50 protein-coding genes (1 of these 50 only partly in view) are annotated in these 54,442 nt (G+C 66.2%); 13 read left to right on the top strand and 37 right to left on the bottom strand.

What is annotated here, in order from left to right; translation table 11 throughout:
- Window positions 1–137: 137 nt before the first annotated feature.
- The 3 genes from GV832_RS06165 to GV832_RS06155 are packed head-to-tail and all read right to left on the bottom strand — an operon-like array spanning window position 138 to window position 3,476.
- Window positions 138–1,760, bottom strand: a complete 1,623-nt coding sequence (locus GV832_RS06165; RefSeq protein ID WP_168773953.1) for a peptidoglycan -binding protein — start codon at window positions 1,758–1,760, stop codon at window positions 138–140.
- 1 nt (window position 1,761) lies between these two features.
- On the bottom strand, window positions 1,762–2,901 hold the full coding sequence (locus GV832_RS06160) for a biopolymer transporter ExbB (RefSeq protein WP_168773952.1): 1,140 nt from the start codon (window positions 2,899–2,901) through the stop codon (window positions 1,762–1,764).
- 53 nt (window positions 2,902–2,954) lie between these two features.
- The gene (locus tag GV832_RS06155) at window positions 2,955–3,476 is read right to left on the bottom strand and encodes a gamma-glutamylcyclotransferase (protein ID WP_168773951.1); all 522 of its coding nucleotides are present in this window, start codon (window positions 3,474–3,476) and stop codon (window positions 2,955–2,957) included.
- Between the two features lie 57 nt (window positions 3,477–3,533).
- Here GV832_RS06155 and GV832_RS06150 point away from each other — a divergent pair, with 57 nt between their 5' ends.
- Window positions 3,534–4,490, top strand: coding sequence for a DUF2125 domain-containing protein (locus GV832_RS06150; protein ID WP_168773950.1), 957 nt, complete (start codon window positions 3,534–3,536; stop codon window positions 4,488–4,490).
- Window positions 4,491–4,557: 67 nt separating this feature from the next.
- On the opposite strand, the gene GV832_RS06145 is transcribed toward GV832_RS06150, so the two are convergent.
- From GV832_RS06145 to hisC, 3 genes are read right to left on the bottom strand one after another with little or no spacing between them, the layout of a single operon-like run.
- A complete protein-coding gene (locus GV832_RS06145; protein ID WP_168773949.1) occupies window positions 4,558–5,382 on the bottom strand; it encodes an extensin-like domain-containing protein in 825 nt (274 codons plus the stop codon).
- Window positions 5,379–6,287 carry a prephenate/arogenate dehydrogenase family protein gene (locus tag GV832_RS06140; RefSeq protein WP_168773948.1) on the bottom strand — a complete coding sequence of 303 codons (909 nt, stop codon included), beginning with the start codon at window positions 6,285–6,287 and terminating at the stop codon, window positions 5,379–5,381. The genes GV832_RS06145 and GV832_RS06140 overlap by 4 nt, the downstream gene beginning before the upstream one ends.
- Entirely contained in the window at window positions 6,284–7,366 is a 1,083-nt protein-coding gene (hisC, locus tag GV832_RS06135) for a histidinol-phosphate transaminase (RefSeq protein WP_168773947.1), read from the bottom strand. Before hisC ends, GV832_RS06140 begins: the two co-directional genes overlap by 4 nt.
- A gap of 192 nt (window positions 7,367–7,558) precedes the next feature.
- Here hisC and GV832_RS06130 point away from each other — a divergent pair, with 192 nt between their 5' ends.
- Window positions 7,559–8,368 carry a sulfotransferase family 2 domain-containing protein gene (locus tag GV832_RS06130; RefSeq protein WP_168773946.1) on the top strand — a complete coding sequence of 270 codons (810 nt, stop codon included), beginning with the start codon at window positions 7,559–7,561 and terminating at the stop codon, window positions 8,366–8,368.
- Here GV832_RS06130 and GV832_RS06125 read toward each other — a convergent pair.
- The 7 genes from GV832_RS06125 to GV832_RS06095 all read right to left on the bottom strand — a co-directional run bounded on the left by GV832_RS06125 (window position 8,362) and on the right by GV832_RS06095 (window position 14,953).
- Window positions 8,362–8,901 (bottom strand): TIGR00645 family protein, encoded by a 540-nt coding sequence (locus GV832_RS06125; protein WP_168773945.1) that lies wholly within the window; start codon window positions 8,899–8,901, stop codon window positions 8,362–8,364. The genes GV832_RS06130 and GV832_RS06125 overlap by 7 nt on opposite strands.
- A gap of 137 nt (window positions 8,902–9,038) precedes the next feature.
- Window positions 9,039–9,659 carry a 30S ribosomal protein S4 gene (gene rpsD, locus GV832_RS06120; RefSeq protein ID WP_168773944.1) on the bottom strand — a complete coding sequence of 207 codons (621 nt, stop codon included), beginning with the start codon at window positions 9,657–9,659 and terminating at the stop codon, window positions 9,039–9,041.
- Between the two features lie 371 nt (window positions 9,660–10,030).
- Complete coding sequence (locus tag GV832_RS06115) at window positions 10,031–11,086, bottom strand: Hint domain-containing protein (protein WP_168773943.1); 1,056 nt, start codon at window positions 11,084–11,086, stop codon at window positions 10,031–10,033.
- A 144-nt stretch (window positions 11,087–11,230) separates the two neighbouring features.
- A complete protein-coding gene (locus GV832_RS06110; RefSeq protein ID WP_354001930.1) occupies window positions 11,231–12,148 on the bottom strand; it encodes a lipid A-modifier LpxR family protein in 918 nt (305 codons plus the stop codon).
- Window positions 12,149–12,239: 91 nt separating this feature from the next.
- Window positions 12,240–13,472, bottom strand: a complete 1,233-nt coding sequence (locus GV832_RS06105; protein WP_168773941.1) for an Hsp70 family protein — start codon at window positions 13,470–13,472, stop codon at window positions 12,240–12,242.
- A 377-nt stretch (window positions 13,473–13,849) separates the two neighbouring features.
- Complete coding sequence (nusB, locus tag GV832_RS06100; protein ID WP_227754259.1) at window positions 13,850–14,344, bottom strand: transcription antitermination factor NusB; 495 nt, start codon at window positions 14,342–14,344, stop codon at window positions 13,850–13,852.
- 81 nt (window positions 14,345–14,425) lie between these two features.
- Entirely contained in the window at window positions 14,426–14,953 is a 528-nt protein-coding gene (locus tag GV832_RS06095) for a hypothetical protein (RefSeq protein WP_227754258.1), read from the bottom strand.
- Window positions 14,954–15,064: 111 nt separating this feature from the next.
- Between GV832_RS06095 and GV832_RS06090 the strand changes: the two genes are divergently transcribed.
- From GV832_RS06090 to GV832_RS06080, 3 genes are all read left to right on the top strand, one after another.
- Window positions 15,065–16,348 carry a capsule polysaccharide biogenesis protein gene (locus tag GV832_RS06090; RefSeq protein ID WP_168773939.1) on the top strand — a complete coding sequence of 428 codons (1,284 nt, stop codon included), beginning with the start codon at window positions 15,065–15,067 and terminating at the stop codon, window positions 16,346–16,348.
- Window positions 16,349–16,437: 89 nt separating this feature from the next.
- Window positions 16,438–17,568, top strand: a complete 1,131-nt coding sequence (locus tag GV832_RS06085; protein ID WP_354001929.1) for a polysaccharide biosynthesis/export family protein — start codon at window positions 16,438–16,440, stop codon at window positions 17,566–17,568.
- A gap of 3 nt (window positions 17,569–17,571) precedes the next feature.
- Entirely contained in the window at window positions 17,572–19,617 is a 2,046-nt protein-coding gene (locus GV832_RS06080) for a capsule polysaccharide biogenesis protein (RefSeq protein WP_168773938.1), read from the top strand.
- 440 nt (window positions 19,618–20,057) lie between these two features.
- Here GV832_RS06080 and GV832_RS06075 read toward each other — a convergent pair whose 3' ends face one another.
- Together GV832_RS06075 and GV832_RS06070 are read right to left on the bottom strand one after the other, a co-directional pair.
- Window positions 20,058–20,555, bottom strand: a complete 498-nt coding sequence (locus GV832_RS06075) for a MarR family winged helix-turn-helix transcriptional regulator (protein ID WP_168773937.1) — start codon at window positions 20,553–20,555, stop codon at window positions 20,058–20,060.
- Between the two features lie 93 nt (window positions 20,556–20,648).
- Window positions 20,649–20,912 (bottom strand): FAD assembly factor SdhE, encoded by a 264-nt coding sequence (locus tag GV832_RS06070; protein ID WP_168773971.1) that lies wholly within the window; start codon window positions 20,910–20,912, stop codon window positions 20,649–20,651.
- A 49-nt stretch (window positions 20,913–20,961) separates the two neighbouring features.
- On the opposite strand from GV832_RS06070, the gene GV832_RS06065 reads away from it, so the two are divergent.
- Both GV832_RS06065 and GV832_RS06060 read left to right on the top strand, forming a co-directional pair.
- On the top strand, window positions 20,962–22,164 hold the full coding sequence (locus tag GV832_RS06065) for a pyridoxal phosphate-dependent aminotransferase (protein WP_168773936.1): 1,203 nt from the start codon (window positions 20,962–20,964) through the stop codon (window positions 22,162–22,164).
- Window positions 22,165–22,172: 8 nt separating this feature from the next.
- The gene (locus tag GV832_RS06060; protein WP_168773935.1) at window positions 22,173–22,586 is read left to right on the top strand and encodes a hypothetical protein; all 414 of its coding nucleotides are present in this window, start codon (window positions 22,173–22,175) and stop codon (window positions 22,584–22,586) included.
- A 107-nt stretch (window positions 22,587–22,693) separates the two neighbouring features.
- Here the strand turns inward: GV832_RS06060 and GV832_RS06055 are convergent, their stop codons facing one another.
- Window positions 22,694–24,040 carry an MATE family efflux transporter gene (locus tag GV832_RS06055; RefSeq protein WP_168773934.1) on the bottom strand — a complete coding sequence of 449 codons (1,347 nt, stop codon included), beginning with the start codon at window positions 24,038–24,040 and terminating at the stop codon, window positions 22,694–22,696.
- Between the two features lie 90 nt (window positions 24,041–24,130).
- On the opposite strand from GV832_RS06055, the gene GV832_RS06050 reads away from it, so the two are divergent.
- The 3 genes from GV832_RS06050 to GV832_RS06040 all read left to right on the top strand — a co-directional run bounded on the left by GV832_RS06050 (window position 24,131) and on the right by GV832_RS06040 (window position 27,727).
- Window positions 24,131–24,784, top strand: a complete 654-nt coding sequence (locus GV832_RS06050; protein ID WP_168773933.1) for a glutathione S-transferase family protein — start codon at window positions 24,131–24,133, stop codon at window positions 24,782–24,784.
- Between the two features lie 269 nt (window positions 24,785–25,053).
- The gene (gene parE / locus GV832_RS06045) at window positions 25,054–27,003 is read left to right on the top strand and encodes a DNA topoisomerase IV subunit B (protein WP_168773932.1); all 1,950 of its coding nucleotides are present in this window, start codon (window positions 25,054–25,056) and stop codon (window positions 27,001–27,003) included.
- Complete coding sequence (locus GV832_RS06040) at window positions 26,996–27,727, top strand: hypothetical protein (RefSeq protein ID WP_168773931.1); 732 nt, start codon at window positions 26,996–26,998, stop codon at window positions 27,725–27,727. Before parE ends, GV832_RS06040 begins: the two co-directional genes overlap by 8 nt.
- Window positions 27,728–27,863: 136 nt before the next feature.
- On the opposite strand, the gene GV832_RS06035 is transcribed toward GV832_RS06040, so the two are convergent.
- The 5 genes from GV832_RS06035 to GV832_RS06015 form a co-directional block, all read right to left on the bottom strand.
- The gene (locus tag GV832_RS06035; RefSeq protein WP_168773930.1) at window positions 27,864–28,265 is read right to left on the bottom strand and encodes a c-type cytochrome; all 402 of its coding nucleotides are present in this window, start codon (window positions 28,263–28,265) and stop codon (window positions 27,864–27,866) included.
- A gap of 114 nt (window positions 28,266–28,379) precedes the next feature.
- Window positions 28,380–29,165 carry an FAD binding domain-containing protein gene (locus GV832_RS06030; protein WP_168773929.1) on the bottom strand — a complete coding sequence of 262 codons (786 nt, stop codon included), beginning with the start codon at window positions 29,163–29,165 and terminating at the stop codon, window positions 28,380–28,382.
- Window positions 29,166–29,175: 10 nt separating this feature from the next.
- Window positions 29,176–31,569: a xanthine dehydrogenase family protein molybdopterin-binding subunit gene (locus GV832_RS06025; RefSeq protein WP_168773928.1), complete on the bottom strand. Its 2,394-nt coding sequence runs from the start codon at window positions 31,567–31,569 to the stop codon at window positions 29,176–29,178.
- Between the two features lie 4 nt (window positions 31,570–31,573).
- Window positions 31,574–32,053 (bottom strand): (2Fe-2S)-binding protein, encoded by a 480-nt coding sequence (locus GV832_RS06020; protein ID WP_168773927.1) that lies wholly within the window; start codon window positions 32,051–32,053, stop codon window positions 31,574–31,576.
- Window positions 32,050–32,604, bottom strand: a complete 555-nt coding sequence (locus GV832_RS06015) for an SRPBCC family protein (RefSeq protein WP_168773926.1) — start codon at window positions 32,602–32,604, stop codon at window positions 32,050–32,052. The genes GV832_RS06020 and GV832_RS06015 overlap by 4 nt, the downstream gene beginning before the upstream one ends.
- Window positions 32,605–32,714: 110 nt before the next feature.
- On the opposite strand from GV832_RS06015, the gene GV832_RS06010 reads away from it, so the two are divergent.
- The 3 genes from GV832_RS06010 (at window position 32,715) to GV832_RS06000 (ending at window position 36,867) form a co-directional block, all read left to right on the top strand.
- Window positions 32,715–33,383: a response regulator transcription factor gene (locus tag GV832_RS06010; protein ID WP_168773925.1), complete on the top strand. Its 669-nt coding sequence runs from the start codon at window positions 32,715–32,717 to the stop codon at window positions 33,381–33,383.
- A gap of 179 nt (window positions 33,384–33,562) precedes the next feature.
- The gene (locus GV832_RS06005) at window positions 33,563–34,708 is read left to right on the top strand and encodes an FIST N-terminal domain-containing protein (RefSeq protein WP_168773924.1); all 1,146 of its coding nucleotides are present in this window, start codon (window positions 33,563–33,565) and stop codon (window positions 34,706–34,708) included.
- Window positions 34,705–36,867 (top strand): hybrid sensor histidine kinase/response regulator, encoded by a 2,163-nt coding sequence (locus GV832_RS06000; protein WP_168773923.1) that lies wholly within the window; start codon window positions 34,705–34,707, stop codon window positions 36,865–36,867. Before GV832_RS06005 ends, GV832_RS06000 begins: the two co-directional genes overlap by 4 nt.
- A 158-nt stretch (window positions 36,868–37,025) precedes the next feature.
- Here GV832_RS06000 and GV832_RS05995 read toward each other — a convergent pair whose 3' ends face one another.
- From GV832_RS05995 to queA, 16 genes are all read right to left on the bottom strand, one after another.
- Window positions 37,026–38,009 carry a molybdopterin-binding protein gene (locus GV832_RS05995; protein ID WP_168773922.1) on the bottom strand — a complete coding sequence of 328 codons (984 nt, stop codon included), beginning with the start codon at window positions 38,007–38,009 and terminating at the stop codon, window positions 37,026–37,028.
- Window positions 38,006–38,944, bottom strand: coding sequence for an XdhC family protein (locus GV832_RS05990; RefSeq protein WP_168773921.1), 939 nt, complete (start codon window positions 38,942–38,944; stop codon window positions 38,006–38,008). Before GV832_RS05990 ends, GV832_RS05995 begins: the two co-directional genes overlap by 4 nt.
- Window positions 38,945–38,963: 19 nt before the next feature.
- Window positions 38,964–40,205, bottom strand: coding sequence for a vWA domain-containing protein (locus GV832_RS05985; RefSeq protein ID WP_435531742.1), 1,242 nt, complete (start codon window positions 40,203–40,205; stop codon window positions 38,964–38,966).
- Window positions 40,202–41,110 (bottom strand): AAA family ATPase, encoded by a 909-nt coding sequence (locus GV832_RS05980; RefSeq protein WP_168773919.1) that lies wholly within the window; start codon window positions 41,108–41,110, stop codon window positions 40,202–40,204. Before GV832_RS05980 ends, GV832_RS05985 begins: the two co-directional genes overlap by 4 nt.
- A gap of 64 nt (window positions 41,111–41,174) precedes the next feature.
- The gene (locus tag GV832_RS05975) at window positions 41,175–41,444 is read right to left on the bottom strand and encodes an HlyU family transcriptional regulator (protein WP_168773918.1); all 270 of its coding nucleotides are present in this window, start codon (window positions 41,442–41,444) and stop codon (window positions 41,175–41,177) included.
- A gap of 279 nt (window positions 41,445–41,723) precedes the next feature.
- A complete protein-coding gene (locus tag GV832_RS05970) occupies window positions 41,724–42,308 on the bottom strand; it encodes a hypothetical protein (protein WP_168773917.1) in 585 nt (194 codons plus the stop codon).
- A gap of 46 nt (window positions 42,309–42,354) precedes the next feature.
- Window positions 42,355–44,355, bottom strand: a complete 2,001-nt coding sequence (gene rpoD, locus GV832_RS05965) for an RNA polymerase sigma factor RpoD (protein ID WP_168773916.1) — start codon at window positions 44,353–44,355, stop codon at window positions 42,355–42,357.
- A gap of 105 nt (window positions 44,356–44,460) precedes the next feature.
- A complete protein-coding gene (gene dnaG / locus GV832_RS05960; RefSeq protein ID WP_168773915.1) occupies window positions 44,461–46,365 on the bottom strand; it encodes a DNA primase in 1,905 nt (634 codons plus the stop codon).
- Between the two features lie 255 nt (window positions 46,366–46,620).
- Complete coding sequence (locus GV832_RS05955; protein ID WP_168773914.1) at window positions 46,621–47,133, bottom strand: sarcosine oxidase subunit gamma; 513 nt, start codon at window positions 47,131–47,133, stop codon at window positions 46,621–46,623.
- Complete coding sequence (locus GV832_RS05950; RefSeq protein WP_168773913.1) at window positions 47,126–50,035, bottom strand: sarcosine oxidase subunit alpha family protein; 2,910 nt, start codon at window positions 50,033–50,035, stop codon at window positions 47,126–47,128. Before GV832_RS05950 ends, GV832_RS05955 begins: the two co-directional genes overlap by 8 nt.
- Window positions 50,032–50,304, bottom strand: coding sequence for a sarcosine oxidase subunit delta (locus tag GV832_RS05945; protein ID WP_168773912.1), 273 nt, complete (start codon window positions 50,302–50,304; stop codon window positions 50,032–50,034). Before GV832_RS05945 ends, GV832_RS05950 begins: the two co-directional genes overlap by 4 nt.
- Before the next feature lie 164 nt (window positions 50,305–50,468).
- On the bottom strand, window positions 50,469–51,719 hold the full coding sequence (locus GV832_RS05940; protein WP_168773911.1) for a sarcosine oxidase subunit beta family protein: 1,251 nt from the start codon (window positions 51,717–51,719) through the stop codon (window positions 50,469–50,471).
- 45 nt (window positions 51,720–51,764) lie between these two features.
- The gene (locus GV832_RS05935) at window positions 51,765–52,262 is read right to left on the bottom strand and encodes an EVE domain-containing protein (RefSeq protein WP_168773910.1); all 498 of its coding nucleotides are present in this window, start codon (window positions 52,260–52,262) and stop codon (window positions 51,765–51,767) included.
- Between the two features lie 57 nt (window positions 52,263–52,319).
- Window positions 52,320–52,535, bottom strand: coding sequence for a hypothetical protein (locus tag GV832_RS05930; protein ID WP_168773909.1), 216 nt, complete (start codon window positions 52,533–52,535; stop codon window positions 52,320–52,322).
- Window positions 52,536–52,598: 63 nt separating this feature from the next.
- Window positions 52,599–54,023: a Glu/Leu/Phe/Val family dehydrogenase gene (locus GV832_RS05925; protein WP_168773908.1), complete on the bottom strand. Its 1,425-nt coding sequence runs from the start codon at window positions 54,021–54,023 to the stop codon at window positions 52,599–52,601.
- A gap of 82 nt (window positions 54,024–54,105) precedes the next feature.
- Window positions 54,106–54,442 carry the 3' portion of a tRNA preQ1(34) S-adenosylmethionine ribosyltransferase-isomerase QueA gene (gene queA, locus GV832_RS05920; protein ID WP_168773907.1) on the bottom strand. Its footprint extends 728 nt past the window's final position, so only the last 337 of its 1,065 coding nucleotides appear in the window; its start codon lies off the right edge, out of view — the gene reads right to left on this strand; it ends in the stop codon at window positions 54,106–54,108.

Below are 54,442 nucleotides of genomic sequence, written 5' to 3'. Positions count from 1 at the left end.
AGCCAGCAGCGCCTACCCCTCTTCATAAGCTCATCCGGGACTCCCGGACGTGCTCACCCGTCGGTCGATCCCGCACATCAAACCGCCACAACCCCAAAATAGATGGGACGCAACCGCCGCATACGGTATACCCCGGGTTACCTCTCGGTCAGCTTCAGCTCGATCCGGCGGTTCTGCGCCAGGGCATCCGGGGTCTCGCCCTGGGCCACGGGTTGGAACTCGCCGAAGCCTGCGGCGGCGAGGCGGCCGGGCGGGAAGCCCAAGGTATCGGTCATGTAGCGCACCACGGCCAGCGCGCGGGCCTGGGAGAGCTGCCAGTTGTCCTTGAACTCCCCGGAGCCGGAAAGCGGCGTGGCATCGGTATGGCCGTCGACGCGAATGATCCAGTTCAGTGTCGGGGGGATTTCCGGCACCACCTGGTTCAGGGTCTGGACGACCTGCGCGATCTGGGCCTGGCCCTCGGGCGAAAGGTCGGCGGCGCCGGGCTGGAACAGGACCTCGGAGGAAAAGACGAAACGGTCGCCCACCACCCGCACGCCCTGCTTGTCGGCCAGAAGCTTGGAGAGCTCGCCGAAGAATTCGGAGCGGTACTTGGCCAAGTCCTGGTTTTCGGTCCGCAGGCGCTCGGCCTCGGCCGCCTCAAGGTCAGCGCGGCGCTTTTGTTCGGAGGCGACCTGGGCCAGGGCCTGGTTCAGCTTGGAGCCCAGCGCCGCGATCTGGACCTTGTTGTCGGCGTCCTTGGCGGCGGAGGCGTCCAGAAGCCCCTGCAATTCCCCCAGCTGCGCCCGCAAGGCCGTCATCTGCTGGTTCAACAGGGCGACGTTGCGGGCCTGTTCGGCGATCTGTTCCTCTTTCTCCGACAGGATCTTTTCGGCCTGGGCCAGGGCCGCGCTCTTGTCGTTGGTCCGGGCCAGGGCCTCGGCTTCGGCCTTGGCGGCCTCGGCTGCGGCCAGAAGGGTCAGGGTCTCTTCGGCCTTCTTGCGCTGTTCCTCCAGGGCCAGCGTCATGGCGGTCAGCTCGGCCTCGGAGCCCTTGAGCTTGTCCTGCAGCGCCTGGGCGGCGGCGGCATCGACCAGGCGCTGTTTCTCGGCCTCGGTCAGGGCGGCGGTGGCCTCGGTCAGGTCGGCCTCCTTGGCCGATGCCTGGGCCTTGAGGCCTTCGATCAGCTTCTCCAGCGCCTCGCGGCGGGCGGCGGCGAGGCGCGCGGCCTCGGCGCCGGCATCGATCTCGGTCCGGGCCTTGGCGAGCGCGAGGTTCAGCGCCTCCTGCTCGGTCAGGGCCTTTTGCTGCGCGGCCTCCAGCTCGGCGACCGAGGCCGTCAGCGCGCCGATCTGGCCCTTTTGCGCCTGGGCCTCGGCCAGAAGGCTCGCGACCTGGGCCTCGAAACTGGCGATGCGGGTCTGGGCGGCGGTCAGCTCGCCCTCTTTCGCGGTCAGCTGGCTTGTGAGCGTGGCGATGAGCGCCGACTGCTTTTCGCCCTCGGCCTTGGCGGCGGTCAGGCTGGCCGACAATGACCCCACCTGGGTTTGCAGGTCTTGGGCCTTTGTGCGTTCAAGGCCCAGGGCCTCGGCCAGTTGGGCGACCTGGGCGTTCAGTTCCGAAAGCTCGGAGGACTGGGTGTTGATCGTGTCACGCAGGACGGATTGCGCGACGGTCAGGATGGTGAGGACAAACATCATGACCATGAGAAGCGTCGTCACCGCATCGACGAAGCCCGCCCAGATGTTCGGCTCCTCGCGGCGGCGGCGCGACAGGCCCATCTCAGCGGCCCTTCTTGATGGCCTGGGTCAGGGCGGAGAGCTCGGACCGCAGATCGGCAATGGCCTCCTGGCGGCCGGCTGACAATTCCTCAAGGATGCGCAGCAGTTGCACGTCGATCGACCGCAGGCGCATCCGGCTTTCGGCATCGGAATAGGCGGGGCCGCCTTCGGGGGCAGCCAGCGCGCCCAGGGCCGCCAGGATGCGCTCCTGGCCCTCGGCGATCCGTGTAAGGGCCTCCAACTGGCGGGGGTCACGGCCCATGGTGCCGATGGCCAGCGAAAGCTCCTCCAGCCGCTGGTCGGTGGCCTGACGCCCCTCTTCGGCCTGGACGAAGAGGGTTTGCAGAACCTCGACCTGGCCCGCCATGTGGTCGAGAAGCTGGGGCACCATGGCCTGTTCGTCGCCCTCGCCATCGCTGACGAAGCCCAGGCGGGTGATGGTCGAAAGCCAATCCTCCAGCTCGCGGTAAAAGCGGTTCTGCCCGTGGCTGGCGAAAAGCTCCAGAAGCCCCACGATCAGCGAGCCCGCGAGGCCCATCAGCGAGGAGGAAAACGCCGTCGACATGCCGCCCAGCTGTTCCTGCAAGCCCGCCATGAGCTTGCCAAAGATCGCGACGCCGGTTTCGCCCTCTTGCGGGGCGAGGTTCTTGATCGTGCCGACGATGGCGGGGATCGTGGTGGCAAGACCATAGAAGGTGCCGAGAAGCCCCAGGAAGATCAACAGGTTGGTCAGATAGCGCGTGATGTCGCGCGCCTCGTCGATCCGGGTGGCGACCGAATCGAGGATGGAATTGGCGTTGGAGGAGGTGATCTGGCGGCGCTGGCCTCTCAGCAAGGCCGCCAGGGGCGCCAGAAGCTGCGGCGGGATGGCGTCATCGGCGCCGGGCGCCTCGTTGGCGAAATTCTCGATCCAGCGGACGGATTTCATCAAGATGAAGACCTGCCAGAAGCAGGTCAGCACGCCCAGGGCAAAGACCCCGATGATGAAGGCATCGAGGAAAGGGTTGGCGTTGATGATGCTGAGGATCTCGGCCCGGATCAGCCAGATCCCCGCCCCGATCAGCCCCACGGCCAGAAGCATCGACAGAATCTGCCGCACCGGCTGGGTGAAAGAGATCGCTTTAGACGCCTGCTCGGTCATGGCCCGCCCTGTTTTTCGTTAACAATAGCAGGACGGCGCAAAAGGCCAAGCGTTTACAAGGCGCGGACCATCTGGACGAGGGTCTCCATCTCGGGATCGGGGATGCCAAGCTCGGCCAGGTGGGCGGCGGTGGCGAAAAGGTAATCGCGGTTGGGGCCGCGCTCGCCCACGGCCTGGGCGATGACCCGGGCCTGGGCCTCCAGGGCCAGGCGCAGGTAATCGGGCCGCGCGGGGGTGATGACGAAGGTCAGGCCCAAGACCTCTCCGGCATCGGTCTGCAGGGGAAGATGGCGCTCCTCGTAGCCCGAGCCCGATAATTCGCGGTCGCGCAGATAGGCGAGGACCGCCTCCTCCTGCCCCGGCTCGGCGCGCATCGCGAGCCCATGGCAGACAGCGCCGGGCAAGGCGTCCAGCGCCAGGACCAGGCCGTGACGCTCGGGCGTGCCCCGGTAATGCACCGACTTCATGCAAAAGCTGCGGTGATAGCCTTCGACCCGCGCCAGCCGCCGCTCGGCCACCGGAAAGCCCGGGTTCCAGATCAGCGAGCCATAGCCAAAGACCCAAAGTGCTTCCATCGAACTGGCCCTTTCGCTTTGCCCCTTGTAAACAGGCCAAAACGGAAAGGGCCAGAGATGAAATGGATGCTGCGGGCGGTTCTGGCTGTTGCGGGGATCTGGGCCCTGGCCTGGTTCTTTGCGGCGCAATATCTCAAGGGCGCGGCCGAGGACTGGTTCGCGGCGCAAGAGGCCCAGGGAATCGTCGCCGAACATGGCGGGCTCTCGGTCCAGGGCTTTGCGACGCGGCTTGACCTGAACGTGACCGCGCCGCATTTCGCGGGGACGGGCTGGGACTGGCAGGCGCCTTTTGGCCAGGTCTTGATGATGGCCTGGAAGCCCTGGCATGTGCTGGCCGTGGTGCCCGGCGGGCAGAAGCTGACGCTGGGGGGCCAGGTCCTGCGGCTGGACACGTCGAAGATCGAGGCTTCCTTGCACATGGCGCCCGAGACGGGCTTTCCGCCGCGCGAGATCCGGGTGGAATGGCCGGAGCTGACAGTCAGCTCGGACAAGGGCTGGACGATCTCGACCGCGCGGGTCTTTGGCGCGGCGCAGGCCACGGGAGACCAGGCCTTGAAGCTGTGGTTGCAGGCCGATGACCTGACCCTGCCTGCGGGCAGCGACCTGGGCGGGCTGGGCCCCAAGATCGCCTATCTGCGCTTCGACGCCCGCCTGCCGCTGGCCGCTCCCCTGGCCTGGGAGGAGGAGCCGGTGTTCGAGGCCTATGACCTGCGGACGCTGGATATCAGTTGGGGGAGCCTGGAGGTCGAGGGCTCTGGCATGGTGACCCCGGACCCGATGGGTCAGGCCGATGGGAAGATCGAGCTGCGGATCAAGGGTTGGCAGGCCCTGCCCGATGCGGCCATCGGCCTGGGGTTGATCGCTCCGGGGATGCGCGGCGGGCTGATGGGCGCGCTGGAGGGCATGGCCCAGGCCGGCGAGGATCCGGCCGAGCTGGTCCTGCCGCTGGTGATGAAAGGGGGCCAGATGTCGCTGGGACCGATCCCCCTGGGCCCCGCGCCCTATCTGCCATAGGGCGCAATTCTGCCAAGTCAGGGCGCCCTATCTGCCATAGGGCAAGGTTTCGCCAAGCCCTCGGGGCCTACCTGCAATAGGGACGCCCGCCGTGCTGGCTGACGTCCAGGTGAATATGGGTCTCGTGGTAGCCATCCGACCCCGGCCCCAGGATGACGGTAAAGATCCCGCAGGCGTTCTTGCGGGCCTTTTGCCAGCGCCGATCCAGGCGTGACTTGACCTCGACGGCCTTGCCACTGGTCAGGACGACGGCGGAGAAGTCGATGGCCTCGCCCTTGCCATGGACCGAGGGCGGGTTGCCGCGCACATTGTTGCGGGGGCGGCAGGAATAGCTGTCGGCGACGCGGAGTTGCGCCACCTGGTTGTTGAAGGCCGGTTGCAGGGCGCCGCTGATCCAGTCCGAGATCGCCGAGGCGGCCTCGCAGTTGATCGTCGGCGCGGGCGAAAGGGTAACGCCTGCAATCGAGGTCACCTCGACCGGCTCGGCAATGCCGCAGCCCCGGCGGGTCGATCGCATGGCTGCAAGCTGGCGGCCCTTGATCTCGGCCCGGCCACAGACCGCGCCCTTCATCGTCTGGCGCCCGGGCTTTTGCACCTGGGGTTCCGGCTGGGGCGCGGCGGCCAGGATCACCTCGGCCTCGGGCGCGCCGAGGCCCTGGGGCCGGGGTCTCGGGCGCGGGCCAAAGCGTTCGACCTCTGCCACCTGGACGGCTGCGACGACGGGAACCAGTCCCAGGGGCCGGGGCTTCGGACGCAGGAGGGGCGCGGCGTCTTGTATTGCCGCGGGCTGGGCAGCTTCGGCCAGGAAGGGGCGCGGCTTCGGGCGCTGGCTCGCGTCCTGGGCCCAAAGGAGCCCCGGAAACAGGCAAAGGAGCGCGGCCGCCAGCCTCACGTCTTCACCGCGACGCGGCCGAAATCAGCGGCGGCGGTGTCCTGGCCGGCCTCGATGATGCCGCGACGGATGGCGCGGGTGCGGGTGAAATAGTCGAAGAGGTGGTCGCCGTCGCCCATGCGGATGGCACGTTGCAGGACGAAAAGCTCCTCGGCAAAGCGGCCCAGAATGTCCAGCACCGCGTCCTTGTTGGTCAGGAACACGTCGCGCCACATGGTGGGATCAGAGGCCGCGATCCGGGTGAAGTCGCGGAAACCCGATGCCGAATACTCGATGACTTCGGAGTTCGAGACCTGCGCCACGTGATCGGCCACCCCCACCATCGTATAGGCGATCAGGTGCGGGGTGTGAGAGACCACGGCCAGGACCTGGTCATGGTGTTCCGGCGTCATGGTGTTGACCTTGGCCCCCATGGCGACCAGAAGCGCGGTCAGGGTCTCGATGGCCTTGGGGGCCACGTCCTCACCCGGGGTCAGAAGCCACCAGCGGTTGACGAACAGCGTGGCAAAGCCCGAGCGCGGCCCGGAATACTCGGTCCCCGCCATCGGGTGGCCGGGGATGAAGGCAACGCCCTCGGGCAGATGGGGGGCCACGGCGGCAATCACCGCCTGCTTGACCGAGCCCACATCGGTGACGGTGCAGCCGGGCTTCAGATGCGGCGCGATTTCGGCGGCAAGCGCGCCCATGGCGCCGACCGGCACGGCCAGGACGACGAGGTCGGCCCCCGCGACCGCCTCGGCTGCCGTGGCAAAGACCTGGTCGCAAAGGCCGATTTCCAGCGCGGTGTCGCGGGTTTCCTGCGACTTGGCATGGCCCACGATCTGACCCACATGGCCCTTCATCGCATGGGCCATCGAGGAGGCGATCAGCCCAAGGCCGATCAGGGCGACCTTTTGATAGATCATTTCATCCCCTTGAACTGGCCGATGGCATGGGCGACGCGCCGGCAAGAGGCCTCGTCCCCGACCGTGATGCGCAGGCAATGCGGCAGCTTGTAGCTGGCCACGCGGCGCACGATCAGCCCCTGGCCCTGCAGGAAAAGGTCGCAGGCCTCGGCCTCGGCCACGCTGGCAAAGCGGGCGAGGATGAAATTGGCCATCGAAACATCCGAAGGCACGCCAAGCCCCGCCAGGGCCTCGGAGAGCCAATGGCGCATCTTGGCATTGTCGGCCCGGCAGCGCTGGACGTAATCCTGGTCGCGCACGGCGGCCTCGGCAGCGTCGAGCTGGGTGTTGGACAGGTTGAACGGCCCCCGGATGCGGTTCAAGACATCGATGATCGCCTTGGGGCCGTAACCCCAACCGATCCGCAGCCCGCCAAGCCCGTAGATCTTGGAGAAGGTCCGCGTCATGACGACGTTTTCCCGACGCGTGGCGATCTCTGCCCCGCCGTCATAGCCCTCGACATATTCGGCATAGGCGCCGTCCAGGACGAGAATGGCCTGCGACGGCAGCTTGGAGGCCAGCCGCTCGATCTCGGAGATCGGGATCATCGTGCCGGTCGGGTTGTTCGGATTGGCGATGAAGACCAGCTTCGTGCGCCGGTTGCAGGCGGCCAGGATCGCATCGACATCGGTGGTCCGCTCCCGCTCGGCCACTTCGACCGGGGTGGCGCCGACCGCCAAGGCCGAAATGCGATACATCAGGAAACCGTGTTCGGTGAAGACGACCTCGTCCTTGGGGCCCGCATAGGCCTGGCACAGGAAGGTGATGATCTCGTCCGAGCCCACACCGCAGATGATCCTTGCGGGGTCCAGCCCATGGACCTCGCCGATCGCGCCCCGCAGTCCCGCATGGTCGGTCGAGGGATAGCGGTGGATCTGATGCACCGACCGCGAGAAGGCCTCCTTGGCGCGGTCCGAGGGGCCGAAAGGGTTCTCGTTCGACGAGAGTTTGACGACATTCGTCACCCCCGCGACCGAGGCCTTGCCGCCCTCATACAGCGCGATGTCCATGATGCCGGGTTGCGGGCGGATGTCGTTCATCTTCTTCCTCGAAATGCTGCCGGGGTTTTAGCCTTGGGGGCGGCGCTTTGCCAGCGGGAATTGGCTTTTCCCCGCAAGCCGCGCTTTGCAAACGTTAACCACTCGACCCGGCGGGTGGCCCCGGCGCCCCCTTGACAGCAGGGCAAAATAACGGCTGATAGGATTGTCATATACAGATGCAGGAAGTTCCAAGTGCCCTTCGCCGACCTCGAAACCATGTCGCTGAGTGACTATATCTCGCAAGAGGCGGCCAAGGACTCGTTCTGGTTCTTCATGCATATCCCCAAGACGGCCGGATCGTCGTTTTCTTCCGAGCTGGCCTCCAAGATGCGGCCCTATCGCAACATCCATGTCGATTACACCAGGACCGATGTGTCGACGACGGACCAGATGGGCGGCGTGATCGCCGACTTCGTCGCCGAGATGCAGACGAAGGACTTCCGCTCGGCCTCGGGGCATGTGGTCTGGGGTCATTACGAGACCCTGCGCGCCGCAAGGCCGGATTGCCGCGTCGTGACCTTCATGCGTGACCCCGTCGCCCGGGTCATCTCGGACTACCGCTATCAGCGCACGCCGATGCACCCGCCCTACCAGGAGTTCATGAAGGAATTCCCGACGCTGGAAAGCTATGTCGAGTCGCCCGCGTCGCAAAACAAGACGACGCTGTTCATGACCGGCTCGCGCGATGCCCTGTCGCCCGAAGAGCTGATCGAGCGCATCGGCAGGGAGTTCACTTTCGTTGGCCTTCTGGAGATGTATCCGATCTCGTTTTCGTCGATCTTCGGCTGCATGGGCCACAAGGGGCTCATGCCGACCGAACACAAGCGCAAGACCCCCGACACCAAGGACACCCAGGTCGAGGTGACGGCCGCCATGCGCGAGATGATCCGCGAGGTCAACCACATGGACCAGGCGGCCTATACCTATGTCCAGACCGTCCTGCGCCGCCACCGCGACGCGATCTGGGCGGCCAAGGGCCGGCCGCCCAAAAAGGCTCAGTGAGCGGCGGTCTTGGCCGAGATGTAATCCATCAGCGCCAAGAGCACGCCCGAGACCACGAAGGCCAGGTGAACGATCACCATCATTTGCAGCGTTTCCGGCGTGGGGCCATGGTCCCCGCCGTGGCCCAGCTCCATGAAGACCTTGAGCAAGTGGATCCCCGAGATCGCCACAACCGAGGAAATCAGCTTCAGCTTCAGCCCCGAGAAATCGACCTTGCCCATCCAGTCGGGCCGGTCCTTGGCATCCTCGATGTCCAGCTTCGAGACGAAGTTCTCATAGCCGGTGAAGATCACCAGAAGCATCAGGTTCCCCGCCAGCGACAGGTCGATCAGCGTCAGGATCGCCAGGATGCTCTCATCGGCCGACATGTCCAGGATATGGGGCACCATGGCCACGGTCTCGCGCACGAAGATCACCGTCAGGATGACCAGCGAGAGGACAAGGCAAAGATACATCGGCGCCATGAGCCAGCGCGAGGCAAAGAGCGCCTGCTCGAAGCGGGTTTCGATCGTGGGTTTCTTCGGGTCGGACATTCTCTCTTCCGGCATGAGGGGGCACGAGACCCATCTTCTGGGCCAAGTGCGACGGAAATGCAAAGGCCCGCCGTGGCTGGCGGGCCTTTTTCACCTTGGGGTGGGCGGGTTTACCCCGCCGCTGCCCCAAATCGGGCTTAGTTCTTGGCGTAGTATTCGACGACCAGGTTCGGCTCCATGACGACCGGATAGGGCACGTCCGAAAGGCCGGGGGTGCGGACGAACTTGACCGTCAGCTTCTGGGTGTCGACTTCCAGGTAATCGGGAACGTCGCGCTCGGTCAGGGCCAGGGCCTCGGTGATCGCGGCCATCTGGCGCGACTTTTCACGGACGGCGATGACGTCGCCTTCCGAGACACGGTAGGAGGCGATGTTGACGCGCTTGCCGTTCACGGTGACGTGGCCGTGGTTGACGAACTGGCGGGCGGCGAAGACGGTCGGCACCAGCTTGGCGCGGTAGACCACCGCATCCAGGCGACGCTCGAGGAAGCCGATCAGGGCCTCGCCGGTATCCCCGCGCGAGCGGTCGGCGTCGGCATAGATCTTGCGGAACTGCTTTTCGGTCAGGTCGCCGTAATAGCCCTTCAGCTTCTGCTTGGCGCGCAGCTGCGTGCCGAAGTCGGAAAGCTTGCCCTTGCGGCGCTGGCCGTGCTGGCCGGGACCGTATTCGCGCTTGTTCAGCGGCGACTTGGGACGGCCCCAGATGTTTTCGCCCATGCGGCGGTCGATCTTGTACTTGGCAGCGGTGCGTTTGGTCATCGCTGATCTCCTTCTGACAGTGAAGGGCGTTGTCCTTTCCCGGGTTTCCCCGGGCGACAGGCTTCCCCTTGCGGGGTCCACCAACACCAATGAAAAGCCCCGCAGAATGCGGGACTGGGGGGCGTATAGGCGGGCGGCGGGGGAGAGTCAACGGGGGGAAGGCAGAAGGGCGTATTTCGGCAAGCATGAAAGGACAAGGGCCGTGGGGCCGGACAGGAAGGGAGTATTTGGGCCAAATTGAAAGCACAAGGGGCGGGTATTCGCGCCAGAATGAAAAGGGCGCGGCGGACGAGGAGGCCGCCGCGCCCGAGATCCGGCTGCCCCCCTACTGGCTGCCGGTCGTCTCCCCCCCTTTCAGGCAGGGGGGTAAGCTAGATCCCCAGGTCATGCCGCAGGATCGCGGCTTCGGAGCCCGAAAGGTTGCGCCTGGCATGGGGCCCATAGGCCGTCGGATCGGCGGCCAGGCCCGGGAAGATCTCCATCAGCCCCGCGCGCTGGACCGGGTCCAAGCTGTCCAGCGCCGCATGGGCGGGGTGGAAGCTTTCGGTCAAGACGCCATTGGCCCAGATCACCTGATGCGCCTCCAGGAGCACATGGACATAGGTCACCTCGCGCAGGCTGCGGTCCAGAAGGATCGTCGTGTCGTTGACCAGGTCCTCGGCGCGCACCAGGACCTCGTCGCTGTTGAAAAGCGCCCGCGCGGCGGGGCCCTGCATCACGATCCGGTGCTGGGGCGAGACCACCAGGTCAGGCTGCGGCTGGCCTGCGCCCATCGCCTCGGCCTTGATGCGGATCGGGCGCAGGTGCGGCATGGCGTAGAGCCGCGCCCCGGTCATGCGGCGATGGCCGGTCCAGAGCACCGGCTGCGGCCCAGCATCGCGGGTCAGGACCAGGTCACCCGCCCGCAGGGACTGGATCAGGCGCGGCCCCCCGGGCGTCGCCAGCATCGTATCGGGGGTGAAGCAGATTACCCCGCGAGCGCCGCGCGCCCCGCTGACGCGGCCCCGGTCGATGGCCACCTGTGTCACCCAAAGATCGCGGTCGCGTGGCGGCATCTCGCCCAGGACCATCAGAAGCAGAGCCCCGGTATCGGGCACCGTCAGAAGCGTCACGACCCAGGTCTCATGCCCATCGGTCAGGGCAAAGCCTTGATCGGCCATGTCCTCCTCGGCCTCGGGCGCGGCGCCCTTGGCCACCGCCGCCCCGATCAGCCGACGCACCATCCGCGCGGCCCGCCTGCGCAGATCCGCCGCTCCTTCCGCCCCCTCCAGCCGCAACATGTCGGAGGGGCCATCGACCCGCACGGGCTCCCCGCCCCAGCGCCAGGTGACGCCAAGGGTCAGAAGGTCCAGCGGCGCTGCCTTGACGCCATCCGTTTCCGTTTGCGACCAGGATATGACGAACGTGCCCTGAGAGCCCGTGTTCATGCCTGTCTTGCCTGCTCTTATTTTTATGAGGTCAGATTAACGAATCATTAACCTTTTGCCAGCGGAAAATCGCCGGTGATTCGCTTTTGCACAATATGTGGCGAGAGACCGGGGGCTGACCACAACCCCCGGAAGATTGTCGCGTCAGAACCGCAGGTTGAACGACAGGGAGCCCAGGAGCTGGCCGCTGCCCTGTCCCTGGAACTCTTCCGAAAGCCAGGTCAGGCCGTAGAAGGCCGAGGCGCGGGCGCCCTGCCAATGGACCCCGGCGCGCAGGCGCGAGCGCGTGTCGGTCGGCGCCGGACCGTTCGAGGGCAGAAGCACGCTGTCGAAGACGCGCGTCAGGTCTCCGCCCGCCACCAGGCTGAAGCCCGGCACCAGCACCGAGGGCGCTGCGCGGTAGCGCTGGCCGGTCACGCCATCGCGCACCATGACCGATTGGCGGCCAAAGGCGCCGAGGGTCACGTCGGCGCCGATCCGGGCAAAGGTCTCGACCCCGGCCTGGGCTGCGACGAAGGGGCGGAGGACGGCGCCTCCCAACTCGAAAGGACGGGCGAGTTCGGCCGAGACCGTCGGGATGACACGGTCGGTGATCTGCTGCGAGGTATTGGGCTCGTCGATCCCCAGCGCGTTATGGACCCATTTCTGCACGCGTGAGACCCCGGTCATCGGGCCGATGGCCACGAGGTCGCCGCCGAGGTCCAGCTCCATCCCCTGCCAGAGCGACTGGCTGTGGACGCCCACCGACAGCATCCCGGCATAGCGCCGATCTCCCGGCGCGGGGGCCGAGAGGTTGGCAGGCGCCACGATCTGGGTGGAAAGCCGCCATTCCAGCAGCTCGCCCATCGTCACGGGCAAATCCCCGGTGAAGGAGGGCGCGCGGATCACGCTGAGCGTGTAGGACCCGGTCCGCCAGCGGTCATGGCCATCGCCGATCGCGTCGTTGTTGAACATCCGCCCCCAGCCAAGGACGACCTTGCCTTCGGCATGCGCCGCTTGCGGGGCGGCCAGCGTCAGGGTCGCCGCCAGCGCCAGAACCAGGGCCTTGCCGATTTTCTTCACGAGGAGTCTCCGCCAACCAGGCCGCAAGCCTGACCCTTGCCCCCCTGCCCCGTCAAGTGGCCAAGGCGCAAACAATCCGCCGCCGTTGCAGCTATGCCGTGGCCAGTGCGAGGCCGTCCACCACCGCCGTGAAAGGCTCGGAGGCGCGAAGTGCGGCATTGGGGCACAGCGCCTGGGCCTCCTGGCCCACCATGGCCATGAGGGAGGAGCCGCCGACCAGCACGACCTCGGCCACGCGGTCGGGCGCGATGCCCGCCTTGCGGCAGCACTCGGCCGCCGCCTCGCGCAGGGGGGCGCGGTAGCGGCGGAGTGCCTTTTCCAGGCTTTCCGCCGTGACGGGCACGCCAAGCCCGGGTTCGACGCAAGAGAGGTCAACCCGCGCGCCCTCGCGCCCCGCATTGGCGTTGATCTTGCCGCGCTCGACCGCGAAGGCGATCTCGTGGCCAAGCTCGGCTTGCAGCACATGGGCGAGGCGCCGCAGAAGGCGCGGCTTGATCGCCAGCTTGACCATCTGGGCCACCTCGTTGCGGACATCGGGCGTGTAGAGGAGCGGGATGCGGGCCCAGGTCGAGAGGTCGACGTAAAGGTGGTTCGGCATCGGCACCTCCCCCGCCCCCATCTCGCGGTGGAGGGAGGAGCCGCGCCCCAGCCAGGGCATGGCATGGGTCATCGACATGGCATGGTCGAAATCCGTGCCGCCGAGGCGGATGCCGTGGCTGGCCAGGACCTTCATCTTGGCCCCGGAGGTCTCGTAAAGCGAATAGTCCGAGGTGCCGCCGCCGATGTCGACGATGAGGCCGAAGCCCTGAGGCCCGCCGCCGCTGGCATGTGCGGCCAGGGCGGCGGCCTCGGGTTCGAAAAGGAAATCGACCTCGGCGAAGCCCGCCGCATGGTAGCAGGCGGTGAGGTCCTCCAGCGCCTTGGCATCGCGGGCGGGGTCGGGGTGGAAATGCACCGGGCGGCCCGAGAGGATGCGGGTGAAGCCCTGCCCCGCCTCGGCCTCGGCGCGGGATTTGACCTCGGCCAGGAAGGCGGTGACGACATCCGACAGCGTGCGGCGCTTGCCGCCGATCATCCGGGTCTCGTGGAAAAGCCCCGAGCCCAGGACCGATTTCAGCGCCCGCATGTAGCGGCCCTCTTCGCCCTGCAAGAGCGCCATGGCGGCGGCGAGGCCAAGCCGCATGGGCCCCTTGTCGGAAGGGAAGAAGACGGCGGTGGGCAGGGTATCCGATCCGGTCTCGATGGACAGGCGGCGGATGCGGCCGTCCTGCCAGAGGGCGGCGGCGGAGTTCGAGGTGCCGAAGTCAAGCGCTAGGGTGGTCATCTGGGGCCTCTCTGCCAAGGCGCCGGGGGTAGCGCAGGCCAAGGGCCCATGCAAGCGATTGCCAAAAGGAGCGGCTGGCGCCGCAAGATCATCTCTCGCCTCTGGCGCCGAGGGGCGCCAACCGGCTCGGGCAAGGCGCGCCTTCTCTGCGCGGGTTCCGCCCCGGAAAGCCGCGCCGTGTCGGTGCAGCTCGGGCTTGCCGTCTGGCCCAAAAGCCCAAGGAAACAAGCGCCTGGAAAGCCCCCGCTTTCAACTTGACTCAAATATCCACGGGGTTTCCAAAGGGGAGCGTGCTCCCCTTTGGCTGGGGGGCTCGGGGGGACTGGTCCCCCCGAAAGCGGGGGGTGCGGGGGGCGGCAACCCCCCGCACCCCCAGGTCACCAGCCCTCCGGGCGCAGTTCGTGGCCCATGTGATCGAGGACCGCATTGACGAATTTCGCTTCCTTGCCCTCGGGGAAGAAGGCCTTGGCCACGTCGACATATTCGTTGATCACGACCTTGGGCGGGGTGTCGAGATCGACGAACTCGGCCCCGGCGGCACGGAAGGCCGCGCGCAGGACCGGGTCGATGCGGTCGATCGGCCATTTCGCCACCAGCGCACGGTCGGTCGCCTGGTCGATCTTGGCCTGCCAGTTCACCGCCGCCGCCACGACCTTGCGGAAAAGCTCCGCATCGCCCTCGGCCATCTCTTCGCCCTCGATCTCTTCGCCGAAGCGATGAGTCTCGAATTCGCGGGTCACCGCCTGGACGGTCTGGGCCGAGCTTTCCATCTGAAACAGCGCCTGCACGGCATAGAGCCGGGCGGCGGATTTCATCTGGCGGCGCAGAGCGGCCTTTTCGGCCTTCGCATCGGCCTTGGCGTCGTTGGACATGGGGCAAGCCTCTTTGGATCAGCCGCCCCTTTGCCGCAGCTTGGCCCAAATCGCAAGGCCAAGCTTGGTTTCCGGGGGCCTTCAGGCGGGGAAATACCGCTCCTCGGGCAGGAAGGCCGCCAGACCGCCCGCCGAGAGCCAGTCTTTCTCCCAAGGCGCCGCGCCCACGAGGATGACCCGATCCCCCGAAATCCCCGGCAGCGCGGCGCGGATTGCCGCCCGCGCTGCCCCCCAAGGCGCAAAAGGGGCGGGTGCGGGATGGGCAGAGGTCAGCTCGGGGTTCTCGGCCAGCACGGCCACCGCCAGACCCTGCGCCAGCCCGATCCGCCCAGCCTGAACCGCCGTCAGATGCAAAGCCCGCAGAGGCGCAATACGGCCAGAACTCACCCGCAAGGCATTGGAGGAAAAGAGAAAGGCCACGACATCATGCCCGGTGGCGGCCCGGACCGAGGCATAGGTGCGGTAATCCAGCCTCAGGGCCTGCGCCCGGGCCACGCGCAGCCTGACGACCTCGAGCGGCAGGGTCGGCAGAAGATCGGCCCGCGCGCGCTTCCAGCAGTGCAAGTGCCAGCCCTGCCCCTCTTGCGGGCCGCGATTGTGACCGATCATCCCCATCTCCTTTTTGCGAAATCCTGCCGCATTGACGCCAGATTGCAAAGCGAAGATCAGGGATCGTAAAGCTTTGCCGGGCAAAGTGCCGAAAACGAGGGCAAGGATCGGATGCAATCGGCCGAAGGACACCGCTTTCTCTTTCTGCAAGGGCCGCATGGGCCCTTCTTCCACCGTTTGGGCCGCATGCTGGCCCGCGCGGGGGCAGAGGTCTGGCGCGTGGGCTTCAACCGGGGCGACCGGGCCTTCTGGGCATCGGAGAATTACATCCCCTTCAAGGGCCGGCCCGAGGATTGGCCGCAGACCCTGCGCCTGATCCTGGCCGAAAAGCGCATCACCGATATCGTGCTTTACGGCGACACGCGGCCCGTCCATGCCCATTCCGTGCAGGCGGCGCGGGCGATGGGCCTGCGCATCCATGTCTTCGAAGAGGGCTATCTGCGGCCCTATTGGGTCACCTATGAGCGCGACGGGTCGAACGGCAATTCGCGGCTGATGCAGATGGGCGTGGGGCAGATGCAGGCCGCGATCTCGGCCTTGGACATGGACCTGCCCGATGCACCGGCGCATTGGGGCGACATGGCGCAGCACATGTTCTGGGGCGCGCTTTATCACTGGTTCGTGCTGACCGGCTTTTGGGATTACCGCAACTTCCGGCCGCATCGGGCGCTGACCGTGGGGCAAGAGTTCCTGTTGTATCTCAAACGCTTGGCCCTGATGCCGCTGCACCGGGCCGAACGTTTCCTCGCTACCTGGCGCATCCAGCACGGCGGTTTTCCCTATCACCTTGTGCTTTTGCAGCTGGAGCATGACTCCAGCTTCCAGATGCATTCCCCCTTCCGCACGATGAGTGAATTCCTGGAGCTGGTGACCGAAGGCTTCGCCAAGGGCGCCCCGCGTCACCACCACCTGGTCTTCAAGGCCCATCCCCTGGAGGATGGCCGCGTGCCGGTGGCGTCAGAGATCAAACGGCTGGCGGCGTTGCATGGCATCGAAGACCGGGTGCATTTCGTGCGCGGCGGCAAGCTTGCGCGGCTTTTGAACCCGGCGCGGACGGCGGTGACGGTCAATTCGACCGCCGCGCAACAGGTGCTTTGGCGCGGGCTGCCTTTGAAGGTCTTCGGCGCGGCGGTCTATGCCAAGCCGGAATTCGTCTCGGCCCAGCCCCTGCCCGAATTCTTCGCCAAACCCGCGCGGCCCGACAGCAAGGCTTACCGCGACTACCGGCATTACCTGCTCGAGACCTCGCAGATCCCCGGCGGCTTTTACTCGGCCCGGGGGCGGCGCGAGTTGATGCGGCAAATCGTCGACATGATGCTTTTGCCCGAAGACCCCTATGACGCGCTGACCTCGGGCAACGCGGCGCCAAGGCAACAGTTGCGGCTGGTGAACTAGGCCGCGAAAGGCTCTGTTTGCATTTGTTCACAAGTTTTGTATGGTTAGCGGCAAAACTTGAGGCAAACTCCGCAAAAGGAGCCCGGGCAGTGGCAGTGAACGTGACAAGGCGGGCGGCAGCCCTGGGCCTTTTGGTATCCGTGGCGGCTTGTGGCCTGCCAAGGTCCGGCCCGAACAAGAACGAGATTTTCGAGGGCTCCGTCCTGAACGGCGGCGATGCTTTCGTGGTGACGGTGACGCCGTCGGTGACACGGGCCACGGCGGTGCAGCCCTCTTTCGGCTTCTCCTCGTCCTTCCTGAAGGCGGGCGTGATGGCGCAAGACATCATCTCGCCGGGTGACACGGTCTCGGTGACGGTCTTCGAAAACGTCAAGGACGACCCGCTCCTGGGCAACACCGGGCAGCGCGTCTCGAACCTGCAGACCCTGCAAGTCGATGGTCAAGGCTTTGTTTTCGTGCCCTATGCGGGCCGGATCAAGGCGGCGGGCCAGACGGCCGAGGGCCTGCGCGACGCCATAACCCGCAAGCTCGACCCCCAGACGCCCGACCCCCAGGTCGTCGTCCAGCGCGCCTCGGGCCTGGGCTCGACCGTGACGGTCAATGGCCAGGTGGCGGGCCAGGGCAATTACGCGATCGAGGCGCCGACCCGGACCCTGACCGCGATGATCGCCCGCGCCGGTGGCGTGACGATCCCGCAGGCCGTGGCCGTCGTTCATGTGACGCGCGGCAACCGGACCGAGAAGGTCTGGCTCGCCGACCTCTACACCAATCCGCGTCTTGATATCGCGCTGCGTCCGGGCGACACGGTGACGATCGAACAGGACACCCGCGCCTTCGTGGCCCTGGGCGCCACCGGCACGCAAAGCCGCGTGCCCTTCCAGACCCAGACGCTTTCGGCGCTGGAGGCGATTGCGACCGTGGGCGGGCTGAACTCCAACATCGCCGATCCGACCGGCGTCTTCATCCTGCGCAACGAGCCCGAAGAGCTGGCCAATGCCGTCCTCGGCCGCAACGACCTGCAGGGCGACCAGCGCTTCGTCTATGTGCTGGACCTGACCCAGCCCACCGGCATGTTCGAGGCCCGCGACTTCCTGATCCGCGACGGCGACACCCTCTATGTCACCGAGGCGCCCTTCACCCAGTGGTCCAAGACCATCGGCGCAATCACGGGCTCGGCCAACCAGGCGGCCAACCTCGCCTCGACGGCCAGCGGCAACTGAGCGATGGAGCCCGAGGCGACCGGGCTCCCCCATCGGCTTTGCGCCTATACGGCGGGGTTTTTCCGCCCCGGGGTGCGGCGGATCCTGCAGCTTGCGGGCCATGAGGTTCGGCTGGGCCTGCCCAAAGCGGGCGACGGAGTCGCGGTCTGGGGCAAGGGGGCCTATGCCTGGCGCGGCGAGAAGATCGCCGCGCGCTACCAGGCGCCGCTGATCCGGATCGAGGATGCCTTCCTGCGCTCTTTGCGGCCCGGTCGGTCGGGCGAGGCCCCGATGGGGCTGATGCTGGATGACCTCGGGATCCATTACGACGCCAGCACCCCCTCGCGGCTGGAGCAGATCCTGGCCCGTGACCCCTTGGACAATTCAAACATTCTCTCCCAGGCAAGGGATGGAATTGAACGGCTTCGGCTGCTCGACTTGTCAAAATACAACATTCACGATCCAGAGGCCGATCTGCCGCCCCCCGGCTATGTCCTGGTCATCGACCAGACGCGCGGCGATGCCTCGGTGCCCGATCCGGCGCGTTTCACCGAGATGCTGGCTACCGCCCAGGCCGAGCATCCCGGCCAGCGCATCCTGATCAAGACCCATCCCGAGACACAAAGCGGCTTCCGCCCCGGCCATTTCCAGGCCGGAGACCTGGTGACCGCCCCCGTCTCGCCCTGGCGCCTCCTGGAGGGCGCCATCGCAGTCTATACCGTCTCCAGCCAGCTCGGCTTCGAGGCGATCCTGGCCGGTCACCGCCCCGTTGTCTTCGGCCAGCCCTTCTATGCCGGCTGGGGCCTGACCGACGACCGCTTTCCGTTGGACCGCCGCACGCGCCGCCTGACCAAGGTGCAGCTCTTCGCAGGCGCCATGGTGCTGGCGCCAGTTTGGGCAACGCCCTGCCATGACCGGCTTTGCAGCCTGGAAGAGGTCATCGACCAGCTGGAGGCCGAGACCCGCGCCTTCCGCGCCGACCGTCTGGGCTATGTGGCGGGGGGGATGCGGCTCTGGAAGCGCAAGCCCTTGCAGGATTTCTTCGGCCGCGAAAAGCCGCTGATCTTCCGCAAGACGCCCGGGGAGGCCCTGACGCTTGCCGCAAAGACGGGTCGCAAGCCCCTGATCTGGGCGGGGAAATCGAGCGATGGCATCGCGGTCGAGGATGGTTTCCTGCGCTCGCGCGGCCTCGGTGCCGCCCTGGTGCCGCCGCTATCGCTGGTCACCGACACCACCGGCATCTACTACGACCCGACCCGGCCTTCGGATTTTGAGACCCTGGTCCGCCGCCCCCTTCCCCCCGGCGGCCAGGCCCGGGCCGAGCGCCTCCGCCGCGCCCTCATCGCGGCGCGGCTCTCGAAATACAACCTCGGCGGGGGCATGCCCGACCTGCCCGAGGGCCACCGCATCCTCGTCCCCGGACAGGTCGAGGACGATGCCTCGATCCGCCTGGGCTGTGGCGAGATAAGCAGCAATCTCGGCCTCTTGCAGGCCGTCCGCGCAGCCGTTCCCGGCGCCGTCATCGTCTACAAGCCCCATCCCGATGTCGAAGCGGGCCTGCGCCCCGGCGCCCTGCCCCCCGAAGTGCTGACCGCCCCCTGGACGCCTCCTGTCGACCCCTCTGACGCCTTGCCCCGCCCCCAGCCCTCGCGCCCCCTGGTCGATGTGATCGCCACCCAGGCCGATCCCATCGCCCTGATCGATGCCTGCGACGAGGTCTGGACCCTGACCTCCCTCCTCGGCTTCGAGGCCCTGATCCGGGGCAAGCCCGTCACCACGATCGGCGCGCCCTTCTACGCGGGTTGGGGCCTGACCACCGACCTTGGCCCCGTCCCCGACCGCCGCCGCCGCGCGCCCGACCTCCACCCCTTGCCGAAGGTCACCCTGGACCAACTGGTCCATGCCAGCCTGATCGCCTATCCGCGCTATTTCGACCCGGTGGCCAAACGCCCCTGCCCCCCCGAGGTCGCCCTGCGCCGCCTTGGCCAGTCGCTCCCCGCACCGTTGCGCCTGCGCATCCTCTCGAAATTGCAAGGCGCCCTGGCCAGCTACGCCTGGCTCTGGCGCTGAGGAGCCCGGCCCAAACCGCAACCCACGCGCCGCAAAACGCCTGCGTCGATCAATCGAGGCCACTCAGCAGAGCCCGACCTTCTACCCCCGAAGGCCACACGACCGCGCGGACGTCGTGACCATCAAGCACAAGGCCCCCCAGCTCGATCACCTCGCCACCCCAAAGCCCCCCGGCTCAAGTTCCGCAACGCCTCCAAGGCCACCACCTCCGAGCCCCAAAACGACAAAGGCAGAGCGTAACGCCCTGCCGTGCCATCCGTCCAAGCCAAACCACCAAGCCCCGCCCCGTCCTCCCTCCAAGCCGGAGCCGCCAGGGCCCACCCCTCGGCTTCCCGCAAAACCCGATGTGGCGGGGGGGGTGCAGGGGGGGCGCGCCCCCCCTGCTTCCTCCGGGAGGTTTCCTTGCGGGCGAATGCCCGCCTGGAAAGCTCCCGGACCCCTCAGTAGATATAGCGGATCTGTTCGGTCCAGAAGCGTTCCATCCGCTTCAAGGAGCCGTTGATCGTCTCCATCACCTCGTTGTCGATCACGCCGCGCTTGCCCAGCACCTCGGCATGACGCTGGAACAGCTCCGAGATCAGCCCGCGCACGCGCCGGCCCTTTTCGGTCAGCCGCACCCGCACCGAACGGCGGTCGATCTCTGACCGCTGGTGATGCATATAGCCCAGCTCCACCAGCTTCTTCAGGTTATAGGAGACATTGGACCCCTGGTAATAACCCCGGGTCTTCAGCTCGCCCGCCGTCACCTCGTTCTCGCCGATGTTGAACAACAGCAGAGCCTGGACCGAGTTGATCTCCAGGATGCCAAGCCGTTCGAATTCGTCCTTGATGACGTCCAGGAGCAGGCGATGAAGCCGCTCCAACAGTGCCAAGCTGTCAAGATACCCCGCCAGAAGGGCTTTCTGCGAACCATCCAGAAGGGGGGCATGCATGGTCATGCAGTGTCTCCGATTTGCCTCGTTACAAGGACAAGATGGGCACGAAACACAAACATAACGTAAACTTGCGCCGCTTTCGCCGCAAAGAACCCGTCAAATCCGACCTTTCCGCGCCTCGGCAAAGGCCAAAAGCCGGGCAATCAGCGGCAGATGCGCCTCGGGCGCGGGTTTGTGCCCCAAAACCCAGGCCATGAGGTCCTGGTCCTGCTCGGCCAGAATCGCCTCGAAAGCATCCAGCTCCTGCGGGCTCATCCTTTCCAGATGCGCATCGGCGTAAGGCCCCAGCACCAGGTCCATCTCCTTGGTGCCGCGCCGCCAGGACCGCATCTTCATCCGCTTCAGCCGCTCTTGCATCATCCGCCCCCCATGGCCTAAACCCCTTGCGATTCCCTTCAGGAGCAGACCCATGGCCTTCCTCTCCGATACGCTCGCCCGCGTCAAACCCTCGCCCACGATCGCGGTGACCACCAAGGCCCAGGAGCTGAAGGCCCAGGGCCGCGACATCATCGGACTGGGCGCGGGAGAGCCCGATTTCGACACGCCCGAGAATATCCGCAACGCGGCCAAGGCCGCCATCGATGCGGGCAAGACGCGCTATACGGCGGTGGATGGCATCCCCGAGCTGAAAAAGGCGATCTGCGCGAAATTCCTGCGCGAAAACGGCCTGACCTATCAGCCCAACCAGATCACGGTCGGCACCGGCGGCAAGCAGATCCTCTATAATGCGCTGATGGCGACCTGCAATCCGGGGGACGAGGTCATCATTCCGGCGCCCTATTGGGTCTCCTATCCCGACATGGTCCTTCTGGCGGGCGGCACACCGGTTCCGGTGGTGGCGGGCATCGAGACGCAGTTCAAGCTGACCGCCGCGCAATTGGAAGCGGCCATCACCCCGAAAACCAAGTGGTTCATCTTCAACTCGCCCTCGAACCCCACGGGCGCGGGCTATACCGAGGCGGAACTGCGCGCCCTGACCGATGTGCTGATGCGTCATCCCCATGTCTGGATCATGTCGGATGACATGTACGAACACCTGGTCTTCGACGATTTCAAATTCGTGACCCCCGCCCAGATCGAGCCCGGGCTTTACGACCGGACGCTCACTTGCAACGGCACCTCCAAGGCCTATGCCATGACCGGCTGGCGGATCGGCTATGCGGGCGGGCCGGTGCATTTGATCAAGGCCATGGGCACGATCCAAAGCCAATCCACCTCGAACCCCTGTTCGGTCAGCCAATATGCGGCGCTGGAGGCGCTGAACGGCACGCAGGATTACCTCGCCCCCCACCGCGCGCTCTTCCAGCGCCGCCGCGACCTGGTGGTGGACATGCTCAACCAGGCCAAGGGCGTGACCTGCCCCAAGCCCGAGGGCGCCTTTTACGTCTACCCCGATATCTCTGGCTGCATCGGCAAGACCTCGGCCGCCGGGACCCTGATCAAGGATGACGAGGCCTTCGCCTCGGCGCTCCTCGAGGAAACCGGCGTCGCCGTGGTCTTCGGCGCGGCCTTCGGGCTTTCGCCCAACTTCCGCGTCAGCTACGCTACCTCGGAAGCGATCCTCGAGGACGCCTGCCGCCGCATCCAGGACTTCTGCGCCGGTTTGAAATAGGAGCCCTCATGGCCGCCGATCTGCCCCAGTATTACTTCCGCATCCGGGACAATGGCGCCGTGGTCTTCCGCGTCGAAAGCGAACAGCGCCAGCGTCGGCTGGAGCTGGTCGAGATCGCCGTCGTCAACGTCAAGAACGGCAATATCAAGCCGCATGGCGAGACGGAACTGACCGAGGAAGACCGGGCCGAGATCGCGCGCTGGCTGGAGACGCGCCGCGCGCTTCAGGCCGAGCGCGACATTGACGACATCCTCCGCACGGTCGATCACCTGAACATGACGGCACAATGGGTGCAGACCCGCGCCACGGATGAAGAGGTCGACCGGGTGCTCGACCCGCTTCTGATGGCGATGCATGACCTGCGGTCGGTCCTGATCCGGCGCCGGGCCGACAAGCTGGACCAGCGCGCCCCTCGGGGGTGATGGGGGCCCCGGGGTATACCCCGGGCTACGCCGACACCACCAGAGCCCTGCCCTGTCGCCCTGTCGCTATTGGTCCGCAGCGTAGCCCGGGGTATACCCCGGGTCTTTTACGCCTCCGGAGCCTCGCGCCAGAATCGCACCATCAGGCTGCCCGAGGCGAAAGCCAGGCCCAGGACCAGGCCCAGCCATATCCCCTCGGCGCCAAGGCCGAAGTGGAAGCCCAAGAGATAGCTGCAGGGGATGCCCACGCCCCAATAGCTGAAGGCCGCCATGATCATCGGCACGCGGGTGTCACGCAGCGCCCGGCAGAGGCCCAGGGCCATGACCTGCATCGCATCCCCCAACTGGAACAGCGCGGCCAGGGCCAAGAGCGTCACGCCAAGCGTCAATATCTCGTCCGATTCCGGTTTGGCGGTGTCAAGGAAGAGGCTGAGGATCGGCAGCGGCATCGCCAGGAAGACGACGATCATCACGGCGCCAAAACCGAAGGACATCAGGATCGAGGTCAGCGCCACATCCCGCAGGCCGCGCGCATTGCCTGCGCCTTCGGCCCGCCCCGCCAGAACCGTGGCGGCATTCGAAAGCCCCAGATGCACCATGAAGGCCAGGGCGGCCACCTGCATGGCGATGCCATGGGCGGCCAGCGCGACCTCGGAGATCCAGCCCATCATAAGGCTTGCGCCCGAGAAGAGCCCGCTCTCCGCGAGGCCCGTCACCCCGATGGGCCAACCCAGGCGGAAGACCCGGGCCAAGGCGGCGGTGTCGGGGCGCCAGAAGCGGCGGAAGACCTGGTGCTGGCGCAGGCTCGGCTGGCGATGAGCATAAAGCGCCAGGGCCAGGGCGCTGAAGACCTGGACCGTCAGCGTGGCAATGGCCGCCCCCTCGACGCCAAGCTCCGGCAGGCCCAGCCGCCCGAAGATCAGGGCCCATCCCACCAGGAGGTTCAACCCGACGGCCCCGATGGTGATCCACAAAACGACCTGGGTCCTTCCCATGGCCGAAAGATAGCTCTTCAGCGTCATGACGATCAGCGCGGGCACCATGCCGGGCCCCGCGATGCGCAGGAACTCCTGACCCAGCCGCGCGACATCGGCGGTCTGGCCAAGCGCCCGCAGCCAGGTTTCAGCCACCCAGAAGAGCGGATAGATCGCGACGCCATACAGGATCGAGAGCCAGAGCCCCATGCGCACGTCGCGCCGCACCTCGACCTCGGCCCCGCGCCCCATGGCCGAGGCGACCAGCGGCATGACCCCCTGGGCAAATCCCGCGCCCAGGATGAAGAGGACGAAGAAGGCCGATCCCGCCAGGGTCACCGCCGCAAGCTCGGAGACACCATAGCGGCCCAGAAGCATCGTGTCGGTGACATGCAGCATCATCTGCGCCAGGTGAGAGCCGACGATGGGCAAACCCAGCGCCAAAAGCGCCTTTGCGTGGGGGATGAATTTCCGGGCCATGCCGCTGTCTAACTGCACAAAATATCAACGTCCAGTCCTCTTCCCCTTGGACGCCGCGCCCCTTAGCTTGGTCTGGCTTTGGAGGTTCCCATGATCACGCTTTACGGCTGCTACCGCTCCCGCGCGACCCGCCCCCTTTGGCTTCTGGCCGAGACGGGGACGCCTTTCACCCATGTGCCCGTCATCCAGTCCTATCGGCTGAACCAGCCCAAGGCGCCGGATGCGCCCCTGAACACCGCCTCGCCGGAGTTCCTGGCGGTCAACCCGATCGGGCAGATCCCTGTCCTGGTCGATGGCGCGCTGACGCTGTCCGAGAGCCTGGCCATCACCATGTACCTGGCGCGGCGGTATGGCGGGGCGCTGGGGCCCGCGTCGGACGCCGAAAGCGCGCTGATGGAGCAATGGTCGCTCTTTGCCGCGACGGCGGTGGAGGGTCCGGCGCTGGACATCCGCATGACGCTGGACAAGGGGATGAAGACGGCCGAGGCCGAGGCCTTTGTCGCGATCTCGGCCGAGAAGCTGCGCCGGCCCCTGGGATACCTGGCGGGGGCGCTGAAAGAGGACTGGCTGGTGGGCGGGCGCTTTACCGTGGGGGACCTGAACGTGGCCGAATGCGTGCGCTATGCGGCGGCCCATGGGGCTCTGATGGACGAATTCCCGGCGGTGAAGGCCTGGCTCGCAAGGGCCCAGGCGCGGCCGGCCTTCCAGAAGATGTGGGCGGCGCGCGAGGCGGAGCCCTTGTGATCCTTGCGGGGCCGGGCGGGCTTGCGCCCTTGGCCCCGCAAGGAGGAAGCGGGGGGCTGCCGCCCCCCGCACCCCCCGCATTCGGGGGACTGCTGTCCCCCGAGCCCCCTGCCCAAAGGGGGCCACGGCCCCCTTTGGAAACCCCGTGAGTATTTGGGCCAAGCTGAAAGCGGTTTCGAGGCCTTGCGGATTGGCTTCGGTCTTGGCCCCATCCCTTGCGTTGCCCTTGGTCGGATGGTCTAATGGTTACCTCTTGAAAGGGTGCCCCCATGTCCGACCTTCTTGGCCAAACCGAGACCTATGACGCCTCCTCCATCGAGGTGCTGGAGCCGCTGGAGGCCGTCCGACTGCGGCCGGGCATGTATATCGGCGGCATCGACGAGCGGGCCTATCACCACCTCGCGGCCGAGATCATCGACAATGCCATGGACGAGGCCGTGGCGGGCCATGCGACGCGGATCGAGGTGCATCTGCACGAGGATGGCTCCTTGACCGTGGTGGACAACGGCCGCGGCATCCCGGTCGATCCGCATCCGAAGTTCCCCGACAAGTCCGCGCTCGAGGTGATCTTCTGCACGCTCCACTCGGGCGGCAAGTTCAACGGCAAGGCCTATGAGACCTCCGGAGGCCTGCATGGGGTGGGCTCTTCCGTGGTGAATGCGCTCTCGGACCGGCTGGAGGTCGAGGTCGCCAAGAACAAGGAGCTTTACCGGCAGTCCTTCTCGCGCGGCAAGGCGCTGGCGCCCATCGCCAAAGTGGGGGCGGCGCCCAATCGGCGGGGGTCGTCGATCACCTTCCATCCCGATCCGCAGATCTTCGGCTCGCAGTCCTTCCGGCCCTCTCGGCTGTTGAAGTTGGTGCGGTCGAAGGCTTACCTGTTCTCGGGCGTCGAAATCCGCTGGAAATCGGCCGTGGCGGATGGCGATACGCCGATGGAGGCGGTGTTTCACTTCCCCGGGGGCTTGGCGGATTATCTGTCGGATACGCTGGAGAAGACCACGACCTATGCCGACCGGCCCTTTGCCGGCAAGGTTGGCTTTCCCGAGAAGTATAACGTCCCGGGCTCGGTCGAATGGGCGATCAATTGGACGCCGGCGCGGGATGGCTTCATCCAGAGCTATTGCAATACCGTGCCGACGCCCGAAGGTGGCACGCATGAGACGGGGTTCTGGGCCGCGATCCTGAAGGGGATTCGGGCCTATGGGGACCTCGCCAAGAACCGCAAGACGGAATTGATCACGCGGGAGGATTTGCTGACGGGCGGCTGTGCGCTGGTGAGCTGCTTTATCCGCGAGCCGCAATTCGTGGGCCAGACCAAGGACCGCCTGGCGACCGAAGAGGCCGCGCGCTATGTCGAGGGCGCGGTGCGCGACCATTTCGACAATTGGCTGGCCTCCGACACCAAATCGGCCGGCGCAATTCTGGATTTCCTGATCCTGCGGGCGGAAGAGCGGCTGAAGCGGCGGCAGGAGAAAGAGACCGCGCGCAAGACGGCCACGAAACGGCTGCGCTTGCCGGGGAAATTGACGGATTGTTCCGCCAAGAACCGCGAGGGGACGGAGCTTTTCATCGTCGAGGGGGATTCGGCGGGTGGGTCCGCGAAAGCGGCGCGGAATCGGGAGACGCAGGCTCTCTTGCCCTTGAAGGGGAAGATCCTGAACGTTTTGGGGGCGGCCTCCTCGAAATTGGGGGATAATGCGGAAATCCGGGATATCTGCGAGGCTTTGGGCGTCTCGATGGGGACGCGGTTCAATGTCGATGACCTGCGCTATGACAAGATCATCATCATGACCGATGCCGACGTGGACGGGGCGCATATCGCCTCGCTTCTGATGACGTTTTTCTTCAGCCAGATGCGGCCCTTGATCGACAAGGGGCATCTGTATCTGGCCTGCCCGCCTCTGTATCGGCTGACGCAGGGGGCGCGGCGGATTTATGTGGCGGATGATGCCGAAAAGGAGCTGCACCTGGCCAAGGGTCTGGGCGGCAAGGGGAAAATCGACGTCCAGCGCTTCAAGGGCCTGGGCGAGATGGATGCCAAGGACCTGAAGGACACGACGATGAACCCCGCAACGCGGAAACTGATCCGCGTGACGATCACCGAGGATGAGCCGGGGGATACGGGCGACCTGGTGGAGCGGCTGATGGGGAAGAAGCCGGAGCTGCGCTTCCAGTATATCCAGGAAAACGCGCGGTTCGTGGAGGAGTTGGATGTTTAAATCATCCAGTTTAAATTGGATCGGGCTCAGTGTAACCTGTGCCTACGTTCTAACCGTAACCGTGATTGTCTTCATCAAAGTCGAAGAATTCACGTCACTGAAGCTGAATGAGCTCGGAGATTTCCTTGCAGGAGTTCTTGGGCCCATTGGCATTCTTTGGCTGATTTTAGGCTTTTTCCAACAAAGCAGAGAGCTTCAGAACAGCGTCGATGCTCTTAATTTGCAAGCTCGAGAGCTAAATGATTCTGTTTATCAGCAGAAAGAGCTCGTTTCACTGACACGCGAGCAACTGCAAGAAGAACGCGAACGCGTTCACCGCGAGGAACAAGCGAGGAAAATACGAATTCAACCCGTGATCGTGGCACGGTTTGAAGTGCTTTCCACAATCGGCGGGAACGAGTTTAGATACTGCCTTAGGGTTAGCAATATTGGGAATTCTGCATCGAACTTTCAAGTTAGAGCATTCGATGGTCCAGAAGTGATTTGCGAACATTTTGAACGCTACATAGAGCGTGGATGGGCAAGCAAAGCTCTGAACGCAATCGACATCATTCATGGGCCAAGATTCCGCAAGCCAGTCTCTCTGATAATGAGTTATCAGGATGAAGACGGAAATCAATGGACCCTTAGAGAACTTCATCTTCCCGTGGAAGCAAAGGATGGATTCGATACGTTTGAGCGGGCATCCTTTGAGCGCGAATTAAGTTTAGAAGGAAGATTATAAGTGCAAAACTTTATCCTCAAAGCGGTGCGTGAAATCACGCACCCAACCGCGTAAGGGCGGCACTCCCGGCGCTCTCTCCCCGCCGCGTAGCCCGGGGTATACCCCGGGGCTCCCGGAGCGGTGGGTTTCACCCGCCCTACTCCTGCACACTCGCCAAGTAATTCGCGATCTCCACCAGCCTCTCCGGCGTCGGCGTCGCAATCCCGTCGCCGCTGTCGAAGAGCACCGTCTTGCTCTCCATCAGCGGTTCGAACTTCGGCATGATCTCGGAGGGCGCGGCGCCCCGCTCATAGCCCCAGATCTTGCTCATCACATAAGCCGCAGGAAAAACCCCGCCGTTGTGCGAGGCCAGCCCCGTCAGATCGGCGGGCGGGTGGTCGAGGCCTTGCGCCAGCGGCCCATGGCCCTTGGCATCCGACCCATGGCAGGGCGCGCAGAGCTCGTTGAAATCGGCGGCGCCTTGCATATGCGAGACGGGCCCCTGCCCCGGCACGCAGGCCGCCAGCGCCAAAATCCCCATGAATAGTCCCTTGCGCATCGCTGCCTCCTGCCTGTTTCGCTGGGGACAGCTTGCAGGGCCTGACGGCCTCGCACCTTGATCCAAAGCAAAAAGGGAGGCCGAGGCCCCCCTTTTCATCCGGTTTTCCACCCCTTACGACGCAGCCACCGCCCGGGCCGTCATCACCGCGACCAGGTTGGCGCGGTAGGCGGGGGTGCCGTGGAGGTCGGCGATCATGCCATCGGGCGAGACCTTCAGCCCCTTGACCGCCGAAGCGTCGTAATTGGCCGAGAGGGCGGCCTCTCCCTCGCTCCAGCGGAAGACGCCATCGTTGGAGGCTCCAGTGACCGCAACCCGCACCTTTGCGCCGTATTTCGCCACGAAGACCCCGGTCAGGGAGAAGCGCGAGGCGGGCTGTTCGAACTTGGCATAGGCCGCGCGCTCGGGGATGGGGAAGCGCACCGCGACGATGATCTCGCCTTCCTCCAGGGCGGTGGTGAACATGCCCTGGAAGAAGTCGTCGGCCGCGATCTCGCGGCGGTTGGTGACCACGGTCGCCCCGCAGGCGAGGACCGCCGAAGGGTAGCAGGCGGCCGGGTCGTTGTTGGCGACCGAGCCGCCGATGGTGCCGCGGTTCCTGACCGCGGGGTCACCGATTCCGCCCGCCAGCGTGGCGAGGCCCGGGAAGACCCCGGCGGCGGCCTTGGCGACCTCGGCATGGGTCGTGGCCGCGCCCACGGTCATGACGCCCCCCGCCACCGACACCCCTTTCAGCGCAGCGATCCCGGTCAGAGAGACCAGCACCGAGGGCGCAGCAAGGTTCTGTTTCATCGAGGCAATCAGCGTCTGGCCACCCGACAGAGCCTGAGCCCCCGGGGCGCCCAGCGCCGCAACCGCTTCCGCCACCGAGGCGGGTTTCACGAAGTCGAAGTTTTGCATTTGACCCTCCTCAGCCCTGGATCGCCGCCCAGACCCGCTGGGGGCTGACGGGCATGTCGATATGTTTGACGTGGGTGATCCCGCCCCGGTGCAGGGCGTCGATCACGGCGTTGACGACGGCGGGGGGCGAGCCGATGGCCCCCGCCTCGCCGCAGCCCTTCACGCCCAGAGGATTGTGCGTGCAGGGCGTCTGGCAGGAATAGTCGACGTTGTAGAAGGGAACGTCGCTGGCCCTTGGCATGGCGTAATCCATGTAGGAGCCGGTCAGGAGCTGGCCGGTCTCGTCATAGGTCGTGCTCTCCAAGAGCGCCTGGCCGATGCCCTGACCGACGCCGCCATGGACCTGGCCCTCGACGATCATCGGGTTCATCACGTTGCCGAAGTCGTCGGCGCAGTGGAAGGCCTCGATCGTCACCTTGCCGGTGTCGGGGTCGACCTCGGCTTCACACAGGTAAGCACCTGCGGGATAGGTGAAGTTGGCGGGGTCGTAGAAGGCGGTCTCCTCGAGGCCCGGTTCCAGGGTCTCCAAGGGGTAGTTGTGGGGGACGTAGGCCGAGAAGGCGATCTCGCCGAAGGTTTTCGCCTTGTCGGTGCCAGCCACCTGGAACTTGCCGGCCTCGAAGGTGATATCGGCTTCCGAGGCCTCGAGCATATGGGCCGCGATCTTCTTGCCCTTGGCGACGATCTTGTCGATGGCCTTGGTCATGGCGACGCCGCAAACCGCGAGCGACCGCGAGCCATAGGAGCCCATGCCGAAGGGGATTTTGGAGGTGTCGCCATGGACGATCTCGATAGAAGACTCGGGAACCCCGAGCTTCTCCGCCGCGATCTGGGCGAAGACCGTCTCATGCCCCTGCCCATGGCTGTGGGCGCCGACCATGATCGAGATATTGCCGGTCGCATTCACCCGCACGGTCGCCGCGTCGTAAAGGCCGACACGGGCGCCGAGGATGCCCACGAGGTGAGAGGGCGCGATGCCGCAGGCCTCGATCCAGGTGGAGAGGCCAAGGCCCCTCAGCTTGCCCTTCTTGGCACTGGCCTGACGGCGCGCCTCGAAGCCCGCGACATCGGCGATCTCGATGACTTTATCCAGCGTGGCCTGGTAGTTGCCCGTGTCATAGGCGAGGCCCACCGGGGTCGTGTAGGGGAACATGTCGGGGGTGATGAAGTTCTTGCGGCGGACCTCGAAGGGGTCGAGGCCCAGCTCGCGGCACATCTGATCGACCACGCGTTCGAGGCTGAAGGTCGCCTCGGGGCGGCCCGCGCCGCGATAGGCGTCGACCGGGGCGGTGTTGGTGAAGACCGTCTTCACGTTCACATAGACATGGGGGACCTTGTAGGGGCCAGCCATCAGCGTGCCGTGCAGGAAGGTCGGCGTGACGGTCGCGAAATTGGACAGGTAGGCGCCGACATTCGCATAGGTCTCGGTCCGGAAGGCGAGGAAAGTGCCGTCCTTCTCGCAGGCCAGTTCGATCTTGGTGACATGGTCGCGGCCATGGGCGTCAGACAGGAAGCTTTCCGAGCGTTCCGCCGTCCAGCGCACCGGGCGACCGAGTTTCTTGGCCGCCGCCAGCACCAGGGCCTCTTCGCCGTAGTGGTAGATCTTGGAGCCGAAGCCGCCGCCGACATCGGGGGCCACCACGGTCAGCTTGTTCTCGGGGATGCCCAGGACGAAGGCCGCCACCAGAAGCCGCGTCAGGTGGGGGTTCTGCGAGGTCGTGGTCAGCTTGTAATCCCCGGTGCCGGGGAAATATTCGCCGATGCTTGCGCGCGGCTCCATGGCGTTCGGCACCAGGCGGTTGTTCACCAGCTCCAGCGTGGTCACATGGGGGGCCTTGGCGAAGACCTCTTCGACCTTGGCGCGGTTGTCCTCGATCCAGCCCCAGTCATAGCAGAGATTGTCCGGGATCTCGTCATGGACGCGGTTTGACGCATCCGCCGCCGCAGCCTTCATGTCGATGATGGCGGGGAGTTCCTCGATATCGGTGTCATCGGCCAGCTGTTGAGCCGCCGCCCGCCCCTGCTCATAGGTCTCGGCCACGATGGCGGCATAGGCGTCGCCGACATGGCGGACCTTGCCATGGGCCAGCACCGGGCGCTTGGGCTCACGCATGGGTTCCCCATTGCGCGACTTGATCAGCCAGCCCGCGGGATTGCCGCCGACGTCCTTGAAATCCTCGCCGGTGAAGATCGCCAGCACGCCGGGCATGGCCGCAGCCGCCTCGGTGTTGATCGCCTTGATGCGACCATGGGCGACCTGGGAGCGGACGAAGACCGCATAGGTCTGGCCCGCGATCTTCAGGTCATCGGTATAGACGCCCCGCCCGGTCAGGAAGCGGATATCCTCGCGGCGCTTCATGGGGGCGCCGATCCCGCTGGTCTTGGCTTCGAAATCCTTGGGCATGAGCTTACTCCGCGGCCATGGAAACGTCCTGGCCGGAAGCGGCCATGACTGCTTTGACGATGTTGTGATACCCGGTGCAGCGGCAGATGTTGCCCTCCAGGTGGTGGCGGACCTCGGCCTCGGTCGGCTTGGGGTTGACCGCCAGAAGGGCCGCCGAGGCCATCACCATGCCCGGCGTGCAGAAGCCGCATTGCAACCCGTGGTGGTCCTGGAATGCCTGCTGGACGCGGCCCAGGGTGCCATCGGCATTGGCCATGCCCTCGATCGTGGTGACCTGCGCCCCTGCCACGTCAGCGGCAAAGATCGTGCAGGATTTCACCTGCTTGCCATCGACATGCACGGTGCAGGCGCCGCATTGGCTGGTGTCGCAGCCGATATGGGTGCCGGTGAGGCTCAGGGTCTCGCGCAGGAAGGTCGACAGGAGCGTGCGGCCCTCGACCTCTCCGCTCATGGGCTTCCCGTTGACGGTCAGTGATACTTTCATGCGTCTCCTCCCTCTGCCGTCTCTGCGGCGGTGTCCTTTTTCCCCCAAAGCCGGCCGAGCCAGCCCTGCTTCTTCTCCTCGGGCTCCGGCTCCGTCGTTTTCGCGTCGGGCGGCCCGCCGACCTTGGCCGCGAAATTCTCGAAGAACTGGTCGGCGAGCTTCTTGGTAAACCCGTCGATGATGCGCGAGCCCAGTTGCGCGAGCTTGCCGCCGACATTGGCCTTGACCTCATAGGTCAGAAGCGTGCCCTCGCCATCCGGGGCCAGCGACACTTTCGCGCCACCCTTGGCAAAGCCCGCAGCCCCGCCCTTGCCCTCTCCGGTGATGGTCAGGCTTTGCCCGGCCACGATGTCCGAAAGCGTCACGACACCGGTAAAGCGGGCGGACACGGGCCCGACCTTTTGCACCACGACGGCCTCGTATCCCGCCTCGACCGAGCCGGTCAGGCTCTCGCAGCCCGGGATGCACGCGGCCAGGACCTCGGGATCGAGGATCGCGGGCCACACCACGTCGGGACGCGCCGCGATGTGGCGGCTGTCTGACAGTTCCATGAAGTTCCTCCCTTTGGGTCAGGCTAGCCCCTGCGCGAGGCCCGCGCCATTAGACCTCAGTCGTAGAAGGGGGGGCTTGGCCCGGGGCCGCAGGGTGATAGGATAGCCCCATGGACCCTTCGCGCGCCCCCTTCCGCTCGGCCCTGATCGTCGAGGATCATCCGCTCTTCGGCGAGGCGCTCGGGCTGACCCTGAGGAATTTCATCGGCATCGAAGAGATCGCCATAGCAGACCGGCTGGCCGATGCGCTGGAGCGGCTGAAGACGGTCAAACCCGATGTCATTTGCCTGGACCTGCATCTGCCCGACGTGACGGGGCTCGAGGGTCTGATCCGCCTGCGGCAAGAGGCGCCCGACGTGCCGCTGGTCGTGGTCTCCTCCCTGGCCGAGCCAAGGGTCATCGCGGCGGCCCTGGCGGCGGGGGCGCAGGGCTTCATCCCGAAACACGCCGGGCGCGAGACCTTTGCGGCGGCTTTCGAAGCCCTGGGCGCGGGACGCGTCTTCACGCCCGAGGGCTATGAGCCGGGCCTCGGACTTGAAGGCCCCGGCGAGGGCGAGACCATCGCCCGGCTCAAGACCCTGACGCGGCAACAGGCCTTGATCCTGCAACGCATTTGCGCGGGCAAGCCCAACAAGGTCATCGCCTGGGAGCTGTCGGTGGCCGAGACCACGGTCAAGGCCCATGTCACGGCGATCATGCGCAAGCTGGGGGTGACGAGCCGGACCCAGGCGGTCCTGATGGCGGGAGGGGTCAATTTCACGCAGCTCCTGGAGGGGTGAGCGGGGGCGGGCCTTGGGGGGGCACACCCTCGGACCCGTGGCAAAGCCGGGGGTTTCACACCCCCGGACCCGTGGCAAAGCCGGGGGTTTCACACACCCGGACCCCCGTGGGATATTTGAGCAGTGTGAAAGAGAAAGTGGCGGCGGGGGCAGCGCATGCCAGGGGAGAGGGAGGCGGGATGGAAGAGCTGGTGCGGCGGGCGGAGGTCTCGGCCTGGTCGGGGGATGTGGCGGGGACTTTGGCCCGGGGCCTGGGGCCGGGGCCCTTTGCCGAGGTCCTGCTCTTTTGCTCGCCCAAGGCCGAGATCGGACGAATCGCTCAGGGCGCGGCCCTGGCCTGGCCGGGGGCAAGGGTCGTGGGCTGCACCACGGCGGGAGAGATCGGGGCGGGGGGCTATACCGAAGAGACGGTCGTGGCCCTGGGCCTGCCCACCAGTCATTTCGCGGTCGAGACGGTGTTTCTGCCGGACCTCGGCGGCATCTCGCGCGAGGGACTGGTGGCCGAGCTGATCCGGGCCCGCGAAAGGCTGGCCCAGGCGCGCCCGCTTTGGCCGGGTGAGTTCGCCTTCGTCATGGTCGATGGCCTGTCCATGCGCGAGGACGAGCTGGCCGCCGCGCTGGCCATGGGGCTTGGGCCGGTGCCCTTGTTCGGCGGATCGGCCGGCGACGGGCTGGATTTCCGAGCGACCTTCGTCATCGCGGGGGGGAGGGTCTGGCGCGATGCGGCGGTGGTCTCCTTCGTGCGGACCGCCTGCGGGGTCAGGGTCTTTTCGCTCGATCACCTGGTGCCTTCCGAGGTGCGGATGGTGGTGACCGAGGCGGACCCCTCGGCCCGGGTGGTGCGCCAGATCAATGCCGAGCCCGCGGCGCTGGCCTATGCGCGGCTTCTGGGCAAGGACCCTGGCCAGCTGACGACCTTTACCTTTGCCGCCCATCCGGTTGTCGTGCGCCTGGGGGGGCGGCATCATGTGCGGTCGATCCAGCGGATGCTGCCCAATGGCGACCTGGTCTTCTTCTCGGCCATCGACGAGGGCCTGGTGCTGCGCCTGGCCGAGCCGATGAACATGGCCCGCCACCTGGAAGACGAGCTCGACCGCCTGGGCCAGCCCGGGGCGATCCTGGCCTGCGACTGCATCCTGCGCCGGATCGAGGCCGAGGAGAAACAGGTGGCCGGAGAGCTTTCGCGCATCTTGCAGCGCCATCGGGTCACGGGATTCTCGACCTATGGCGAGCAGTTCGGCGCGCTGCATGTCAACCAGACGATGACCGGCGTGGCGCTTTACGCGCCGGGCTCAGAGGGGGCGCCTTGCGCGCCGGAGGCATGATGCATCCGCTGATCAACCCCTCCGATACTCCGGAAGTCTCCCGCGACAAGCTTGTCACCATCGCCGAGGCCCTGATGCGCCGGGTGGAGGAGGCCAGTGACGACCAGGGCGCGGCCTATGCGCAGTTTCAGCGCGCGGTTCTTCTGGAAGACCAGGTCCGCGCCCGCACTGCCGACCTGGAACGCGCGCTCGACATGCTGAACCGCTCGAACGCCCGGCTGGGCGAGGCCATGGCCGAGGCCGAGGCCGCGCGCGGGAACCTCGCCTCTGCCATCGAGACGGTCGAGGACGGCTTTGCGCTGTTTGACGGCGCCGACCGGCTGGTCCTGGCCAATGCGCGCTTTGGCCGGCCCCTGCGCAATGTCCATGGCCAGCTGAAACCCGGCATGGCCTTTGCCGATTATGTCCGCGCGGTCTCGCTCTCGGAGGACCTCTTGCGCCAGGCCGGTGAGGCGCCCGAGGACTGGGCGCGGCGTCGGATGGAGCGTCACGCCGACCGGGCCGTCACCTTCATCGTGGCGCTGACGGGGGACCGCTGGCTCCAGGTCAGCGAACATCGGACGGGCGAGGGCGGCACGGTGATCCTGCACACCGACCTGACCCAGGTGATCCGCACGGAGCGGCTGGAGCGCGGCAAGCTCCTGGACGACCAGGCGATCCGGGTCAAGGCGACGCTGGATCACCTGACGCAAGGGGTGGGGGTCTTTGACGCGGGCGAAAGGCTCGTGGGCTTCAACCGGCGGCTGGCGGAGGTTCTGTCTTTGCCCCTGGCCCGCCTGCCCGTGGGGCTGGAGTTCGCAGCCCTTCTGGCCCAGGTCGCGGGGATGGAGGTGCGGGGGGCGACGCTGTCCCAGGTTGCCGCCTGGGCCGCCCTGCGCGAGCCGCGCCCGGCCCTGGCCTTCGAGCTGATGCGAGCCAATGGCCATGTCGTCTCGGTCCAGGGCCAGGACATGCCGGATCGGGGCTTCGTGGTCTCCTTCTCGGACATCACCGCCGAAAGGGTGGCCCAGCGCGCCCTGGCCGAGGCCAACGAGACGCTGGAGCGACGGGTGGCGGCGCGGACCGAAGAGCTGGCCGAGGCCCTGGCCCGCGCCGAACAGGCCAATGCCGCCCGCGCGCGGTTCGTCGCCGCCGCAAGCCATGACCTCTTGCAGCCCTTGTCGGCGGCGAAGCTCTTCCTGGCCAGTCTCGCCGATGAGGCCCTGCCCTGGCGCGCGGGCGAGACGGTGATCAAAGCGCGCAATGCGCTCTCGTCGGTCGAGGAGATCCTGGCAGCGCTCTTGGACATATCCAAGCTGGAGAGCGGGCGGGCGGCGCTGGATGTGGGGGCAGTGGCCCTGGGGCCCCTGCTTGCACGGCTGCGGGATGAATTCGGACCCATGGCGGCGCGCAAGGGGCTGGACTTCAAGGTCCTGGCCTCGGGCGCGGTGGTGGATTCGGATGCGACCTATCTGCGGCGCATCCTGCAGAACCTGATCGGCAATGCGATCCGCTATACGGCGTCGGGCCGGGTCCTGGTGGGGGTGCGGCATCTCTCGGGCGCGGTCCGGGTCGAGGTGATCGACACCGGGCCCGGGATACCCCAGGCCGAGCGCCAGGCGATCTTCCGCGAGTTCCACCGGCTTGGCGCCCGGGCCTCGGCCAGCGAGGGGATGGGGCTTGGCCTTGCCATCGTCGAGCGGGCCTGCGCTTTGCTGGGCCATCCCCTGGCGCTGGACACCGAGCTGGGGCGGGGCTCGCGCTTTGCGGTGACCCTGCCGCTGGCGGAGGGAGAGCTTCGGGCCGTGGCGGTGCCCGAGGGGGCTCCGCAGGGCCTGGGCGACCTGATCGTCCTCTTGGTGGAAAACGACGCGGAACTCCGCCGGGCGCTGGCGCTTTTGCTGGAGGGCTGGGGGGTGCAGGTCATCGAGGCCGCCTCGGGCGAGGAGGCGCTGGCGCTCTTGGACGAGATCGGCATCCTGCCCGACCGGGGGCTGATCGATTACCGCTTGGGCGCGGGGATGGATGGGCTGGCGGTGGCGGAGCGCTTGCGGGCGGCGGGCATGGCGGTCAGGCTCATCACGGCGGATCGGTCGGAGGCCTTGCGTGGCGGGCGGGTGGGGGTTCTGCCCAAGCCGATTGCGCCCGGGGCCCTGGCGGCGTTTCTGCGGGACGGCTGAAGGGGGGCGCTGCCCCCAAACCCCCGGGATATTTGGGCAAGTATGAAAGGGGCGGGGGCGCGGCGGATCGGTCGCAAGGGAGTATTTGGGCCAAATTGAAAGGGGGGCCGCAGCCTTACTGGCGGCAAGAGAGTATTTGGGCCAAGTTGAAAGGGGGGTCAGGGCTTTTCGCGGAGCTGGCCCCTGATCGGGATTTCCTTCAACAGGCCGCCGACTCCCATGGCGGCGATGTCGTCGTCGGTGACTTGCAGGCCGCAGGCCACGCGCTCCAGCACCCAATCCGCGCCGTTGAGCGCCGGGGAGCGGGTGCAGCCGGGGAGGCCGATGACAGGGGTGGCGCCAAGGCTCCCCAGGAAGAGCAGGTTGCCGGGGTCGACGGGCATGCCGAAGCGCTGGACATGGCCGCCCGCACGGCGGAGCGCCTGGGGGGCGGTGTCGTAGAGGTCGGAAGTGGCGGCGCCGGTCAGGATCAGGATCAGGTCGGCGGAGGAGCCGGCGATGGCCTCGGCGATGGCTTGCTCGTCATGGGGCAGGCGGTGGGTCTCGGTGAGGGTCATACCGAGGCGCGCCAGGCGCCGCGCGATGGCGTCGCGGCCCTTCTGCAAGAGCTTGTCGGGGGTGACGGTGGAGGTCAGGATCAGGCAGGCGCTTGGCCTTGTCACGGGCAGGATGCGCAGCTTCGGGGCGCGGAGGAGCGCCTCGGCCAGGCTATCCCCCGCCACGGCATAGGTGATCACCTTGACCGTGCCGACCAGGGTGCCGGGCGAGACGCGGGCATGGAGCGGCAGGGTGGCCAGCGTCAAGGCCGGGTCGAGGCGGTTCAGGGCGAGGACCTCGGCAGGGTCCAGCGCCAGGATCCCGGGCCGTGTCGCGGTCAGGTTCACCCTTCCCGCATGGGGGGGGGTCAGGGCGAGGCCCGGGTCATCGGGCAAGAGCGCCTTGGCCAAGAGGGCTGCGGCCTCGTTCTCGGGGATATCGCCGGGGGCGAGTTCGGCGGTGGTCAGTTCGGCCAGGTGCGACAGCGCCGCCAGGTCCTCCGCCGTCAGGACCTTGCCCTTGGGGATCTTGCCCTGGGCGCCCTGTTCGGAATGGGCGAGGATATGGCCCAAGGCGCTTTCACGGGGGACGGGGCCGAATTTCATGGCCGGCGCAGGCTCTCGATGATCTGCGCCAGGATCGAGACGGCGATTTCGGCCGGCGTCGCCGCGCCGATGTTCAGGCCCACGGGCGCGCGCAGGCGGGATGTGTCCAGGCCCTGCAGGCGGTCCAGACGTTTGGCATGGGTGCGGGTCGAGCCCAGGCAGCCGATGTAGAAGGCGGGGGAGGCAAGGGCCGCCCTCAGCCCCGGGTCGTCGAGCTTGGGGTCATGGGTCAGGGTCACGATGGCGGTGCGGGCGTCGGGGGCGAATTCCGTTAGCGCCTCGTCCGGCCAATCATGCGAAAGCCTGGTGCCGGGGAAACGGGCCTCGGCGCCAAAGGCCTCACGCGGGTCGATGACCAGCGTGTCGAAACCGCAGGCCTGGGCCATGGGGACCAGGTGCTGAGCGATATGGACCGCGCCGATCACCGCAAGCCGCAGGGGCGGGTTGTGGATATGGGTGAAGATGTCCTCGGTGACCCCGGACTTGTCGGCGCGGAAAAGGGCGGCGGTTTCCGCGTCAGGAGCGACGAGGCGGCGCTCCCAGGTGGAAAGGTTGACCTGGTAGGCCACAGGCGTCCGGGCCGCCCGATGCGCGACGAGTTCCGCCAGAAGCGCCTCGGGCAAGGCGCCCAGGGGCTCCAGGAGGATGCGGATCGTGCCACCGCAAGCTAGGCCCACGGCGAAGGCCTGGTCATCGGTCACGCCAAAGGTCAGGACGCGGGGGCGCAGGTCCTCCAGCGCGACCATGGCCTCTTCGACCACCGCGCCCTCGACGCAGCCGCCCGAGACCGAGCCCTCCATCGCCATCTGCCCATCGATCACCAGCTGAGACCCCACGCGGCGCGGCGCCGAGCCCCAGGTCTCGATCACGGTGGCAAGGACGGCGCCACGGCCTGCGCGGTGCCACTCAAGGGCCAGTTCGGGGAAGTTTTCCATGGGCGGAGTGTGCCTCTTTTCAGCCGTCGCGCAAGTGGGAGAGGAGCCGGTCGCGCTCGCCCCGGTCCTGGGGGTCGGAGATGGCGCGGGCGAGGCCCTCGAGCGTGGCGATGGAATGGCCCGCGCGGAAGGCGTCGCAATGGGGCAGCATGGCGCGGATGCCTTGGGCTTTCGGCAGAAAGCCGTCCCAGCGCAAGAGGGGGTTCACCCAGATCAGGCGGCGGGCCGAAAGGCTCAGGCGCTTCATCTCGAAGGAAAGCGCCTCGGGCGGGTCGCGGTCGAGCCCGTCCGAGATCAGGAGGACCACCGCCCCCTGCCCCAGGACGCGGCGGCTCCAGTCCTGGTTGAAGGCATGCAGGCACTGGCCGATCCGCGTGCCGCCCTGCCAGTCCTGCGCCTCGGCCCCCGCAGCGGCCAGCGCGGCATCCACGTCGCGCTGATGCAGATGGCGGGTGATGTTGGTCAGCCTGGTGCCGAAGGTGAAGGCATGGACCTGGGCCCAGCCCTGCCCCCTCGCATTCATCACGGCATGGAGGAAATGCAGCACCATGCGGGAATACTGGCTCATCGAGCCCGAGATATCGCAAAGCGCCACCAGGTTCGGCCACTTCAGCCGGGGGTTCTGAAAGGCCAAGCGCCCGAGGTCGCCGCGCCGCAGGGCCGCGCGCATCGTGGCGGCGCGGTCGACCCTCGCCTGGCCGCCGGGGGTCATCCGGCGGGACACCAGCGGCTGCACCGGCAGCGTGAGCCGCGCGAGCATCCTTTTGGCCTCGGCGATTTCCTCCACCGACATCTGTTCGAAATCGAGCGTCCTCAGGCGTTCGGTCGCCGCCGCCGTGGCCGAGGCATCGATCTCGATCTCCTCCTCGCCCTCTTCCTGGGGCGGAGGCGGGGGCAGGTCCAGAAGCGACTGGGCCGCGCGCTTTTCCCCGGGGGCAGCCTTGCGCTCGTTGTAAGAGCCCTTCACCTGGGGCAGCATCAGGCTCATCATATGGTCAAGGTAACGCGGATCGCGCCAGTAAAGCCGGAAGACCTGTTCGAAGACCAGGCGCTCTTCGGGCTTGGAGACGAAGCAGGCATGCAGCGTCCAGAAGAAATCGGCGCGGGAGGTGAAAGGGGCGGCCTGGACCGCCTCCAGCGCCTGAAGGATGCGGCCGGGGCCAAGCCGGAAGCCCGCCTTGCGCAGCGCCCGGGCGAAATGGGTGATGTTCTGGGCGAGCCTGCCGTCGTCCTGAACGGTCAGCTCCGGGAGCTCCATCACGCCATTTCCAGCTGGCTGCGGATCTCGTCCAGCATCTTCTTCGCGGGCGCGCCCTCGATGCGCTGGATGTCGTCCTGGTATTTCAGGATGGCCCCGAGCGTATCGCCGATGACCTCGGGCGAGAGGGTCAGGGCGTCCAAAGCCAGGAGGCACTTGGCCCAGTCGATGGTCTCGGCTACCCCCGGCCGCTTGAAGAGATCCTCACGGCGCAGGCGCTGGACGAAGGCCACGGCCTGGGCGGAGAGGGTCTGGCTGAGCCCCGGGATGCGCGACTGCAGGATCTGCATCTCGCGTTCGAAGCCCGGGTAATCGACCCAGTGGTAAAGGCAGCGGCGTTTGAGCGCGTCATGGACCTCGCGCGTGCGGTTCGAGGTCAGGATGACGATGGGCGGGGTCTCGGCGCGGATCGTGCCAAGCTCGGGGATGGTGACCTGGAAGTCGGAAAGCGCCTCGAGGAGGAAGGCCTCGAAGGGCGCATCGGTGCGGTCGATCTCGTCGATCAAGAGGACGGGCGGGCCGCCGGGTTGCGGGCGCATGGCGGCGAGGAGGGGCCGTTCGATCAGGAAGCGGTCGGAGAAGAGGTCGGATTCCAGCCTGGCGCGGTCCTGGTCTCCGGTGGCCTCGGCGGTGCGAAGGGCGACCATCTGGGCCGCGAAGTTCCAATCGGCCACGGCGGTCGTGGCATCCAGCCCCTCGTAGCATTGCAGGCGGATCAGGCGGCGGCCGAGCGCCTGGGCGATGGTCTTGGCGATCTCGGTCTTGCCGGTCCCGGCCTCGCCCTCGAGGAAGAGCGGCCGGCCGAGCTTCAGGGCGAGGAAGGTGACGGTCGAAAGCGCCCGGCCCGGGACATAGCCTTGGGATGCAAGCAGGGTCTCGACGGCGTCGATGGAAGAGATGTCGGTCATATGGGCCTCCCTGGGCGGAGGCTAGGGGATGGCGGCCCCGGGTCAAGGGCGACCAAGGTGGGGGTCAGGAGAAGATCGTGTCGCCCAGCTGGTCGATGGCGAGCCTGGCCTTGGCCAGGGAGGCCTCGGTCGCGTCATCGAGCGAGGCGTGGATGTCGGAGCGGATCAGGTTGTGGGTCCGGGTTTGCCCGTCGAAGTCCTTCTCGATCCGGGCAGCGACGCGGAAGCCGCCGGGGGCCTTCTGCGGCTCGGGGAAGATGCGGCAGTCCTTGTGGAGGATGGGGTCTTGGGTTTTCGCGGGGGCTTTGCCGAAGAGGCGGGCGAGGAGGGACATTTGGGGCTCCGTTTTGCGGCCCAGGATGGGGGATTTTGGGGGCGGGGAAAAGGGGGCGCGCGAAATCAGCGGGCTTGCACGCGTGCAAGAGGGGGCAAGGTGTTGAAATCCTTGGATTTCGCGGATGTCGTTCAGGATTTGTTAGGGATTTGGGGCTGGTCGGCGGAGTCAGGGGCTCAAGGTGGCGGTAGGGGGGGTGATGTCACGTTGCTTTGCGGCGGGGTGGTGCGTGCAAGCATGCAGCCCACGCATGCGGAGAGTCCCGGCTTACAGAGGAAATCAGATCTCTCGGGAATGGCGGGCAATCAAATCCGACCACGTTGGGTGCGGAGGAACGAGATCACCAAAGACAAGGCTTACCTTTGGATGACCAACCAGTCCAATTTCACAATCTCCGTTCCACCACTTTTCCTTTAGTTCCGGCTGGACCGCGATGCTACGATCTCCGATGATAAGCGGTCCATTGAAGCGCATAACAAAATTCATTGCCTTTGGTGACGCGACCGCAGCCAATAGATTAGCATGAAGGGAAGCCATTTGGCGTTCTGGAAGGAAAAAGCAGAATGACAAGTGCCCACTATTCAAGAAAAGAGTTCCACTGAAGTCCCAATCACCCGAGGACTTGATACCGCAGTAAGTCCAGCTTTCAGTCAAAATCCGTTTAGGCTCTTCCGGTCCACCGCATCGAAAATCCAGAGACGCCGTAAAACCCAACAACTCTTCTTCTTCGAAGAGTTCAAATTCTGGATTTTGCTGAACTTGGTAAGCCTCAGGTAGATGCCATAGAGCTTTTGACGAGATGCGAGGCCCCTCTTCACAAAGAGCATCTATCCCAAAATCAGAACAAGCAACTTCCCAACGCATCAAACGACTCCCGAAAAAACAGGCGCCTATACGGCGCCTGCAATTCTCACTGATCCAGGAAGCTCCGCAGCTTCCGCGACCGGCTCGGATGCTTCAGCTTCCTGAGCGCTTTCGCCTCGATCTGCCGGATCCGCTCACGCGTCACCGAGAACTGCTGGCCGACCTCTTCCAGCGTGTGATCCGTGTTCATCCCGATGCCGAAGCGCATCCGCAGGACACGTTCTTCGCGCGGCGTCAGCGAGGCCAAAACCCGCGTCGTGGTTTCCTTCAGGTTCTCCTGAATGGCAGAATCCAAGGGCAGGATCGCGTTCTTGTCCTCGATGAAGTCGCCGAGCTGGCTGTCTTCTTCATCCCCGATGGGGGTTTCCAAAGAAATCGGCTCCTTGGCGATCTTCATCACCTTGCGGACCTTCTCCAGCGGCATCTGGAGCTTTTCGGCCAGTTCCTCGGGCGTGGGCTCGCGGCCGATCTCGTGGAGCATCTGGCGGCCGGTGCGGACCAGCTTGTTGATCGTCTCGATCATATGGACGGGAATACGGATCGTCCGGGCCTGGTCGGCGATGGAGCGCGTGATGGCCTGGCGGATCCACCAGGTCGCATAGGTCGAGAATTTATAGCCCCGGCGATACTCGAACTTGTCCACGGCCTTCATCAGGCCGATGTTGCCTTCCTGAATGAGATCAAGGAATTGCAGTCCACGGTTCGTGTATTTCTTGGCAATCGAGATCACCAGGCGCAGGTTGGCCTCGACCATTTCCTTCTTGGCCTGGCGCGCCTCTTTCTCGCCCTTTTGCACCTGGTTCACGATGCGGCGGAATTCAGAGATATCGACGCCGACATATTTGCCGACTTCGGCCATCTCGCCGCGCAGATCCTCGACGGCGGCGCGGCTCTTTTCGATCAGGACCTGCCAGCCGCGACCGGCCTTCTGGCCCATGCGCTCCAGCCAGGAGGGGTCGAGCTCGTAGCCCTGGTATTCGTCGATGAATTCGCGGCGGTTGATCCGCGCCGCATCGGCCAGCTTCACCATGCCGGAGTTGATCGACATGATGCGCTTGTTGATGCCGTAAAGCTGGTCGATCAGCGCTTCGATGCGGTTGTTGTGCAGGTGAAGTTCGTTCACCAGGACCACGATTTCGCTGCGGAGTTTCTGATAGGCGCTTTCGTCGGCGACCGAGAAACGGCCCTGGGCGGTCATCGCCGCCTCCATCCGCTTGCGCTGCATTTCGGCAAGCTTGGTATAGTCGCGCGCGATCAGGTCGAGCGTCTCAAGCACCTTGGGCTTCAGCGCCGCTTCCATCGCGGCCAAGGACATGGCGGTGCCGTCCTCGTCATCTTCCTCGTCCTCGGAGGGGCGGAAGATCGGGTTGCCATCGGCATCGAGCTCCGGCTCGGAGGCATTGCGGCGCGGCGCGGCCGGGGCGGCGGCGTCCAGGTCGATGCCCTCGAGCCCCTCGCCCACGATGCCATCTTCGCCCTCGAGCGAGCGGCCAAAGGTCGCCTCAAGGTCGATGACGTCGCGGAGGAGAATCTCTTCGGAGAGAAGTTCGTCGCGCCAGATGATGATGGCCTGGAAGGTCAGGGGGCTTTCGCAAAGCCCCGCGATCATCGTGTTGCGCCCGGCCTCGATCCGCTTGGCGATGGCGATCTCGCCCTCGCGCGACAGAAGCTCCACGCTGCCCATCTCGCGCAGATACATGCGCACCGGGTCATCGGTGCGATCCAGCGTTTCGGAGGTGCCCGAAACCACGGCCACTTCGCGCGAGGTGGAGGTTTCGACCAGTTCCCCGCCCTCGACCTCGACCTCTTCGCCCTCTTCGTTGTCGACGACGTTGATCCCCATTTCGGAGAGCATCGCCATGACATCCTCGATCTGTTCGCCCGAGGCCTGATCGGGCGGCAAGACGGCGTTCAGCTGGTCGTAGGTGACATAACCACGCTCTTTCGCCTCGGCGATCATGCGTTTGACCGCCGCCTGGCTCATGTCGAGCGAGACATCGGGCTCGTCGCCTTCGGGCTTCACGTCGTCGTTGTCTTTGATGGCCATGGGGGCTCCGTCGAGGTGGGGCGAATCGGGTGGTCGAATCACTGGCGAATCATGCCAGCGACTCCTTGTCATATCGCGAATCAAACCCGGGTTGCAGGGGTCGTTTTAGCGCTTCTTTTCCCAGATCTTGCCGTCGATCAGGGCTTGCAGGTGGTTCGACATCGCCGTCCGGTCTTCGCCCAGGTCGGCCGTGTCGTTCCGGTGCGGGTTCTCGGCGCGGTGGCGGGCCTGGGCGGCCTGGGTCAGGCGCCAGGTGAGCCCCTCGTCGGGAAGGCGCTCCATGTCCTCCATCGCCTCTTCGATCTCGCGGCGCGCGCCGCGACGGGCCGAAAGCTTGGCGAATTCCTCGGCGAGGCAAAGGGTGGCAAGTTCGGTGTCCTCCCTGTTGCGGACCGGGGGCGCGATCAGGACATGGGGACGGCTCAGCACGGCGTCAAGGGCCGGACCCTGCGGCGACTGGCGCAGGAGCAGCGCGTCGCGGATGATCTCATGGGCGGGGTTCGAGAGGTCCATGCGTTCGAGGTCGGATTCGAAGCGGTCCACCAGGCGGGGATGGGTGGCCAGGACGGCCAGGATCACCGCCTCGCGCAGTTCCTCGGTGTCGCGGTCGGTGGCGCCGGCCAGCAAGGATGCCCGGGTGGCGGCGAGCGGCACCGGGTCGGGGAGGCGCTTCCACGGGGTGCCGCGGGGCCCCTTGGGCTGGAAGGGCCGGGCCTTGGGGCCGAAGAGCTCGGCGCGGAGGCGGCGGATTTCTTCCGTGTAATGCGCCCGGATCGAGGGGTCGGCGATGCGGTTCATCAAGGCCCGCAGGGTCTTGTCCAGGGCGGCCTTGCGCTCGGGGCTGTCGAAATCGCGGCCCTCGATCTCGCGGTTCCAGAGGAGCGAGACCATGGGCTGGGCCTGGTCCAGGACCGCCTTCATGGCGGGGGCGCCATGGGCCTTGATCAGCTCGTCCGGGTCCTGGCCGCCCGGCATGATGGCAAAGCGCAGGCCCTTGCCGGCCTCGAGGAGCGGCAGGGCGAGGTCGATCAGGCGCAAAGCGGCCCTTATGCCTGCCTTGTCGCCGTCCAGGGCGATGATCGGCTCGTCGGAGATGCGCCACATCAGGCGCAGCTGTTCCTCGGTGATGGCCGTCCCCAAGGGCGCCACGGCCCCGCCAAACCCCGCCTCGGACAGGGCAATGACATCCATATAGCCTTCGGAGACGACCAGGGGCTGCCCCTTGCCCACCGCCTCCCGCGCGGGGGCAAGGTTGTAGAGGTTGCGCCCCTTGTCGAACAAAGGCGTCTCGGGCCCGTTCAGGTATTTCGCCCGGTCGTTCGGGTCCATCGCCCGCCCGCCCAAGGAGATCGCCCTGCCCCGGCCATCGCGTATGGGAAAGATGATCCGGTTGCGGAAGCGGTCATAGGGGGTCTTGCGCGCCTTGCCCTCTTCGGGGCGGATGGCGAGCCCCGCCTCGATCACCAGGTCACTCGAGATGCCCTTGGCGGTCAGGGCGCCATGCAGCGCCTCCCACTGATCGGGCGCGAAGCCGATATGCCAGCGGTCCTGCGCCTCGGGAGAGAGGCCGCGCTTGGCGAGATAGGCCCGCGCGTCCGAGGCGGCGGAGGTCTTCAGCTGCAGGCGGAACCACTTCACCGCCTCTTCCATGACCTCGGAGAGCTGCGTGCGGCGGTCGGCCTTCTGCGCCTGGACCGGGTCGCGGGCGGGCATCGGCATGCCCGCCTCGCGCGCCAGGGTCTCGACGGCCTCCATGAAGGACAGGTTCTCGCTTTCCTTCACGAAGGTCAGCGCATCGCCCTTCGCATGGCAGCCGAAGCAGTAATAGAAGCCCTTGCGGTCATCGACATGGAAAGAGGCGGATTTTTCCTGGTGGAAGGGGCAAGGCGCCCAGAAATCGCCGCGCCCCTGGTTCGACTTGCGCATGTCCCAGGTGACCTTGCGGCCAACCACGGCCGAAAGCGTCACGCGGGTGCGCAGTTCATCGAGGAATCCGGGGGGCAATGACATGGGCGCAGTATCGGGGGGCGCGGCCGCCATGTCCAGCGGTGGAATGGGGGGCCAGCCCCCCAAGCCCCCCGGGATATTTGGGCCAGTGTGAAAGGGGAAGCGGGCGCCGGGGCGGGGCGGCGCAACCCCGCCGGTCCAAGAGCCCGAGCGACACGCAGGAAGGGAGTATTTGGGCCAAATTGAAAGCAACCGCCTTGGCTTTCAACTTGGCTCAAATATCTCCAGGGGGTCCGGGGGACAGCGTCCCCCGGGGGTTCAACCGGCGATGGCCTCGCGGGCTTGCAGCATCTCCATGGCATGGGCGATCTCATCCCAGGCGGTGCGCGCCATCGACCGGAAGACGAGGATCAGGACGCCTTTGTCATCGCGGGTCAGGACGGCGCTCATATGGAACAGGGGCGTGCGCAGGCAGGTGCCTTCGGTGAGGCTGCGCGGGTCGATGGGGAAGAGACGGGCGAGGAGCTTGTTCGTCTCGCCGTTCAGGCGCAGGGCGGCCCAGCCGCCGCTCTGGTCGGTCGTGGCGGCCAGGCCCGACAGGTCGGGGGCTTGGCCCAGCAGGAAAGCCTGCTCCGGCCCGGTCCAGAGGAGGTTGCCCTCACGGCGGTTCGGCGCCGGGAAGCCGCCCAGCTGGGCCGCCACCAGGGCGCGTTTGCCGGGGAAACAGGCGACCGAGGTGATGGGGCCAAGGACCTCTTCCGAGAGGGTCACCCCCGCCCTTGTCAGCGGCTTTTGCCCATGCAGGGCGGATTTGGCGAAGAGCTCAGGCACGGAGTTTCTCCCCTTTCGGATCGAGGAAGACCGGGTCGGTGACCTCGCAAAGCACGTCCAGCTTGCGCATGTGATCGACGAGGCGGATCTGTTGACCGTGCCGCGCGCGGCCGTTCTTCAGGAAGGCCAGGCCCAGCCAGGAGCCCAAGGTGGGCGACCAGCAGACCGAGGTGACATAGCCCTGGTCGTTGATGCGCTCGACGCGGTCCCCGGGGGTGAAGAGATGGGCGCCCGAGGCGATCTCGGTCTGCACCAGGGGGCGCAGGCCCACGAGTTGCTCGCGCTCTGGCCCGATCAGACCGGGGCGCGCGGCCTGGGCCTTGCCGATGCAGTCCTTCTTGCCCACCATCTTTTCCATGCCGATGTCATAGGCCGTGACGCGGCCATGGATCTCGGCATGGGTGATGAAGCCCTTCTCGATTCGCAGGACGTTCAAGGCCTCCATCCCGTAAAGCCCCCCGCCGAGCGTTTCGGCCTTGGCGGTCAGGTCGCGGAAGAGCGCCTCGCCATAGGGCGTCGGCACGGCGATCTCGTAGCCCTCTTCGCCGGAGAAGGAGATGCGGAAGAGCCGGGCCTTGACGCCCTCGATGGCGACTTCGCCACAGGACATGAAGGGGAAATCGCCAAGCTTTTCATCGAGAAGCGCGTTCAGGAGCATCTTGGCCATGGGCCCCGCCACGGCGAATTGCGCCCAGGATTCAGTGACCGAGATGAAGCGGACGTCCCAATCGGCGCAATAGGCCTGGTGGACGAAGTCGAGGTGGCGCATGACCTGGCCCGCGGCGGCGGTGGTCGTGGTCATCAGGAAGTGGTGCTCTCCCAGCCGCGCGGTCGTGCCGTCGTCCATGACGAAACCGTCTTCGCGCAGCATCAAGCCATAGCGGACCTTTCCGACCGGCAGGGTCGAGAAGGTGTTGGTATAGACGAGGTCGAGGAAGCGCCCCGCATCCTTGCCCTGGATGTCGATCTTGCCGAGCGTCGAGACATCGGCCACGCCGACCGAGGAGCGGACCATCAGCACCTCGCGGTTGCAGGAGGTCCGCCAGTCGGTTTCGCCGGGCTTGGGGAAATACGAGGGCCGATACCAGAGCCCCGCCTCTATCATCGGCGCGCCGCGGTCGCGGGAGGCCTGGTCCGAGGTCAGGAAGCGTTGCGGCGCAAAACCCCTGCCCTGCCCGCCCGCACCGAGGGCGCCGATCGAGACCGGGGCGAAGGGGGCGCGGAAGGTGGTGGTCCCGGTCTCGGGGATGGAACGGCCGGTGGCATCGGCCAGAACGGCCAGGGCGCCGACGTTGGAATTCTTGCCCTGGTCGGGCGCCATGCCCTGGGTCGTGTAGCGCTTCATATGCTCGACGGAGGTATAGCCCTCCTGCGCCGAGAGCTTCACATCCTTGGTAGTCACGTCATTGGCGAAGTCGAGCCAGGCGCGGCCCTTGCCCTTGATCTGCCAGAGGGGGGTGATCCGGATGGGCGCATCCTCGGCCTGGGGGAGGTCGGGGCTCTTGGGCGTCAGGCTGAGGGCAGAGAGCGCGGCCTCGGCGGCGGCGCGGCCTTCGGAGAGCGCGCCATGGGTCGAGAAGGTGCCATTGGCCGCCCCCGCCGCATGGAGCCCCGGGACCATGCCGGGACGCGGCACGAAGGCCGCGATATCCTCGCGCCAGGTGGGCCTGGCGTTCTGATGGCAGGCGAGCGCCAGGGTCGGGTTCCAGCCGCCCGAGACCAGGAGGCAATCGGTGTCCAGCTGGAAATCGCCGCCGTGATGGGTGCCGGAGATTGCCTTCAGCGCGTGGCGGCCCGCCGTATCGGTGATCTTTGCATTCAGGTGGACGGGGAAGTCCTCCAGCGTCGAGGCATCGGGGCGGCTGTCCAGAAGCGCCACGATGTTCACGCCCTCGGCCTTCAGCTGGCGGGCGACGGTGCGGGCGTGGTCATTGGTGGCGAAAAGCGTGACCTTCGCGCCCGGCGAGACGCCATGGCGGTGCAGGTAGCTCTGCCCGGCCGAGGCCAGCATGATGCCCGGCCGGTCGTTGTTGGCGAAGGCCACCGGACGCTCCAAGGCGCCGGTTGCCATGACGGTCTGCTTGGCCACGATCCGCCAGAAGCACTCGCGCGGCAGGTGCCTTTGCGGGGCAAGGTGCAGGCCCACACGCTCCACCGCGCCATAGGTGCCCTGGTCATAGGCGCCGATGACCGTGGTGCGGGTCATGATCCGCACATTCAGGGAGGCGAGTTCCGCCAAGGTCGCCTTGACCCAGGCGCCGTCCACCTGCCCGTCCTGCGACAAAAGACGCCCGCCCGGGGCCGTATCCTGCTCGGTCAGGATCACATCGGCGCCCGACCTGGCGGCGGTCAGGGCCGCCATGAGCCCGGCAGGCCCCGAGCCGATCACCAAGAGGTCACAGAAGGCAAAGGCCTTTTCGTAATCCGCCGTCTCATGCAGGCGCTTGAGCGTGCCAAGACCTGCGGCGCGGCGGATGATGGGTTCGTAGATCGCCTCCCAGAAGGGGCGCGGCCACATGAAGGTCTTGTAGTAGAAACCGGCGCTCAGGAAGGGCGAGAGGTAGTCGTTCACCGACAAAAGGTCGAAACGCAGGCTGCCCAGCCGGTTCTGCGACTTGGCGGCGAGGCCGTCATACAGCTCTTGCACCGTGGCGCGGGTGTTCGGGGTCTGCAAAGCGCTGCCGGGGTCCAGGACCTCGACCAGGGCATTGGGCTCCTCCGGCCCCGCCGTCAGGATGCCGCGCGGGCGGTGGTACTTGAAGGATCGCCCCACCAGCTTGACCCCATTGGCCAGAAGCGCCGAGGCCAAAGTGTCGCCCTGGAAGCCGCTGAACTTGCGGCCATCGAAGGTGAAGTTCAGCGGTTTGCTGCGGTCGATCAGACCTTTGCCAGCGAGCCTCATTTCGGGGCTCCTTTCCGGTCGGCCACCCGTTCGGTGGCGAGGATCTCATGGGTCACCGTGTTGCGGGTGACGACGAGCCAAGAGCCGCAGCCTGACTCGTGATACCAAAGATCCTTCGTCACCCCGGCCGGGTTGGTGCGCAGGTAAAGCATGTCGTCCCAAGCCGCATCGCCCGCATCGGGGGCGGGGCGGGTCAGGGTATCCTCGGAGCCGGAGTAATAGAACTCGCGGCGGTCGCGGTCACCGCAGAGGGGACAAGTCAGGCGCATGGTTCGGCCTCCGAAAAGAAAGGGGCTCTGCCCCTCGGCTTCGCCTCACCCCGGGATATTTTCGAAAAGATGAAATCAGGCACGCGGCCCAGGTTCATCTTTTCATAAATATCCCCGCCGGAGGCTGCGACGGTATGGAAAGGGGGACGCATCCGGGTCTCCCTTCAGTGCAAATTGTGCTGGCTGCCGGTGCCTTCTTCGTCGATCACATGGCCGGTGCGGAAGCGGTCCAGGCGGAAGCGGCGGGCGACGTCGTGGGATTGTCCGGTGGCCATCAGGTGGGCAAAGCACCAGCCCGAGGCGGGGGTGGCCTTGAAGCCGCCGTAGTTCCAGCCGGCATCGACGAAAAGCCCCTCGATATGGGTCTTGTCGATGATGGGGGAGCCGTCGGGGGTCATGTCCATTATGCCGCCCCAAGAGCGCAGGACCTTGGCTCGGGCGAGCATCGGCATGAGGGTCATCCCCGCCTCCATGACATGCTCGACCATGGGCAGGTTGCCGCGCGCGGCATAGGAGGCATACATGTCGATGTCGCCGCCGAAGACCAGGCCGCCCTTGTCGGACTGGCTGATGTAGAAGTGCCCCATGCCATAGCTGACCACATGGTCGATGACGGGCTTCAGGCCCTCGGTGACGAAGGCTTGCAGGATATGGCTCTCGATGGGCAGGCGCATCCCCGCCTTGGCCGCGACCTGGGAAGAGCGGCCTGCGACCGCCATACCAACCTTCTTCGCGCGGATCGGGCCACGGGTGGTTTGCACGCCGGTGACGCGGCCGTTTTCGATGTCGATCCCGGTGACCTCGCAGTTCTGGATCAGGTCGACGCCGCGCTGATCGGCGGCGCGGGCGAAGCCCCAGGCGACGGCGTCATGGCGCGCCGTGCCGGCGCGGCGCTGGATCAGGCCGCCATAGATCGGGAAGCGGGTCTGGTTGTAGTCGAGATAGGGCAGCATCTCTTTCAACTGGGAGACCGAGAGGAGCTCGGCGTCGTCGCCCTGGTTCACGATGGCATTGCCCCGCCGGGCGGCGGCGTCCCTTTGCCCGTCCGAGTGGAAGAGGATGATATGGCCGCGCTGCGAATGCATGACGTTGTAGTTCAGCTCGGGCTCGAGGCCTTCCCAGAGCTTCAGCGAATGGGAATAGAACTCGCTGTTGCCCGGCAGGAAGTAATTGGCCCGCACGATCGTCGTGTTGCGCCCGACATTGCCGCCGCCGAGGTAACCCTTCTCCAGGACGGCGATATTGGTCATCCCGTGGTTTTTCGCCAGGTAATAGGCCGTGGCCAGCCCATGGCCGCCGCCGCCGATGATGATGGCGTCATATTCCGCCTTGGGCGCCGGGTCGCGCCAGGCGCGGGTCCAGCCGAGGTTGCCCCTCAGCCCTTCGGTGATGACCTTCCAGCCGGAATAACGCATGTCGGACCTCGTTTTCTGCACATGATGCAGCCTTTGGCCCCTTATTCAAGCTTTGGCTTCGGTTTCCTGCCAAGCTTGCGACAGGTCATGTCGCGGATGGGACAGGACGCCCATGGCCCGGGCGATGATCGCGCTGTCGTGAGCGGGGATTTCGAAGAAGCCCCAGCGGAAGGGGGCGCCCCAGTTGGCCTTGCCGGCGGTGAAGCTGAGGTGAGGAAGAAGGGGGGCGATGGCGGCGCGGTGGGCCTCGGCCCAGGTGACATCGCGGCGATGGGGGCGGAAGTCGCCCATCTGGGCCTGGTAGACCTCTGAGGTGAAATGGCCATAGGCGACAAAGGCCTGGAGCTTGTCGCGCTGCCCGAAGGTCTCGGTGGGCGCATAGTAGATCACCCTGTCGCCGGGCCTGGCGCGGGCGAGGGGGCCGCGCTTGCCGTGGCAGGCCTGGGCGAAGCCGCCCGCAAGGCCGCGCGCGACATGGTCGGCCGAGGCCACCGCGATCCAGTGGCGGGGGGCGGCGACGGGGGAGGGGAACAGCAGGGTCATGGGTCTCTCCTTTTGGGGGAGAGTGGCAGGACCCTGCTGACAGAACCTGTCAGCAGGTCACAGGTGCAATTCGGCCTTGAGCAGCTTTTCCATCTGGATCGCCGCCAGCTTCTTGCATTCTTCAAGGCATTTCTGACCCGATGCGCCCTCGGGCGGATATTTCTGCAGGACCGCCGCCACCTGGGGCAGCGGCACCTTGGTCAGGCTGGAGATCGCCTTGGCCATCTTGACCAAGGCTTCCTGGCGCTTCTTCAGATCCTCTTCCTTGCCCATCTTGGCCCTCCCTTTTGCGAAAGGGTAACCCAAGAGGAGATTCGGCCCAAAAGGATTCGCGGGTCAGAGCCCCTTGCTGCGGTAGGTCTGCGCCACGCGGCTGATCGAGACGATATAGGCCGCCACCCGCAGGTCGATGCCGGGGCGCGCATACCATTCGCGGCGCATGGCCTGGTAGGCGCCGCGCATCGTGTCATCCAGACCCGAACGCACCAGGGCGAGCTCGTCCGAGCCTTGCAGGAAGCGCTCCTTGAAGTCTTCGGCCAGCGACCAGCCGAGGCCCTGGTCCGAGCTCAGCCGTTCGAGCTCTTCGACCAGGATGCGGCTCCGCGCCTCCTCCGCGCGGCGCTGCATGCGGCCGAAGCGGATGTGGCTGAGGTTCTTGACCCATTCGAAATAGCTGACCGTCACGCCCCCGGCATTGGCATAGAGGTCGGGGATGATGACGACGCCCTTTTCGCGCAGGATCTCGTCGGCGCCGAAGGTGATGGGGCCATTGGCGGCCTCGAGGATCAGCGGGGCCTGGATGCGGGCGGCGTTGCCCTTGTGGATCACGCCCTCCATCGCGGCGGGGATCAGGATGTCGCAAGCCAGCTCCAGCGCGGCGGCGCTATCGATGATGCGGCCCCCGGCAAAGCCCTGCACCGAGCCCTTTGTGGCGTTCAGATGCGCCTTCAGCGCCTCGATATCGACGCCCGCGTCATTCACCACGGCGCCGTCGCGTTCGGCCACGGCGATGACCTTGCAGCCGTCTTCCAGGCTGAGGAACTTGGCCGCGTGATAGCCGACGTTGCCCAGGCCCTGGACGACGACCTTCTTGCCCTCGAGCCCGCCCGACAGATGCGCCTTGGCCACATCCTCGGGGTAGCGGAAGAACTCCCGCAGGGCATATTGCACGCCGCGGCCCGTGGCCTCGACCCGGCCTTGAATACCGCCCGCATGGGGCGGCTTGCCGGTCACGCAGGCCTTGGCGTTGATGTCGGTCGTGTTCATCCTTGCGTATTGGTCGGCGATCCAGGCCATCTCGCGCTCGCCCGTGCCCATGTCGGGCGCGGGGACGTTCTGGGCCGGGTGGATCAGGTCGCGCTTGATCAGCTCGTAAGCGAAGCGGCGGGTGATCTGTTCCAGCTCATGCTCGTCCCACTCCCTCGGGTCGATGCAGAGCCCGCCTTTCGACCCGCCGAAGGGCGTTTCGACCAGCGCGCATTTATAGGTCATCAGCGCGGCCAGGGCCTCGACCTCGTCCTGGTGGACAGACAGCGCGTAACGGATGCCGCCCTTGACCGGCTCCATATGCTCGGAATGGACGGAGCGGTAGCCGGTGAAGGTCTTGATCTCCCCCCGCAGCCGGACGCCGAAACGCACCGTGTAGGTGGAGTTGCAGACTTTGATCTTTGCCGCCAAGCCCGGAGAGAGGTCGAGATGGGCCATCGCCCGATCGAACATCAGATCCACGCTTTCCCGGAAACTGGGCTCAACTTCCTGCATCTCGTCCTCCCTGAAAGATGGGCAGACCATACAGGGGCTTGGTTAACGAAGGCAGTCCAAAAAACGGAAAACTGCAACAATTTTAGGCAGTTTGTAAACTCTGTTCACCGGGAGTGAATGGAATAAGCAAGGAACTATCCCCGTAGGAAAAGAATCGGTAACCCTTGGCCAGGGCATGGGCATAGACGCGGTCCATGCGGTCTTTGCCCATGAGGGCCGAGACCAGCATCAGGAGCGTCGATTTCGGCAGGTGAAAGTTGGTCATCAGCGCATCGGTCACCCGGAACCGGTAGCCCGGGTAGATGAAGATGTCGGTGGGACCCCGCCAGGGCTCGACCTGGCCCGAGGCCGCCGCCGTTTCGATCAGCCGCAGCGCCGTGGTGCCCACGGGGATCACGCGGTGGCCCGAAGCGCGCGTC

This window comes from Stagnihabitans tardus (assembly GCF_009925085.1).
Classification (GTDB): domain Bacteria; phylum Pseudomonadota; class Alphaproteobacteria; order Rhodobacterales; family Rhodobacteraceae; genus Stagnihabitans; species Stagnihabitans tardus.
This window is presented reverse-complemented; position numbering and strand designations above follow the sequence as displayed.

Excerpts from the sequence above, each read along its gene's own strand:
- GV832_RS06055 (WP_168773934.1), bottom strand. The coding sequence starts at position 24,040 with ATGGCCCGGAAATTCATCCCCCACGCAAAGGCGCTTTTGGCGCTGGGT.
- GV832_RS06150 (WP_168773950.1), top strand. The coding sequence starts at position 3,534 with ATGAAATGGATGCTGCGGGCGGTTCTGGCTGTTGCGGGGATCTGGGCC.
- GV832_RS05990 (WP_168773921.1), bottom strand. The coding sequence starts at position 38,944 with ATGGAAAACTTCCCCGAACTGGCCCTTGAGTGGCACCGCGCAGGCCGT.
- dnaG (WP_168773915.1), bottom strand. The coding sequence starts at position 46,365 with ATGTCATTGCCCCCCGGATTCCTCGATGAACTGCGCACCCGCGTGACG.
- GV832_RS06050 (WP_168773933.1), top strand. The coding sequence starts at position 24,131 with ATGATCACGCTTTACGGCTGCTACCGCTCCCGCGCGACCCGCCCCCTT.
- parE (WP_168773932.1), top strand. The coding sequence starts at position 25,054 with ATGTCCGACCTTCTTGGCCAAACCGAGACCTATGACGCCTCCTCCATC.
- GV832_RS05995 (WP_168773922.1), bottom strand. The coding sequence starts at position 38,009 with ATGAAATTCGGCCCCGTCCCCCGTGAAAGCGCCTTGGGCCATATCCTC.
- GV832_RS05930 (WP_168773909.1), bottom strand. The coding sequence starts at position 52,535 with ATGGGCAAGGAAGAGGATCTGAAGAAGCGCCAGGAAGCCTTGGTCAAG.
- GV832_RS06025 (WP_168773928.1), bottom strand. The coding sequence starts at position 31,569 with ATGCCCAAGGATTTCGAAGCCAAGACCAGCGGGATCGGCGCCCCCATG.
- GV832_RS06105 (WP_168773941.1), bottom strand. The coding sequence starts at position 13,472 with ATGACCACCCTAGCGCTTGACTTCGGCACCTCGAACTCCGCCGCCGCC.
- rpoD (WP_168773916.1), bottom strand. The coding sequence starts at position 44,355 with ATGGCCATCAAAGACAACGACGACGTGAAGCCCGAAGGCGACGAGCCC.
- GV832_RS06095 (WP_227754258.1), bottom strand. The coding sequence starts at position 14,953 with ATGATCGGTCACAATCGCGGCCCGCAAGAGGGGCAGGGCTGGCACTTG.
- GV832_RS05925 (WP_168773908.1), bottom strand. The coding sequence starts at position 54,023 with ATGCAGGAAGTTGAGCCCAGTTTCCGGGAAAGCGTGGATCTGATGTTC.
- GV832_RS06035 (WP_168773930.1), bottom strand. The coding sequence starts at position 28,265 with ATGCGCAAGGGACTATTCATGGGGATTTTGGCGCTGGCGGCCTGCGTG.
- GV832_RS06155 (WP_168773951.1), bottom strand. The coding sequence starts at position 3,476 with ATGGAAGCACTTTGGGTCTTTGGCTATGGCTCGCTGATCTGGAACCCG.
- GV832_RS06020 (WP_168773927.1), bottom strand. The coding sequence starts at position 32,053 with ATGAAAGTATCACTGACCGTCAACGGGAAGCCCATGAGCGGAGAGGTC.
- GV832_RS06030 (WP_168773929.1), bottom strand. The coding sequence starts at position 29,165 with ATGCAAAACTTCGACTTCGTGAAACCCGCCTCGGTGGCGGAAGCGGTT.
- GV832_RS06070 (WP_168773971.1), bottom strand. The coding sequence starts at position 20,912 with ATGATGCAAGAGCGGCTGAAGCGGATGAAGATGCGGTCCTGGCGGCGC.
- nusB (WP_227754259.1), bottom strand. The coding sequence starts at position 14,344 with ATGTCCAACGACGCCAAGGCCGATGCGAAGGCCGAAAAGGCCGCTCTG.
- hisC (WP_168773947.1), bottom strand. The coding sequence starts at position 7,366 with ATGAACGACATCCGCCCGCAACCCGGCATCATGGACATCGCGCTGTAT.
- GV832_RS05980 (WP_168773919.1), bottom strand. The coding sequence starts at position 41,110 with ATGACCGACATCTCTTCCATCGACGCCGTCGAGACCCTGCTTGCATCC.
- GV832_RS06090 (WP_168773939.1), top strand. The coding sequence starts at position 15,065 with ATGCAATCGGCCGAAGGACACCGCTTTCTCTTTCTGCAAGGGCCGCAT.
- GV832_RS05975 (WP_168773918.1), bottom strand. The coding sequence starts at position 41,444 with ATGTCCCTCCTCGCCCGCCTCTTCGGCAAAGCCCCCGCGAAAACCCAA.
- GV832_RS06080 (WP_168773938.1), top strand. The coding sequence starts at position 17,572 with ATGGAGCCCGAGGCGACCGGGCTCCCCCATCGGCTTTGCGCCTATACG.
- rpsD (WP_168773944.1), bottom strand. The coding sequence starts at position 9,659 with ATGACCAAACGCACCGCTGCCAAGTACAAGATCGACCGCCGCATGGGC.
- GV832_RS06060 (WP_168773935.1), top strand. The coding sequence starts at position 22,173 with ATGGCCGCCGATCTGCCCCAGTATTACTTCCGCATCCGGGACAATGGC.
- GV832_RS05945 (WP_168773912.1), bottom strand. The coding sequence starts at position 50,304 with ATGCGCCTGACTTGTCCCCTCTGCGGTGACCGCGACCGCCGCGAGTTC.
- GV832_RS06140 (WP_168773948.1), bottom strand. The coding sequence starts at position 6,287 with ATGATCTATCAAAAGGTCGCCCTGATCGGCCTTGGGCTGATCGCCTCC.
- GV832_RS06125 (WP_168773945.1), bottom strand. The coding sequence starts at position 8,901 with ATGTCCGACCCGAAGAAACCCACGATCGAAACCCGCTTCGAGCAGGCG.
- GV832_RS05970 (WP_168773917.1), bottom strand. The coding sequence starts at position 42,308 with ATGCGTTGGGAAGTTGCTTGTTCTGATTTTGGGATAGATGCTCTTTGT.
- GV832_RS06160 (WP_168773952.1), bottom strand. The coding sequence starts at position 2,901 with ATGACCGAGCAGGCGTCTAAAGCGATCTCTTTCACCCAGCCGGTGCGG.
- GV832_RS06165 (WP_168773953.1), bottom strand. The coding sequence starts at position 1,760 with ATGGGCCTGTCGCGCCGCCGCCGCGAGGAGCCGAACATCTGGGCGGGC.
- GV832_RS06010 (WP_168773925.1), top strand. The coding sequence starts at position 32,715 with ATGGACCCTTCGCGCGCCCCCTTCCGCTCGGCCCTGATCGTCGAGGAT.
- GV832_RS05940 (WP_168773911.1), bottom strand. The coding sequence starts at position 51,719 with ATGCGTTATTCCGGCTGGAAGGTCATCACCGAAGGGCTGAGGGGCAAC.
- GV832_RS06065 (WP_168773936.1), top strand. The coding sequence starts at position 20,962 with ATGGCCTTCCTCTCCGATACGCTCGCCCGCGTCAAACCCTCGCCCACG.
- GV832_RS06040 (WP_168773931.1), top strand. The coding sequence starts at position 26,996 with ATGTTTAAATCATCCAGTTTAAATTGGATCGGGCTCAGTGTAACCTGT.
- GV832_RS06115 (WP_168773943.1), bottom strand. The coding sequence starts at position 11,086 with ATGAACACGGGCTCTCAGGGCACGTTCGTCATATCCTGGTCGCAAACG.
- GV832_RS06005 (WP_168773924.1), top strand. The coding sequence starts at position 33,563 with ATGGAAGAGCTGGTGCGGCGGGCGGAGGTCTCGGCCTGGTCGGGGGAT.
- GV832_RS06075 (WP_168773937.1), bottom strand. The coding sequence starts at position 20,555 with ATGACCATGCATGCCCCCCTTCTGGATGGTTCGCAGAAAGCCCTTCTG.
- GV832_RS05950 (WP_168773913.1), bottom strand. The coding sequence starts at position 50,035 with ATGAGGCTCGCTGGCAAAGGTCTGATCGACCGCAGCAAACCGCTGAAC.
- GV832_RS06000 (WP_168773923.1), top strand. The coding sequence starts at position 34,705 with ATGATGCATCCGCTGATCAACCCCTCCGATACTCCGGAAGTCTCCCGC.
- GV832_RS06015 (WP_168773926.1), bottom strand. The coding sequence starts at position 32,604 with ATGGAACTGTCAGACAGCCGCCACATCGCGGCGCGTCCCGACGTGGTG.
- GV832_RS05935 (WP_168773910.1), bottom strand. The coding sequence starts at position 52,262 with ATGACCCTGCTGTTCCCCTCCCCCGTCGCCGCCCCCCGCCACTGGATC.